Below are 57,047 nucleotides of genomic sequence, written 5' to 3'. Positions count from 1 at the left end.
TCGAGCGTGTCGGTGGCGCTGATGTCGGTGCCCGGTGCCGGGCGTTCGCCGCCGAGCGCGTCCTCGCGGGCGGCGGCCGCGGCCAGCGCCAGGCGCAGCTGCGGGTAGTTCGTGATGCCTATCGCCCGGCAGAAGCGCATCACGGTGGCGACGGAGGTGTTCGCCCGCTCGCCCAGGGCGCTGATGGACAGCTCGCTCGCCTGCGCCGGGTCGGCCAGGACCGCGTCCGCCACCCGGCGTTCCGAAGGAGCCAGCGACGGAAGGGCCGCACGGATGCGCGCCAGGGTGCCGACGGCGGAGGCGTCGTCCGCCGGGGATGCCGGCTGCTGAGCCGGTGCGCGGGGTGGTTCCTGGCGGGCCATGGGGGCGGTCCCTCCTGTGGGGTGGGCGCCACATTAACCCTGCATCAGTGGTGCGTCAAAAACTTACGAAAGTCATTACGCGAAGTTACTTATTGACATACGGAGGTCGGCCTTCCGATACTCGCTGCACCGCGATCCGCGCCGGTCACCCGGCCCTCCGGCTGTCACGTGACCGCCCGACGCGTCGGATCCCTGCAGACACGAAGGCGTGCCGAATGACAGCAGCAGTGGCGGTGGACCTGGGCAAGACCGGTTGCCGTGCCGTGCTGTGGACCGGCGGCACCAGTGACACCGGAGTCGCCCACGACGTCCACGAGGTGCCCGGGGCCCCCGGTCTCGCCGCCGAGAACGGCGTCGCCGCGGCCCGCGCGGCGGTGCGCGCCGCCGTCCTCCCGCTCCTCGAGGACGGACATGGCGGCCGGCTCGACGCGGTCTGCGTCGGCGCCGCCGGCGCGGCCACCGCCCCGGAGGCGGCCCGCGCCCTGGCCGGGCTGCTCCTCGACGACCTGCCCACCGACGAGGTGGCCGTCACCAGCGACGCCGTGACCGCTCACGCGGGCGCCCTGGGCGGCCGCACCGGCGTGGTGCTGGCGATCGGCACCGGTTCCGTCGCCATCGGCATCGGCGACGACGGATCGTTCGCCCGCGTCGACGGCTGGGGACCCTGGCTCGGCGACGAGGGCAGCGGCGCCTGGATCGGCGCCGCGGGACTGCGCGCCGCGCTCCGCGCCCACGACGGGCGCGGACCGCACACCGCGCTGCTGGCCGCCGCCGGGCGCTTCGGCGACCCCGACCGGCTGCCCGCGGCACTCGGCAGGGACGGCAACCCGGCCCGTACCGCCGCGTCCTTCGCCCCTGAGGTGGCCCGCGCCGCCGCCGCGGGCGACGGCATCGCCTCGACGATCATCACGGACGCCGCCGCCGCGCTCGGCGAGGCCGTGCTCACGGCCGCACGCCGGATCGCCGGCGACGACGCACTCCCGGTCACCGTCACCGGCGGCCTGACCGGTCTCGGCGAACCGCTCACCGGGCCGCTCGCCGCGGCACTGGGCGGTTCCCCGCGCCCCCTCCTCGTGCGCCCCCCGCTCGGGGATCCGCTGGACGGCGCGCGCCTGCTGGCGCTCGACGCCTCGGCACCGCACGAACCCCACGTCGCCCGCGTACGGCGGACGACCGACCTCCCCACTGTCCCCACCCTGCCGGTGACCTCGCCGGCCGTTATTCAGGAGTGAGCGTGCGCCAACTCGACCTTGTGGTGGTCGTTGTCTATCTGATCGCGATCGCCGTGATCGGACTGCGGAAGGCCGGACGGCAGAAAACGTCGAAGGACTACTTCGTCGGCGAAGGCCACATGCCGTGGTGGACCGTCTCGTTCTCCGTGGTGGCGACCGAGACCAGCGTGCTCACCGTCATCAGCGTGCCCGGCGGCGCCTACAGCGGACAGGGCTTCGGCAACGTCGAGCTCGCCCTCGGCTACGTGATCGGCCGCGTGATCGTGGCCACCGTGCTGATCCCCCTGTACAAGCGCGGCGGATTCGTCAGCGCCTACCAGTACCTGGGCAGCAGATTCGGACTGAAACTGCAGGGCCTCGCCTCGGTGACGTTCGTCTTCACCCGGCTCCTGGCCGAAGGCGTCCGGCTGTTCGCCTCGGCGATCCCGATCAAGCTGCTGCTGGACGAGTTCGGTGTGCACGCCGACTACCGCGTCATCATCGTCGTGCTCACGGTGATCACCGTGATCTACACCTATCTCGGCGGCATCAAGGCGGTCATCTGGACCGACGCCATCCAGATGGGCCTGTACCTGGGCGGTGCGATCCTCGCGATCGCCGTGCTCTCCGGCCACGTCGGCGGCTCCGGCTTCTCCGACGCCCTGCACTCGGGCCACTTCAAGCTCTTCGACACCAACTTCGACTTCGCGCACATCCTCACCAGCCCGTTCGCCCTGCCGACCGCGATCATCGGCGGCGCGATCTTCGCGATGGCCAGCCACGGCTCGGACCAGCTGATCGTCCAGCGCATCCTGACCACCCGCACCCTGCGCGACGGCCAGAAGGCCATGATCGCCTCCGGTGTCTTCGTCACCGTCCAGTTCGCGGCCTTCTCGCTGGTCGGCGCGCTCCTGTGGTCCTACAACAAGGGCAAGGGCTTCGCGGACCTGGGTCTGGCCAGCTCCGACAACCTCTACCCGAACTTCATCCTGCACGGCCTGCCCGTGGTGATCTCCGGTCTGCTCGTGGCCGGCATCCTCGGCGCCGCGATGGGCTCGCTGTCCTCCGCGCTGAACTCGATGTCGAACTCGACGGTGTCGGACATCATCCACAGCTTCTTCCGCAGCTCGCCCTCCGAGGAGAACCTGCTCAAGCTCGCCCGGGTGATGACGCTGGTGTGGGCGGTGCTCATGGCCGTCTTCGCCTGCGCCTTCAGCGCGAACACGGGCAACGTCTACCTCACCGGTCTGACCATCGCGGGCTACACCTACGGCGCCCTGCTCGGAGCGTTCCTGCTCGGACGGCTCGTCCGGCGGGCCAACGAGATCGACTCCATCGTGGCCTTCCTGGTCACGGTGGGTGTGATGACGTACATCGTGCGCGGGGTGAAGATCGACGTCACCGTGGCCGGCGCGACCGTGCCGACGGCGATCGCCGCCCAGTGGCTGGTGCCCATCGGCGTGGTGGTCACCCTGGTGGTCGGCGGCCTGATGAGCCTGTTCCACCGGGCCCCCGAGACCGCCGTGCTCCCCGCGGGCGACGACGGCGAGCCCGGCGCGGGCCCGGACCGTGTCGCGGCGGTCGCCGGCCGGGAGTGAGCACGCCCCGCCCATGAGGTGCGGGGCCGCCCACCGCGGCGGCCCCGCACCGCCCCCGTTCAGGACCAGCACAGGGAGAAGTCAGTCATGCCGAACCGGCCCGGCCCGCGGCACCCGCGTCAGGAGGCACCGTGCGTGTGATCGGCCTCATGTCAGGCACCTCCTACGACGCCATCGAGGCGGCCGCCGCCGACCTCGACCTGGACGGCGACACCCTGCTGCTGCGGCCGCTCGGGCACCTCTCCGCCGACTACCCCGGCGAGCTGCGCGACCTCATCGCCGCCACCCTGCCCCCGGCGCCCACGAGCACGCAGGACGTCTGCGCCCTCGACACCGGCATCGGCCAGGCCTTCGCCGGTGCCGCCGGGCGCGCCCTGCGCGAACTGTGCGACGGCGCGGCCGACCTCGTGGTCTCGCACGGCCAGACCATGCACCACTGGGTCGAGGAGGGCACCGTCCGCGGCACCCTCCAACTCGGCCAGCCCGCTTGGATCGCCGAGGCCACGGGCCTGCCGGTTGTCTCCGACCTGCGCAGCCGCGACGTCGCCGCGGGTGGCCAGGGCGCCCCGCTGGTCGGTATGACGGACACCCTGCTGCTGCGCGGGCTGCCCGGCACCCCCGCCGCGCTGAACCTCGGCGGTATCGCCAATGTGACCGTCGTCGCGCCCGGCGCCGAGCCGCTGGCCTTCGACACCGGGCCCGCCAACGCGCTGCTGGACGCCGCCGTGCGGCACTTCACCGACGGGGCGGCCGCCTACGACGAGGACGGGCGCCGGGCCGCCGCCGGCCGCACCAGTGCCGAACTCCTCGCCCTGCTCCTGGACGACCCCTACTACCGCAGGCCCGCCCCGAAGAGCACCGGCAAGGAACTCTTCCACCTGCCCTATCTGCTGCGGGCCCTCGACGCGCTGCCTGCCGCCGCGCTCGCCCCCGAGGACGTCCTGGCCACCCTGACCCGGCTGACCGCCGTCACCGTGGCCGAGGCCTGCCGCGCCCACGGCGTCACCGAGTTGGTCGTCTCCGGCGGCGGCGTCCGCAACCCGGTCCTGATGGACATGATCGCCGGGGAGCTGCCGGGCGTGCCGCTGCGCCCCAGTGACGACCTGGGCATACCGTCGGACGCCAAGGAGGCCCTGGCGTTCGCGGTACTGGGCTTCCTGACCGTCAACGGCCTGCCCGGCGCCCTGCCCTCGGGCACCGGCGCCCGCCGGGCCACGCTGCTCGGCAGCATCACCCCCGGGCTGTCGCCGCTGCGCCTGCCCGAGCCCGCCGAGCGGGCGCCCCGCCTGATGCGCGTCACCGGCCCCGCCCACTGACCGCCCGGTCGCGCCACCACCGCCCGTCCCCGCACCCGGGGACCCGAGCACCCGAGGACCCATGAGCCACTCCGCCGCCGCCGCACCCTCCACCGCGCCGTCCACCGGGGACCGGGCCCCCGATCTGGCCGGGCTCCTGGCCTCGTGCGTCGGCGACCCGGCCAGGGTGACCACCGACGTGCCCCGCCGGGTCGCGGCCGCCCACGACGCGTCGCCGTACCTGTTCACCCCGCAGGCCGTCGTCCGGGCCGCGTCCGCCGCCGAGGTGGGCGCGCTGATGGCCGGGGCGCGGGCGGCGGGCCTGCCGCTGACGCTGCGCTCGGGCGGCACCAGCCTGGCGGGGCAGGCGGGCGGCGACGGGATCCTGGTGGACGTCCGCAGCCACTGGCGCAGCGCGGAGGTGCTGGACGAGGGGCAACGCATCCGGCTGCAACCAGGTCTGACGGTCCGTCAGGCAAATGCGCGGCTCGCCCGGTACGGACGCCGGCTCGGCCCCGACCCGGCCAGCGAGAGCGCCTGCACCATCGGCGGGCTCGTCGCCAACAACTCCAGCGGCATGAACTGCGGTACGCAGGACAACGCCTACCGCACCATGGAGTCCCTCCAGTTCGTGCTGCCCTCCGGCACCGTGGTCGACACCGCGGCCCCCGACGCGGACGAGGCGCTGCGCGCCCGCGAGCCCGGACTCCACGCGGGACTGCTGCGGCTGCGCGACCGCGTCCGCGCCTCGGCGGCCTCGCGCGCCACCGTCGAGCGGCTGTTCGCGATGAAGAACACCATGGGCTACGGGCTCAACTCGTTCCTCGACCACTCCGGCGCGGCCGACATCCTCGCCCACCTCATGATCGGCAGCGAGGGCACCCTCGGCTTCGTCGGGGAGGCGGTCTTCCGCACCGTGCCCCTCCTGCCGCACACCGCCACCGGCCTGCTCGTGCTGCCCGGCCTCGCGGAGGCCACCGACGCCCTGCCCGCACTGCTGGCCGCCGGTGCCCGTACCGCCGAACTCCTCGACGCGGCGTCGCTGCGGGTCGCCCAGCAGTCCCCGGACCCCGTGGACGAACTGCGCGGACTGCGGGTGGACGGACACGCCGCCCTGCTGGTCGAGTTCGCCGAGGACAGCGCGGAACTGCTGGACGAGCGGGTGGCCGGCGCGCAGCCGGTCCTGGACCGCCTGCCCGCCGTCACCGGGACCGCGCTCGTCCGCGATCCCCGGGTCAGGGCCCGGCTGTGGCACCTGCGCAAGGGCCTGTACACCGCGGTCGCCGGCGCCCGCCGCCCCGGCACCACGGCCCTGCTGGAGGACATCGCGGTGCCCATGGAGCGGCTGACCGGCACCTGCGAGGGACTGATCGGCCTGTTCGACCGGCACGGCTACCAGGACGCCGTGATCTTCGGTCACGCGCGCGACGGCAACCTGCACTTCATGCTCACCCAGGACTTCGACTCCGCCGCGGAGACCGAGCGCTACGCCCGGTTCACCGACGCCATGGTCGACCTCGTCCTGGACGCCGGCGGCACCCTCAAGGCCGAGCACGGCACCGGCCGCGCCATGGCGCCCTTCGTGCGCCGCCAGTACGGCGACGAACTGTACGACGTCATGCGCGAGGTCAAGCGCCTGTGCGACCCGCACAACGTGCTCAACCCCGGCGTGCTCCTGGAGGACGACCCGGCCGCGCACCTGCGCAGCCTCAAGAGCGTCCCGCAGGTCGACCCCGCCGTGGACGCCTGTGTGGAGTGCGGCTACTGCGAGCCCGTCTGCCCCACCGCCGACGCGACCACGACGCCCCGGCAGCGCATCGCGCTGAGCCGGGAGATCGCGCTCGCCACCGCGGCCGGCGACGAGGAACGCCGCCGCGCCCTGGAGGCCGACTACGCCTACGCCGCCGTCGACAGCTGCGCCGCCGACAGCCTCTGCGTCACGGCCTGCCCCGTCACCATCGACACCGGCGCGGTCATGAAGCGGCTACGCTCCGAGCGCCACGGGCCCGCCGCGCAGCGGGCCGGGAACGCCGCGGCCCGGCACTGGGGGACCGCCGTCAAGGGCGTACGGGCGGCGCTGAACACCGCCCACGTCCTGCCCGACCCGGCCCTGCGTGCCGCCACCGGCGTGGTGCGGCGGCTCGGCGCGGGGGAGCTCGTCCCCGCCTGGGCCGACGACATCCCGAAGGGCGGACCGGCCCGCCCCGCGGGACGGCGGCCCGAAGGCGCCAAGGCGGTGTTCTTCGCCGCGTGCATCGGCAGTGTCTTCGCCCCGGAGGGGCCCTCCGACGGGTCGGCGGGCTCCGCGGCGGCCTTCCTGCGGCTGTGCGAGCGCGCGGGCGTCGCCGTGACCGTCCCCGACCGGCTGGCGGGCCTGTGCTGCGGCACCCCCTGGCAGTCCAAGGGCTACACCGACGGGCACCGCACCATGGCCGAGCGGACCCTGGACGTGCTCTGGGAGGCGAGCGACCACGGCCTGCTGCCCGTGGTCAGCGACGCCTCGTCCTGCACGCACGGACTGGAGCAACTGCCCGGCGCCCTGCCGGAGTCCGACCGGGCCCGCTTCGCGGCGCTGCGCTTCGTGGACAGCGTGGCCTTCACCGCCGAGCACCTGCTCCCGGCCCTGCCCGAGCCGCGGCGCCTCGGCAGCCTCGCCCTGCACCCCACCTGCTCCACCGCGCACCTGGGCATCGACGGCGCCCTGCGCACCGTCGCGGCCGCCGTGAGCGACCAGGTCACGGTGCCGGACAACTGGGGCTGCTGCGCGTTCGCGGGCGACCGCGGCCTGCTCCACCCGGAGATCACCGCGTCGGCCACCGCCGCCCAGGCCGCCGAGATCACCGCGGGCACGTACGACGCGTACGCCTCCTGCAACCGCACCTGCGAGATGGGCATGAGCCGGGCCACCGGCCGCCCGTACCGGCACGTGCTGGAACTCCTCGACGAGGCCACCGCCTGAGAGCGGGTCGGGACGCACGCGCCGGGGCCTGCCAGGCCCCGGCGTGTTGCGTGACGCTTCGTCAGGATCCGTTCCTGAGGGGCGGGTTGCCGCGCGATGCCAGGGTGGCGTTGGGGAGCACGGGGGCCGGGAGGCGGTCACCGGGGTAGCCCTCGACCGCGCCGAAGCGGCCGTCGGCGTTCTCCCACGCCTCACGCGCCTCCGCGATGTCCTGGTGCGAGCGCCCGATGAAGTTCCACCACATATCACAGCTTCGGCGTTTCGTCCCAGGTCAGGGGCTTGATCGATCATCCGGTGTCAGCAAACCGTCAGCATGACACCCAGGAGTCAGACCGGCAATGGCAACCATGAGCCTCATCCGCGGCATGGGCACCGTGTTCAAGGACTGCGAGCACCCCGAGTCCCGCTGGACCAGGTGCCCGCACACATACAAGATCAGGTACCGCAACGCGGCCGGGAAGCAGAGCCAGGAATCCGGATTCACCACCCAGGAGAAGGCGAAAGCCCGGCTCGCCGAGGTCTACCAGGATCGGAAGAACTCCCCGCAGAGCCAGCGCAAGGCCGAGCGGATCCAGAAATATGGCGCCATGCCGTTCGGGGAGTACGTCGCCGATTGGGAGGCGGGCCAGCGCGACCTGAGCGCGGCCTCTCTGCGGCACCTCCACTCACTCCTGGAACACCACCTTTACCCCGCGTTCCGGAGCCGTCGGATGGGCACATTCGACCACAAGGTCGTGGAGACCTTCATCCAGACCATGGAACGAAACGGGGTCGGTCTGGCCACGCAGTCCAACGCCTTCGACAAGCTGAGGGCGATCCTTCTCGACGCGCACCGACTCGGCCTCTACGACGAGAACCCTTTCGACGGCGTCAAGCCACCGCAGTACGACCCGAGGCGCGCTGTCATCCCCTCCGTCGCACAGCTGCAAGGCATACGCACGGTCGGCGACGACGCCTTCCATCTCATCGTCGATCTCATGAGCGGCTGTGGCCTGCGAAATGGCGAAGCCGCCGCGGTCAACATCAACAACGTCGTTGCTGACGATGTCTACCGGGTCACCGAGCAGGTCAACCAGACCACCAAGGCCTATGCGCCGCTCAAGCACCGCAAGGCCGGCGACTACCGTGACGTTCCACTCCCGGCCCGAGTCAAGTCCACCCTCGAGTTGTACGCGGACAAGCACGGCACCGTGGACGGCTATCTTCTCCGGGACCCCCAGAACATCAGTAAGCCCTTCCCGTACTACTGCCTGCAAAACCGGTGGCAGCGGATCAAGAAGGCAGGCGAAGTCGACATCCCCGAAGGCATGGTCGTCTACGGCCTCCGCCACTTCTTCGCCTCAAACTGCCTCAGCCGCGGCATCCCCATCACCGATGTCGCCGAGTGGATGGGCCACAAGAGCCTCGACATCACCTTCAAGATCTACCGACACCTCATGCCCGGCTCCATCGGCCGCGCGGCTCAGATCCTCGACATCGGTCTGACTGCCTGAACATGTGAGGAGGGCCTATCCCTCTCCTGCTGGGACGGCCCTCCTCACCAATCGGCCCGAGTTACACAGCGGACACCTGCTGCTGCTTCACCCATGTCTGGACTTCCGACACTTTGAACTGCAGCTTCGCATTCGGCCCGCGCCCGAACCTGTAGGGCACAAGCCCTGCGCGAGGCGCCTCTCGGTACACCCAGGCAACCGACATGTTCAGGTACACCGCCGTCTCCTTGACACTCATAAACTGCTCAGGCACGCGTTCCTCCATGGCGACAACTGAAAGTCCTGCATTGAGTGAGACCAAGCTTCGATGCGAATCAGCGAGTTGGCCGTGCTGTCATCTCGTGATATCGCGGGGTCCGTCCGCCAACGGCTCTGCCCCGTAATCGGTGGTGACGTTCAGCGACGGCGTGTCGTATGGGTCGGAAATCGCCGTCGTGTCGGTCCAGGCGATCTCGGCACCCGTACCTGGCCTGACCGGGCCACCGCCCGCGCCGAGGTCTTCTCCTTCATTGAGACCTTCGGGGATTGCGGGGCCGCAGCAGCATGGCGACGTACTCGCGGGTGTTGGCCACGCACGCCCCCAACGGCATGTGACCGCAGGGGAAACCGCCGGGCCGCAGGGCCAGAAGCGTCCACGCCACGCGGCGTATCACGGCACGGACCCGATCGATGCGGGCCGCGACGGAGGCCCCGATCGCTGCCAGGACACGGCGCAGGGCTCACCCCGGGCGCGCGGGCAGAGCGCACCGTATACACGAGTGCCGGATCATCGGCCCGGATCAGCCGTCGGAACGTCCGGGTCGTCCACGCCGTAGTCGAGCACTGTGTGCACGGCGACCACTCCCTCGACCGACCAGCACAGCCGGTCGAGGAGGGCGATCATGCTCTTCCGTTCCACCTCTCCACGGAGTGTGACGACGCCGTCCTCCACCTCCACACTGATGTCCCGAGGGTCCAGCCAGAGCGCGTGTCGAAGCACTTCGTCGACGATCTCTTCCCGGATCGCAGTGTCCGCGCGCAGAAAGACGCTCATCAGGTCGCTGCGGCTGACGATGCCGATCAATCGCTCCCCCTCATCGACCACCGGGAGACGCCTCACGTGGTGCTCTTCCATTGCGCGGGCCGCTTCGGGCACCGTCCACTCCGGATGTGCGGAGAACAGCTTTGAGGTCATCACCGCCTGTGCGGTCTCTGCCGCCAACCTGTGCTGGTCTGCGGGAGTCCGCTGGGTCTGGGCAAGGTGACCGTGTGGGTCAGGGCGAGCCGCTTCCTTGTGGATCAGGTCCGCTTCGGAGACGAGCCCGACTACATGCCGTGCGGCGTCGATCACCGGCACGGCGCTGACCTCGTTCCGGTCCAGCAGCACGGCGATGTTCTTGACCGGGGTGTCCAGACCTGCCGTGATGACCTCGCGGGTCATCACATCGCCGACGGTGCGATGGTGCATGGCGGCCTCCCCGTGAATCGGTGTCGGTGCCCGCCTCGGTGACATCCTGGGTCTCAGGGGTTCCGGGACGCGCGTTCTGTGATTTACGGCTCTCCTCATTGTCGCCGCCGACCGCCGACTCCGCTGGTCAGGAGCAGCCGAATCCCGGCCGGGAGGCCGCGTACCGTTTCCCCGCGTCGACATGCCGAGCCGATCAGGAGGTTCGAATCACTCGCCCAGTCACCTGCCTGGGATTGATGCGGACCCACAGGTCGCGCTTCCCGCCGGCCCATGGGGCCGTCTCCGCTTGTTCGGATAGCTGCCGTACGACGCCAGGATCGTCGACGTGCTCGGCCCTGCCGACGGTCAGGATGCTCCACCCCGAGCTCATCGCCTCATCGATGTGATCGACTTCGAAGGCGACCTCGGTTCCCGGCGCGGCAGCCGTCACCGCGTCGGGATCCGTGCGGTAGACGATGGTGCCCGCAAGGACGGTGTAGTTGACCGGCAAGACCACCGGCCCCTCCGAAGTGGCCATCGCGACGCGACCGATTCCGTGTGTGCCGAGCCTGTCCCGGCACTCCTCAGGGCCGAGTTTTTGAAGAACCGGATGAGATGAGCTGGGGCCCTGCCCGGGAGGCCGGTCGGCGGCGCCCTCGAGCAGTTCGTTAGGCGTGGTGTCCAGGGCCGCGGCAATCCGGAGCAGGCCTGCGGGATCGAAGTCGGCGCCGGCTTCTTGCAGCAGTTCCAGATAGTGCGGGGACATGCCTGCTCGACGCGCCACCTCCTCACGGCTGATCCCCAGCATCGCGCAGCGCTGCGTCACACGGCGAGCCACATCGCCCGGCTCGGGTTTCGGCGTGCCAGTAGGCGCCTGGGAGGGTATGCGGTTTTCGCTCACGGCTCTGCACCTCCTACCGTCGAGGATGTCACCGTCGGCGGTCGCGGTTCCGTTGGCCGAGCGACGAGGTTCATCGGCAGGCCGTGCTGGGGCCGGCGAGGTCCGAGGCGGGGCTGGAGAAGCAGCTCCACCAGGGTCCCGTGTTCTGTCCCGCCGGGCGGTCCCGTCGAGCTGTGATGTACCTGGCCAGGTTGCACCATGGGAACAGGACGAGCACGGAGTTGCCCGAGCGTGACGACTTTCAGGGTGCGCCGACCCCGCCGAAACGCATCGACGTCGCCGACGTCGCCACTCCGACCCCTCCCGAGGCCACGGGCTCCCTTCTGCCTGGTACGGGACGAGGGCATCGGACACCGGAAAACCCTCCCCACGGGGGTATTCGGTGTCGGCAGCCGGATACCCGACGGCCCGCGGGTAAGTGAGGCGGCCGAGCGCGCCGCCCTGTTATGGAGGCAACGCATGAACGAGCCAGGTGGCGCGAACGGAGCGGTGGTGGCTCCGCGCGCGGAGGTGTGTGAGACCCACACGGCCGTCGTGCTCTTCCTCGGCGACCACGTCTACAAGCTGAAGAAGCCCGTTGATCTGGGGTTTGTCGACTACACCACCGTTTCGGCCCGACGCGCCGCATGTGAGCGGGAAATTGATCTGAACCGGCGCTTCGCCCCGGATGTCTATCTGGGGCTGGGAGAGCTCCGCAGCCCGGACGCACAAACTCCCGAACCGGCGGTCGTGATGCGCCGCCTGCCCGCGAACCGTCGACTGTCCCGCCTGGTGCGTGAGAACGTCCCAGTGACGGAGGCGCTACGGTCCCTGGCGCGCCTGCTCGCGACGCGCCACGCGGAAGCCCCCCGACGTCCCGAGGTGGACCGACAGGGGACCCGCGACGCCCTGCGATCGCGCTGGTCTGCGAACCTCGCCCGTTTCCGGGCGGCGGCCGGCGACGAGTTGCTCCACGGCGACGTGGACGAGATCGAGCGACTTGTAGGGCGCTACCTCGCTGGGCGCGAGGCGTTGTTCGCCCGCCGCATCAAGCAGGGGCGTGTCGTCGACGGACACGGCGACCTGCTCGCCGATGACGTCTTCTGTCTCGACGACGGCCCGCGTGTCCTGGATTGCCTGGAGTTCGACGACGACCTACGGCGTCTCGACGGGCTCGACGACGCCGCCTTCCTCGCCATGGACCTGGAACAGCTCGGTGCCCCGCACGCCGCGATGTACTTCCTCGACCAATACGCGGAGTGCTCCGGGGACCCTGCGCCTCCCTCGCTGTGGCACCACTACGTAGCCTATCGCGCGTTCGTGCGGGCCGAGGTCTCGCTGATCCAGGCGCGGCAGGGGGCGGCCGGTGCCGAGGCGGCATCGCAGCGGCTCGTCTCCGCCGCGTTGTGCCACCTGCGCACAGCCGCCGTCCGTCTCACGCTCGTCGGAGGCCTCCCCGGGAGCGGGAAGTCCACGCTTGCCGGGGCGCTGGCCGACCGTCTCGGAGCGACGCTGCTCAGCAGCGACCGGCTCCGCAAGGAACTGGCGGGCCTTCCCGCGGAGACCGCGGCGGCTGCGGGGTACCGCAAAGGGCTGTACACGTCTGAGTGGACGGCGCGTACTTACGCCCTCCTCCTCGACCGTGCCGCAGCGCTCTTGCGTCACGGTGAGTCGGTTGTCCTGGACGCCACCTGGTGCGACTCGGGACAACGTGCAGCGGCTGCCGGCGTAGCCGTTCAAGCCAGTGCGGATCTGGTGCCTCTGCGCTGCAGCGTTCCCAGCGCAGTGGCGGCCACTCGGCTGGAGACCCGTGGCCCCGGGGCTTCCGACGCCGGGCCTGCCGTTGCCGCTGCGATGGCAGCCGACGAAGCTCCGTGGCCGGAGGCCGTTCCGATTGACACCGGCGGCGATCTCGAGACGGCTGTGGAACAGGCACTGGTGTCGATTCATCCGCCGGCCACTTCTCTGGCACAGCCATTCCGCCGACCACGAAGGGAACCGGGCTGACGTTCGGCCACCGCCGCCGGGCGTCCGAGGCGCGTCGCGCGGTCGAGGCCGTTCGGCGCTGTCGAGCAAGGCTGTGCCGCGGTTGGCCGGTCCGCAGAGGGCGGATGGGGCGGGACGAACGACGGTGTGGCTGGTTGCCCGTCCGCCCGGCCCCGGCGGCGTCACCGGTGGCGCACCCGCGGCGTCCGGGCGCGACACGGCGACCGGAACTCGTCGGTCACAAGGCGTTGTCCTCGCGACGTGCCGCTTGCTCGCTCATGACCGATGCTGGAAGCAGCCAGCGCGCACCGGGACGACCGTGGTCCGTTCCGTGTGTGCACCCTCGCTGAGGAGCAGGTCATTGCTCACACGGGTCCGTCTGCCAGGACGCCACGCATCACGTTCGGCGAAGTCGGGGCCGCCGCGGGAGCCGCCACCCCCAGTCCCCGAGGCGTCGGCACCGTGGTGGCCTTGGTTCATTCCACTCGCCGCCCTCATCGTCGTCCTCGTGGTGATCGCCCGTGCTCCGGCACAGCGGACTCCGTCCTTCCCGTACAGCGACTTCGTCGCCAAGGTGAACGCCGGACAAGTGAAGGCCGTGGTCGTCAACGACAAGGGCGCCGTCGACGGCACGCTGCAAAACGGCGCCAAGTTCACCACTCGCATCCCGGTCGCCCTGGACACCAGCCCGCTGGACGCCCAGTTGCGGGCCCGGCACGTGGAGATCACCGCGACCCAGACCAGCGGAACCGGGGGCTGGACGCCCTGGCTGGTCTTCGTCCTCCCGCTGCTGATCATCGGAGCCCTGTTCTGGTGGAGCGGAAGGAAGGCGGCGCGACCCCTGGCCGGCACTCAGGGCACCATGGGCCGGTCCCGAGCCAAGATCATCGAGGCCGAGCGCCCTCATACCGGCTTCGACGACATCGCAGGGTATGAGGGTGTCAAACAGGAGATCAGCGAAATCGTCGACTTCCTCCGCCGCCCCGGCCGCTATGCCGCGGCAGGCGCCAAGGGGCCGCGCGGAGTGATCATGGTGGGGCCGCCGGGAACCGGCAAGACACTCTTCGCGCGTGCCGTGGCCGGAGAGGCCGAAGTGCCGTTTCTGTCCGTGACGGGCTCGGCATTTGTCGAGATGTTCGTGGGCGTCGGGGCATCCAGGGTGCGCGACTTGTTCGGTGAGGCGCGCAAGAGAGCACCGTCGATCGTGTTCATCGACGAGATCGACGCGGTCGGCAGCCGCCGCGGTGGCACCGGCTCGGGGAGCGCCGACGAGCGCGAACAGACTCTCAACCAGCTGCTGGCGGAAATGGACGGCTTCGACCAGAGCAGCGGCATCGTCGTGCTCGCCGCCACAAACCGTCCGGACACACTGGACCCAGCCCTGCTTCGGCCCGGCCGCTTCGACCGGCATGTGACGGTTCCGCTGCCCAACCAGAGCGAACGGGCCGCGATCCTCGCAGTCCACGCCCGCGGAAAGACCATGCACCGGGACGTCGACTGGGACGTCGTGGCACGGGCCACGCCTGGATTCTCCGGGGCCGACCTCGCCAATCTGGTCAACGAGGCAGCCATCAACGCCGTGCGGGACGACCGAGCGGTCATCGGGGCCTCTGACCTGGACAGCGCCCGCGACCGTGTACTGCTGGGGCGTCGGGAAAGCTCCAACGCACTGCTCCCCGAGGAACGGCACGCCGTGGCCGTCCACGAATCGGGCCACGCACTGGTCGCGGCCCTGTGCGCACACGCCGACCCGGTCGCCAAGGTCACCATCCTTCCGTCAGGACCCTCGCTGGGCACCACCGAACAACTCCCCGAGGCCGATCGGCACCTGTACACACACGGCTACCTGACAGACCTGCTCTGCGTGCGGCTGGGGGGTCGTGCCGCCGAACTCGTCGTCCTGGGAGAGGGTTCCACCGGAGCGGCGGACGACCTGGCGGGAGCAACTCGAATCGCGGCGCGCATGGTCACCGAATTCGGTCTATCCGCCGTTCTCGGCCCCGTCGGTTATGGCTCGGGCGCCACCGGCTACCTTGCCGAGCAGGAGCGGAACGAATCCCGCCGGGGCTACTCGGAACGCACCCAGCGGATCGTCGACATGGAGACCGCACGCCTGGTCACGGATGCGGAGAGACGCGCTGTCACCATGCTGCGCAGTCATCGCGCGGCTCTCGATTCCCTGACAGGGCTGCTGGTTGCTCACGAGACCGTCGATGGGCCGGTGGTCCTGGATGCCCTGCACAAAGAGGGACCGGATCACCGTGCCGGCCCGTCTCAGGCCGCTGTGCCCTGATGCAATACCCTGCTGTGCGCTTCCACCCCTGCCGGAGATGCCCCGGTGCGCGGGCCGCACGGCTCGGGCGATGACACCTGTTCGGCGTACCTCATCGACGTTCGGACGCCCCCCTTGCAACACACTGGGACGAAGGGAATGGTCGACGGGGCAGGCAGGCGACGGTGTGGTTACGAGACGACGTGTCATCCAGGCCGTGGTAGCCGGAGGGGCCTTCGCTCTGATCCCGGACCTGGGTGGGAGCGCGCCGTCACCCCTGCAGGTGCCACTGATCGGCCGGACCGTACTGGATCCGAAGCACATTGGGAAGTACAAGAGACAACTGGTCATCCCCCCGGTGATGCCACAGTCCGACCCGACCGCGAAGGAAGGGGTCCATCACTACACCATCGCGGTTCGCCAGTTCCGGCAGCAGGTACTGCCCCCCGGTCTCCCGGCGACGACGGTGTGGGGGTACGGCTCCCCACACCACCCAGGGACCTTCCACTACCCCGCGTTCACCATCGAGGCGCGGTCCGGTACGCCGGTGCGAGTGCGGTGGGAGAACCAGCTGCGCGATCCGGCGGGCCGATGCCTGCCGCACCTCCTGCCTGTCGACCCCACGCTGCACTGGGCGAACCCGCCGGGCGGAACCGGTCGACGGGACGGACACGGGATGTTCGACTCGACACCAGCCCCGTACCGCGGCCCAGTGCCGATCGTGACGCACCTGCACGGTGGGCGGAACACCGAGGAGAGCGACGGATACCCCGAGGCCTGGTACCTTCCTGACGCCGTCGACATCCCGGCACGGTATGCCCACGTCGGTACGTTCTACGACGACTTTCGGCACAAGGCCGAAACCGCCTACGGCGTCGTGTGGACCGCCGGAGATGCCATCTTCCAGTACGCCAACGAGGAGCGGGCGGCGACGTTCTGGTTTCACGACCACGCCCTGGGCGTGACGCGGCTGAACGTCTACGCCGGTCTGGCCGGGTTCTACCTTCTGCGAGGCGGTCCGGCAGACCTCCCCGAAGGCGTCCTGCCCGGTCCTGCCCCCCGCCTCGGGGATCCGCCGGGCCGGAAGTACCACGAGATCCCGCTCGTCATCCAGGACAGGTCGTTCCACACCGACGGCAGTCTCCTCTATCCCGCGAGCCGTGCCGCCTTCGACGGATTCAACGGCCCGTATGTGCCGGAGAGTGATGTCCCGCCGATCTGGAACCCGGAGTATTTCGGCAACGCGATGGTGTCCAACGGTGCGACATGGCCGGTCCTCGACGTCGAACCCCGCCGCTACCGATTCCGCACCCTCAACGGGTGCAACGCGCGGTACCTGATCCTCAAAGTCGTCACCGACCCGGTCGCAAGCCGACCCGTGAAACCGGCCCTGGTCTTCTGGCAGCTCGGAAGCGAAGGAGGTTTCCTCCCGTCGCCCGTCGAGCGCGAGCAACTGCTCATTGCCCCTGCGGAGCGCGCCGACGTGATCATCGACTTCACATCGGTGCCCGTGGGCACGGCCCTGTATCTCATCAACGAGGGCCCGGACACCGCGTTCAAAGGGGGAAGGGCGGGAGTCGATTTCGCCTCGGCCGATCCGGCTACCACCGGGCAGGTCCTCAGGTTCGACGTCCGCCCCCTCACCTCGCCGGACACGAGCGTGCCGCCGGAACATCTGACGCTGCCTTCACTGGAGCCGCTCGGGCCGGCCGACCGCACTCGTCGGCTCTCCCTCAACGAGCAGAGTTCCGCCGTCCTGCCGCACAGCGGGCCCCGGCAACTCCTGCTCGGAACCGTCGACGACCGAGGTAAGCCACTCCCAATGCGGTGGAATGATTCCACCACGGAGAACCCCGCCCTCGGAGCAACAGAGGTCTGGGAGATCCACAACTTCACGGCGGACGCGCACCCGATCCATGTCCACGAGGTCCAGTTCCAGATCGTCGACCGGCAGAAGTCAGGGCGGGCAGCCGTCTCGCCGCCGGAGGCTTGGGAACGCGGTTACAAGGACACCGCCATCGCATACCCGGGCACCGTCACCCGGCTCAAGGCGACGTTCGACCGGCCCGGCCGCTTCGTGTGGCACTGTCACATGCTCGAACACGAGGACAACGAGATGATGCGGCCCTACGTGGTCGGACCGCTGCGGAACGGCCGGCCGGGACACCCTCCTGCCGGAGGGAAAGACCGAGTCTGACAGCCACCGAATCGCCTTCCTCGGCTGTCCGGGGCTGCCGGGCGCTCCTCACCGTCCCACCGCGGCCATGTGACATGCCATCAGATCCTGCCGTCGGACGCGGAATCCGGTTCCGCGAGCGACACGGGGCGCTTCGGCCCGTGCATGGGGGCCGTCCGGCCCCGGGCGCCGCCGGCACACCGCGTTCACGCTGGGTTCGACGGCCGATGAAGCATCGCGCCTGGGGAGCGAAGGAGGGGCACGATGGACGCGGAACCGGACCAGGACTTGGGCTCCACGTGGTGGGAGCCGCCGCCCAACCCGGAGTTGTTCGGCCACGTGGTGGTCGGGGTGGACGGCTCGCCGGCCTCCGGGCGTGCGCTTGACGCCGCGGTGGCCGAGGCCGACAGGCGTGATGTGCGGCTGGAGATTCTGCACGGGCAGCCCTGGGGCGGCCACCGCAAGGCCGCGCGCCAGGGGATCCGCCCCTACCACGTCGCGCAGGCGTTGCTCGCGTCGGCCGCCGCACGCGCCGCCGAACTGCGCCCGGGCCTGCGGGTGAGTACCTCGCTGGTCGACCGGCACGCCGGGGGAGTTCTGGTGCGCCGCACTCGCGACGCGGGTCTCGCCGTGGTCGGGACCCGGGGCCACGGCGCTGTCACGGGCGCGCTCCTCGGCTCGGTGAGCCTCCATGTGGCCGGGCGCTCGGCCTGTCCGCTGCTCGTCGTGCGTGGGGAATCACCTGCGCGACCCACTGGACACGGTCACGTGGTGCTGGGCCTGGAAAGCGACGCCGACACCGAGGCGACGGCGTTCGCATTGGCCGAGGCCGACCGCCGTCACGTCCCGTTGACCGTCCTGCATACCTGGACCTCCCAGCCGACCGCGGCCCGAAGGCAGCGGGCGGGCGAGTATTCCGCGGGGTTCACGGAGCGCTCGGAAGTGATCCGGACGGTCGCTCGGCTGGGCAAGGCCCACCCGGAAGTCGCGACCGACATCGAAACGGTCCACGGTACGGCGCCCCACGTGCTTCTAGAGGCCACGCGTACCGCCGACGTGGTCGTCGTGGCCGCGCATCGCCGCGCAGGAGGGCCCGGGCCGCGGCTCGGCCCGGTCACCCGCGCCCTGCTGCACGGTGCATACTGCCCGGTGGCGGTCGTTCCGGTCCCTGCGACGGGACAGCCGTGAGAACACGGCCGGCATTCCCGCGCCCGGACATCCTCCCGTCCAGAGGCGGTCCGCGGCGTGAGGTGATCCAATGGCCCCGGAAGGAGGCACGGCCATGCCGGGTACGGCGGCTTCGGTGGTCATCGGGATCGGCAATGTGTTCCGGCGCGACGACGGCGTCGGCTGGGCAGTCATCGAGGCACTTCGGGACGACACGGTGGCGCTTCCACCGAGCACGGAGCTGCGCGAGTCGGCCGGAGATCCTGCGCAACTGATGGACATGTGGGAGAACTCCCGTCGGGCTGTCGTCGTCGATGCCTGTTTCCCTCCCCGTCCCCGTCCCGGGCGCGTTCACCGTTGGCGTCCTGGGGCCGGCGGCGTGCCGTCACCGGTCACTCAAGAGCACAGCACACACGGCCTCGGACTCGTCCACGCCCTGCGTCTCGCCGAGAGCCTCGGGCGTCGAGCAGGGGACATGGTGGTGTACGCGGTCGAAGGAGCCGACCGGTCCATGGGCACGGGGCTCACGCCGCAGGTCGCGGACGCGGTACGGCCGCTCGCACTGCGCATCGCCGCCGACCTCGCCCGGCACGCGGGTGCCCGCCAGGGGCCGTAAGGGCGAAATCCGCCGGCATCCCGCGTGGCCGGGCACCACCGCGAAGAGAGCGTGGTCCAGTGGATCGGACGACTGCGCCGGGCCCCTCGGGACCCGGTCACGGAGGCTGAGGGGACCGGAATGACGGACGGCCCGGACGGCGTCGCGGCCACGCGGGAGCAGGACACGGCGGTCCTCGACCCGGCCGCCCTCGAAGTACTGGTGCAGGTTCTGCGCCAAAGGGGTCGTACGGTGGTGGGCCCCACGGTGCGGGACGGTGCGATCGTTCTTGCCGAGCTGGAGTCAGCTGCTGAACTGCCCCACGGATGGGGGGTCGAGCTGGAGGCGGGCCGGTACAGGATTCGGCAGCGCGCTGACGCGGCGGCTTTCGCGCACAGCGCCGGACCGCAGTCGTGGAAGTCCTTCCTCCATCCGGAGCGGGTTCGTCAGTGGACCGCGGACCGTGAGCCGGGCGGAGACGTGACGGTGCGCCCGCAGGAGCCGGAGGCCGTCGCGTACGCCTTCCTCGGTGTACGCCCGTGCGACCTGCGGGCTATTCGCATCCTGGACCGGGTGATGACCGGCGGAAAGCACCGCGACCCCGTCTACGGTTCGCGACGCTCGGCGGCGTTCTTGATCGCGGTCGAATGCACAGAACCCGGGGCGACCTGCTTCTGCGTCTCCATGGGAGCCGGCCCCGCCGCGGACGAAGGATTCGACCTGGCGCTCACCGAAGTGGTGGACGCCGACGGCCACCGCCTGCTGTGCCGCAGCGGCAGCGAGGAGGGCGCCGCAGTGCTCGCCGAGCTTCCCCGCCGCGACGCGGACGACGCCACACGGGTTGCCGCGGCCAAGGCCGTCGGCGACGCTGCCGAACACATGGGCCGGTCCATGCCACCGGTGGATCTACGCACCCTGATGCGCGACAACCTGGAGGCGGACCGCTGGGACGACGTGACGTCCCGCTGTCTAAGCTGCGGCAACTGCACCATGGTCTGCCCCACCTGCTTCTGCACCACCAGCGAGGACGTCACGGACCTGACCGGCGACCACGCCGAACGCTGGCGACGCTGGGACTCCTGCTACGACCTGGACTTCACCGCGCTGCACGGCGAACCCGTGCGCGCGTCGCCCCGCAGCCGATACCGCCAGTGGCTGACCCACAAGCTCGGTACCTGGCACGACCAGTTCGGCAGTTCCGGATGCGTAGGCTGCGGACGGTGCATCGTCTGGTGCCCCACCGGCATCGATCTGACCGAGGAAGCGCACGCCCTGCACGAGGAAGCCGCGCGGAAGGGGCACCTTCGATGAGCCTGCCCACCGCGTCGAACCCCGAGAAGGGTGTCCTCGGCGCACTGCCGGTCGAAGACAGGGAACGGCTGATGACACTCGCCCAGCCCGTGCAGTTCCCCGCTTTCGCGCGCATCTTCGAAGAGGACGAGCAGGCCGACCGTTTCTGGATCATCCGTACGGGCAGCGTCGCCCTTGACGTCCAGGCCCCCGGCCGTGGCCGGGACGTCGTCGAAACCGTGGGGGAGGGGGGCCTGCTCGGCTGGTCGTGGCTGTGCCCTCCCCGGCAGTGGCACCTGGGGGCAGAGGCACGTGAACCGGTGACGGCGTGGGAATTCGACGCGACCGCGGTCCGGGCGATGTGCGTCGAGCACCCCGCGCTGGGAATGTCACTGGTGACCCTGGTCGCGGAGACGATCGGGCACCGGCTGCGCGCGACCCGCACCCGGCTGCTCGACCTGTACGGTCCGCGCGGAGGCGGATCGACGGCGTGATGTCCCTTCCCCTCCCCTTCCGCGCGGCCGGGCGCCGCCCCGACACGGCCGACACGGTCACGATCGACCTGGAGGCGGCGGCCGGCGGGGTGCTGCCGCCCTTCGCACCGGGACAGTTCGCGATGGTGTACGCCTTCGGCGTCGGCGAGATCCCGGTATCGGTGTCCCGGACGGCGAACGGGCGCATCAGTATCACCGTCCGGGCCGTCGGCGCGGTGTCGAGGGCTCTGTGCGGCCTTCCCGTGGGAGCACCGGTCGGCGTGCGCGGCCCGTTCGGCGTCGGATGGGACGTGGACGCCGCCGAGGGGCACGACCTGCTGATCGTGGCCGGCGGGATCGGCCTGGCCCCGCTGCGTCCCCTGGTACACGCCGTTCTCGCCCGGCCCTGGGCATACCGGCGGCTGAACGTCCTGGCCGGTGCGCGGAGCCCCCAGGACGCGCTCTACCAGGATGAATTCCCTTCGTGGCAGTGCCACTTCGCCGCTGTCGCCGTGGACCGGCCCACTGGGAAATGGCGCGGCAGGGTGGGAGTCGTGACCGCACTCCTGGACGAAGCCCGCTTCACGCCGGAGGAGACCACCGCCTTCGTCTGCGGGCCCGAGGTCATGATCCGTGCCACCGCCCGCAGACTGATCCACCTCGGGGTGCGGCCGGACCGCATCCAGGTGTCCCTGGAGCGCAACATGAGGTGCGCCACGGGTCACTGCGGCCACTGCCAGTTGGGGCCGCTGTTGCTGTGCCGCGACGGCCCTGTCGTTCCCTACGACCTCGCCCGGCCACTGCTCACCGTACGGGAACTGTGACATGACCTCCTCCTCCACCCGCCCCGTACGTACCCGTCCCCGCCTGGGGGTCTTCAAGTTCGCCTCGTGCGACGGCTGTCAGCTCACACTCCTGAACTGCGAAGACGAACTGCTCGTGCTCGCCGAGGAACTGGAGATCGCCCACTTCGTCGAGGCGTCCGGCGAGATCACGCCCGGACCGTACGACCTGGCGCTCGTCGAGGGATCGATCAGCACTCCGGAGGACGCCGCGCGGATCCGCCGGGTCCGTGCGGACTCCCGCCACCTGGTGACCATCGGGGCCTGCGCCACGGCCGGCGGGGTGCAAGCGCTGCGGAACTACGCCGACGTGGAGGAATACCTCGAGACGGTCTACGCACGGCCCGACTACATCGCGACCCTCGCCACCTCCACCCCGATTTCGTCCCACGTCAGGGTCGACTTCGAACTGCGAGGCTGCCCCATCGACCGGGGTCAGCTCCTGGAGGTCGTGACCGCCTTCCTGGCCGACCGCCGACCCGGGATCCCGAACCACAGCGTCTGCTTCTCCTGCAAGCGCCGCGGGACGGTGTGCGTCACCGTGGCGCGGGGGACGCCGTGCCTGGGTCCGGTGACCCACGCGGGTTGCGGCGCCATCTGCCCGGCGTACGGCCGGGGCTGCTACGGCTGCTTCGGACCGGCGGGAACGGTGAACCTCCCCGCGCTCGTCCCGCTCCTGCGCCGTGACGGCATGAGCGACGGGGACGTCGGGCGCTTCCTGCACACGTTCAACGTGACCGCGTTCACCGCCGTTGAAGAGGGAGCGTCGTGACCGGGCCCCGTGACGAGTCACTCGTGGTGCGCCTTCCGGCGCTGGCGCGCATCGAGGGTCAGGCGGCCCTTCGGCTGCGCATCCGGCAGGGCATGGTCGCCGAAGCCCGGCTGAGCATCTACGAGCCGCCACGATTCTTCGAGGCATTCCTACGCGGCCGTGCACACACCGAGCCACCCGACCTGACCTCGCGGATCTGCGGCATCTGCCCGGTCGCCTACCAACTCACAGCGTGCCGGGCCGTGGAGGACGCCTGCGGAGTGGCCGTGGAAGGCCAACTCGCCGCCCTGCGGCGCCTGCTCTACTGCGGGGAGTGGATCGAGAGCCAGACGCTCCACATCCATCTCCTGCACGCCCCGGACTTCCTCGGCCACGAGGACGTCATCGGCCTGGCCCGCGACCACCGGCCCCACGTGGAGCGGGGACTGCGGCTGAAACAGGCGGGCAACGCCGTGATGGAGTTGCTCGGCGGGCGGTCGGTCCATCCCGTCAACGTGCGTCTGGGAGGGTTTCACCGCATTCCGACCCGCTCCGAACTGCGGCCCCTGGCCGAGAGACTCCGCGCGGCTTTGGACGACGCGTGGGACACGGTCCGCTGGGTCGCCGGCTTCGACTTTCCCGAGGCACGATGCGAGGCCGACCTGCTCGCCCTCGCCGAGCCCGGCACGTACGCCATCGAATCCGGTGTCCCCACCGTGCTGCCCGCCGACGTGACGCTCCCGCCACGGACCATTTCCGTTGAGGAGTTCTCCGCACACGTCATCGAGGAGCAGGTCCCTAACTCCACCGCGCTGCACTCGCGGCTGGACGGCCGGGTCCAACTGACGGGGTCCTTGGCGCGCTACGCCATCAGCGGGCACCTGCTTTCCCCCGTGGCCCGGCAGGCGGCTCGGGAGGCCGGGCTGGAACCACCGCCGCCCTCCGGCGCACCGCCTTCGCACCGTGAACGCTTCCGCCCGAACCCCTACCGCAGCATCATTGTGAGGGCGGTGGAGGTGCTGTACGCGGTCGACGAGGCACTGCGCATCATCGACGCATACGAACCCCCGCCGCTTCCCCACATGGAGGTGCCGTCCCGGGCCGGCGCGGGACACGGAGCCACCGAGGCCCCGCGGGGGCTGCTCCATCACGCGTACGTACTGGACGGTGAAGGCCGGGTCGCCCGGGCACAGATCGTCCCGCCGACAGCCCAGAACCAGGGAGCGATCGAGGACGACCTGCGCCGCCTCGTCCAGCGGGAACTCGACCGTGGCGGCCTCTCCGACATCGAGCTGGCCCGTGTGTGCGAGCGGATCATCCGCAATCACGACCCGTGCATCTCCTGTGCCGCGCACTTCTTGAACCTGGACGTGGACGTCGAGCCGGCTGTCGACTGACCTGGCGCGACAGGTGTCGGAGCGGCGCGGCGGACCAGGGCGCGGGCGACCGTGGGTTCGCCTGCGCACGGTCACACCCGCCGCGCGGTCACCGCGCACCACGCCGCCCACCCGACGGGCTGCACCGCCCAGAAGCTGACGGCCCGGTACAGCAAGGTCACGGCTATCGCCGATCCGGGCGCGAGCCCGCACGCGACCAGCAGCGCCGACAGACCTGCCTCGACCACGCCCAGACTGCCCGGCGTCAGGCGCAGACTGCCGGACAGCTGTGTGAGTCCGTAGGCGAGGAGCAGGCCGTGCCAAGGCACGCCGATGCCGAGCGCCCACGTGCAGGCGACCAGGCAGGCGGCGTCGAACAGCCAGTTCAGCAGTGCCCAGCAAGCGGGCCGGAGCCAGGTACGGACTCCTGGATGCAGCGCGCGGGCCTGGACCGCGACCCGGTCCAGTGCCTGCTGGCCACGGCGAACGCGTGCCGATCGGCGGCCCGCGGACACCCACGCAGAATGTGCCGCGTCGCGCATGTGGGGCGAGCGGGACAGCGCCACGACCGTCAGCACGGCGGCGCAGCCCAGGAGAAGGACGCCCGCGACGGGGCGGACGAAGGCCGAGGTGCCCGTCGCGCCGACACTGAAGATCCCGGCGACGACGACAGCGGTCAGGCCGAGGGCCGACAGCGCGCCGGCGGCCGCCAGCGTCGCGATGGCGAGCGTCGGTTCGACACCTCGTCGACGGAACTGGCCGTACACCCAGGCACTGGCGAACGCTGCGCCACCGGGGAGGACACCAGCCACGGCATTTCCGGCGAGAACGACAGCCGTCATCGTCCGCAAGCTCCACCGCCTCCCCGCTACTGCGAGCAGCCGTCGGGGCACTGCGGCGAAGCACACCAATGACAGGGCCTCACAGGCCACGGCCACCGCCAGTCCCGACCCGCGCACCTTGCCGATCAGGGCGTACGCCTCCGCGAGCTCACTACGGTGGAGGAAGCCGGCGAACACGACCGCCGCCACGACCGCGGCCGCCCCCAGCCATCGGGCTCGGCCAGGTTGCCGTCCCGGCCGTCGTCCCCCGGGCCCGGAGGGACCGGGCAGGGCAGTTGCCGTCGTGCCCCGGATCGGGCGATCCGGGACGCCCCGATGCGGGGCCGGCGGTGCGCAAGGCGGATCGGACCGGGAACCGCTGTGCTCCTCCCTCCCCCGAGCGACCGCGGGGACGCCGGCGGTCGTGGCGGCGTACGGTCGCTGCCCGTGCCGTCTCCGGAACCTCTGCCACCCGGTCGGTCCAGTCGGCGGGGGCGGCTCCGGCGGACGCCGGACCGCCCGGCATGAGGGCCGCCTGCCCGGTCCGCCATCAGACAGGTCCGCAGAGGCCGCTGCTGGGAATCCGGCTGTCATGGTGGGTGTCCCTCCTCGACCGAGGGCCGCGTCCGCGGAAGCGCGGTTGGGTGCGCATCCGTGGCGGACCCCGCATGCTGCGGGTGCCGCCCCCTGCCGTCGCCACGACCGGTCCTCCGGGTTGGGGTGGACGCGGCGCGCTTCCCCCAACTGCACGACACTGCCTTTGGTCCCGGCGGCCACTCCGCTCCGCCGGCAGGCCGACAGCGCCCGGCGTATGCCGTCCGGCCGCTCGACAGGGAACACGGGCCCGTCACCTTCCCAGCGCAGCAGGGGAGGGACGGAAACGTCAGTGCCGGGCAGTACCGTCCCCAGGGCCGAACGGCCCCATGGCCGAGCAAGGCGTACGACGGGCGGCGTGCCGATTGCGTCGTCACTCGTGAGCATCGCCCCGCGATGCGGACGGTGTCGCGCCCGGACCTGGGACAACCGCCGACGCAACCGAACCGTGCCAGCCTCCGGTGAGGCTTCCGCGGCATTGCGGCTCGGCAGGTCCGCGCACACGCTGGGACGTGCGGGCCCGGCGGCGCCGAACCCGTCGGTGATCCGTCGACGCGCCGCGTCAGGCGCGGGACAAGGGTCCCTTTCAGAATGCGTGCGAACGCTGGTCCCGTGGGCGACGGTGACGCGGCGAGGGTCGCACGGGAACCAGTGCGCCTGGGAGGCAACGATGACGGTTTCACCAGGTCACAGGCCCATCGTGGTCGGTGTCGCTCCGGAACCCGCGCGGCGGTCCGCGCTGGCCTGGGCAGCCGACGAGGCCGCGCGGCGACGGCTTCCGCTGGTCCTGCTGCACGCCCAGGGGGTTCCGACTGCCGGATACCGGACGAACGAGGTCCTTCCCTCCTGGGAGCAGTGGAACGCCGCCTTGCACACGGCGGGGGAGCAGTTGCTGGCCGAGGCTGTGGCGTTCGCCGAGTCCCGGCAACCGGACGTGAAGGTCTCCGCACTGCTTGCCGAGGGCGATCCCGTGTGGGTGGTGCGCGAGCAGGCCCAGGACGCAGCCCTGGTGGTACTCGGCTCCCGGCATCCGGCCACCGCCCAGGATCTGTTCCATTCCGCGTCGGTCACCCTCCCGGTGGTCGCCCAGGCCCGCTGCCCCGTGGCTGTCGTCCCGGAGTCGGCAGCCACGGGGCAGACGCAGAAGCACTGGGTCGTCGGTGTGGACGGCAGCACGCATTCGGCGGCGGCCGTGGACTTCGCCTTCGACGAGGCATCCCTGCACGGTGTGGGCCTGCATGCCGTATACGCCTGGCACTCGGCGCTGCTCGGCAGCCCGAACAGATCGGCGGTGGAGGAGGAGGCACGGCAGGCCCTGGCCCGAGCGCTGACAGGGCCCGCCGCCGGCCATCCGGACGTGGACCTCCGCCAGGAGGTCGTACGGGGGCACCCCGTCCAGGCGCTCACCGACGCCTCGGCCGACTGCAGGGGAGTTGTCGTCGGCTCGCGCGGCCTCGGCGGCTTCACCGGCATGCTGATGGGATCGGTCAGCCAGGGCGTTCTCCACCACGCGCGCTCGCCGGTCGTCGTCGTACCGCACCCGGACGGCAGGAGCGACGATGAGACCCCACGTCACGGACGGTCGGGCGGTCGCGCCGACGGGACCCTCGCCGAGGAGGCAGTGTGAACACGCAGCAGGACAGCAGGCCACGGATTGTGGTCGGTGTCGACGGTTCACCGTCCTCGAAGGAGGCGCTCGCCTGGGCGGTACGACAGGCGTCGCTGGTGGACGGGGTGATCGACGCGGTGATCGCGTGGGAGTACCCGCAGTTCTACGGCTCGTTCGGCTGGATGCCCCCCATGGGTCAGGACCTGAATCTCGATGGCGCGGCGGCACAGGTCCTCGACGACACCATCGCCACCGTGACCGGGGCGGAGCCGGCAGTGACCATCCACAGCCGCGTGGAGTACGGCACGCCCGCCGGTGTACTGCTCGCGGCGGCCGAAGGGGCCTCGTTGCTGGTGCTCGGGAACCGCGGACACGGTGGGTTCGCCGAGGCGCTGCTCGGATCGGTGGGACAGCACTGCACCCAGCACTCACCGTGCCCGATCGTCATCGTCAGGGGCCAGGAGCAGCAGCAGCAGCCGGCCGTGCCCGGACCCGAGGCGGAGAGCCGGCGCCGGGACGCACGGAACCAATGATCGACGGCAGGCGCCGGATACCGCTGGCGAGCCGGTAGATGCCCGGGCCCGTGGGTGGCACGAGCGCGGTACGCCGTGGACACGTCGGCGGAAGGTGCCCGAGAGCCCTACGCGCACAGGCCGGCCGCGTGGTCCGGCACGAACGTCTGCAAGTCGCGCGGTGGACGCTGATAGCCCGTCGAAGGCGGCCTCCGTGGCAGTTCGATGGCAGACAGCGGAACCTCCTCGTAGGGGATGCTCGACAGGAGATGCGCGATCATGTTGATGCGCGCCGCGCGTTTGTCGTCGCTCTCGACGACGAACCAGGGGGCCTCGGGGATGTCGGTGTGCACGAACATCTCGTCCTTGGCACGTGAGTACGCCTCCCAGCGCGTGATGGACTCCAGGTCCATGCCCGACAGCTTCCAGCGGCGGGTCGGGTCGTCCAGCCTGGCCCTGAAGCGCTGTTCCTGGACGTCGTCGCTGACGGAGAACCAGTACTTGCGCAGGAGGATGCCGTCCTCGATCAGCAGCCGCTCGAAAATCGGGCACTGGTGGAGGAAGCGCGCGTGCTCTTGGGGGGTACAGAAACCCATGACGTGCTCGACGCCGGCACGGTTGTACCAGCTGCGGTCGAACAGCACGATCTCCCCGGCCGCCGGCAGGTGGTCGACGTACCGCTGGAAGTACCACTGTGTGCTTTCACGTTCGGTCGGCGCGGGGAGAGCGGCGATGCGTGCCATGCGTGGATTGAGGCGTGCCGTGACGCGCTTGATCGTGCTCCCCTTGCCTGCCGCGTCGCGGCCTTCGAAGACGACGACGAGCCGGTGGCCCTCGGACCGAACCCACTCCTGCAACTTGACCAATTCGATCTGCAGGCGGAGGAGTTCCCGCTCGTAGGCGCCCAGGGACAGGCGGCGCTGCCGCTTCTTGTCACCCATCTCCCGGTGTCCTCGCTTTCCTGGAACGCTCACTCCGCGCGGCGGACGCCACGCCGCCGCGGCCGTCCGTGGCCTGATCGGCGGAGCGGTTGCGGCCGAGAACCCTCAGTCCCACTCGACGTCCACGACGCCTTCCACGGCGCGCGCCAAGCGGGCCGCGACGGGCACAAGGGCCGTGTCGTGCGGCGTACCGCAGAAGCGGACGACGCCTTCCTTCACGTCCGCGCGCACCGGCGACGGTTGTCCGGGGAACAGATACGCCACCACCTCACGGCGCACCTCCTCCGCGATGTCCTCGTCGGGCCGCAGGAAGACCTTCAGGAGGTCGCCCCGGCTGACCACGCCGCACAAAATGCCCTCGCTGTCCGTCACTGGCAGGCGTTTGACCCGGCGCTGCGCCATGGCGCGTGCGGCCTGGGCGAGGGTGGTGTCGGTGTGCACGCATACGGCAGGGGCGCTCATCAACTCCTCGGCGGTCACGGCGCCCGCCTTGGCGAGTTCGGCAAGGTGGCGCATCTGCTCGGCACGGGTCGGGTCGCTGTCGCGGTACTCCTCCTTGGAAAGCAGGTCGGCTTCCGAGACCACGCCGATCACGCGGCCGTCGCCTTCCAGTACCGGGACGGCGCTCACCTTCCTCTTCGCCATTGTCTCGACGATTTCCTTGAACGATGCGCCGCGGGCGACGGCCACCACGGTTCGTGTCATGACGTCGCTCACGATGTGCGGGCTCCCGTGCACGGGATCCTCCTTCTGTCACGGGGACGCGCCCCGGCGGTGTCATCCGCGTTGGCCGCTCCCGTAAGGGGCGTAGAGGTCGAGGAGACGTGTGCGGGCGCCTTGCAGCCGATGCGCGACGATCTCCGCGACGCGCCGTGAGACATCACGGCCGAATTCGGCGTCGGCCTCGCACAGTGCCCGCACGATCGTCGCGTCGAATTCCAGCGCCCGGACGGGACTCTGGGTCTGTGCTCCCAAATGCCAGGTATAGGGCGGGAAGAGCCAGGACCAGCCGAGCAGATCGCCCGGTCCCAGGGTTTCGACGACCGCGGCGCGCCTGCCGGGCACGTGCAGATCGAGGGAGACGGCACCGGTCCTGACGACCCAGAAGCGGTCCGCTCGCTGCCCCTCTTCGAAGATGCGGGTCCGCTCGGGGAGATTGACCTCGCGGGACAGTTCGGTCAGGCGCCCGCGGGTAGTCGGGGGCAACGCGTCGAGGAGGCCGGTCGTGCGCCTGGTGGTCATGACTGCCTCCGAGTGTTTCGTGGTTCCACGGCCGACACCGGCGTATCCCTGTTCCGGTCCCGCAGGTTCCTGGCGCGGTCCGCTTCGGCCCCTCCCGGCTCGCCGGGTGTCGGGCCCGTGTGTCACGGGACTTCGATGCGACGCCCGGTGAGGTCGTTCACGTCGATGCGTATCCACAGGTCGCGGTCGTCCCTGCCGGGCCAGGGGCCGGTGTAGGCCAGCCGTTCCATTTCCGCCGCCTGCTTGCCCGCCACGGCCCGGGCGTGGCCGCGAGCCAGGACGCTCCAGCCCTGGCTCAGGGCCTCGTCGATGCTGTCCACCTCGAAGGTGACATCGGTGCCCGCTACGGCGGCGGGTGCGGACCCGGTCGCCGTCCGGAACGCGATGGCCTGTCCCACGATGCTGTAGTTGACCGGCAGCACCGCCACACCGTCGTCGGCGAGCGTGACAACACGACCCACGCCGTGAGTGCCCAGCAGCTCCCGGCACTCGTCGGGTTCGAGTTCCAGGAAGCGCGGGTGCGCGGAAGCCTGTCCCCGTCCGGGGGGGGAAGATCTGCCTCGCCTCCGTTGAGTGCGACGACCGTGGTGCTCAATGCTGCCGCAAGGCCGCGCAGCGTTCCCATGGCGGGAGCCGCCGTGGCCTCCTCTTCGAGGAAACGCAGGTAGCCGGTGGAGAGGCCGGCCCTGAGGGCGACCTCGTCGCGTGACAGCCCCAGCTCCTCACGGCGCCGGGCGACCCGCCGGCCGATGTCGCCGCGGGCATGGGACGTGGTGTTGCCGGTCATGATCATGCCTCTCTGTTGCTCAGCGGTCGCCAGTCGCCAGGGATGAACGGCGGCGCAGCGGGATGAGACCCGCGGGTCAGGCGGGCTGGCGGTGAGTCGGCGCGGGACGGCTGGAGTCGTCCTCGTGGTAGCGCAGGTGCTCACGGACGTCGACGACCCCGTCGACGCCGCTGCACAGCGCGACCAGGGCGGGGATCAGGCTCCGCCGCTCGATCGTCCCCTCCAGGGTCACGCGGCCGTCGACCACGTGCACCGTGACCGCCAGGGGCGACAGCCGCAAGGCACGGCCCAGCACCTCGGAGTTGATCTCGTCGCGGATCGCACGGTCCTGCCGGAGGAACACCCTGAGCAGGTCCGACCTGCTCAGCACCCCGACCAGGCAGCCGACCTCGTCGACCACGGCCAGGCGCTTTACCCGGTATTGCTCCATCGTCCGGGCGGCTTCCACGACGGTCCACTCGGGCCGGGCTATGACGGCCGGGCTCGTCATGAGTTCGCCGGCGGTAATGGCTTCGGCCTTCGCGCGGTCCGCGGGCGAAGCGTACGGCGGCGGCATGAGATCGGCCGGATCGCGGTGCCCGGCCGCCTTGCGCATCAGGTCCGCCTCGGAGACGACTCCCACGGGACGATCGTCGTGGTCCACGATCGGGAGCGCCGTGACGTCATGTTCCGCGAGGAGTTTCGCGATCTCCTTGAAGGCCGTGTCCGGGCGCGCGCTCACCGCAGGCGTCGTCATCAGGTCACTGACGTTTCGGTGCCACATCACTGCTCTCCTCTCCGTCCTCCGTCCCTCGCCATCACTCTCCCTCGTCCCGATGGGGCGGCGCATGGGCCGGTAGGACCTGTACTCCGGCCGACCGGACCCCGGGCAGGGTCGGGCAGCCTCTGTCTTTCGGGAGCTGCCGATCCCGAAACTGATAAAAGGGTGAAAGCAGGAGAAAGGTGGTGGCGATCATGCCGCTTCCCCTGGTCGTGGGCACGGACGGCTCCGATGCCGCGCTCATCGCCGTGGACTGGGCCGCCGATGAAGCGGCCCTGCACGGTTCAGAACTGCGCATCGTGTACGCCTCCCTCTGGGAGCGCTATGAGGGAGCCGCGCGGTCCCTCGGGACAGGCCGTCCGGCCGAGCGAGGCATGACCGAGCACATCCTGGCCACGGCCGAGCACCGCGCGCTGCTGCGCCGGCCGGGGATCGAGGTCTCGGGCGAGGTCCTGGCCGAGGAGGCGGAGGAAGCACTGCTGCGCCTGAGCCACCAGGCCGCCGCCATCGTGGTCGGCAGCCGCGGCCGCGGCGAGTTCGCCTCTCAACTGCTGGGTTCGGTAGGTCTGACGGTGGCGGCGAAGGCTACCTGCCCGGTCGTCGTGATCCGCGGCGACGGTGCCGATCCGGGGGACAGGCCGTGGATCGCCCTGGGCATCGATCCGGCCGATGGGTCAGGGGACGCCGCTTGTGTGTTCGCCTTCGCAGAAGCACGACTGCGCGGTTGGGGCGTTTTGGCCGTCCATGCCTGGAGGACGCCGCACGGTGTGGGCCCCGACTGGGAGGGGTGGCAGGATTCGGCCGCCCACAAGGATCACGCCGTGGCCCTGGAACGGCTGGACCAGGCTCTGAGGCGGCCGACGGCTGATTTCTCCGACGTACCCGTCAAGCGTCTGATGCCCGAGGGACGCGCACACAAGTCGCTGCTGGATGCCGCCGGAGGCGCCGGCCTGCTGGTCGTGGGCGCGCGGCGCCGGCGCGGTCCCGCCGGACTGCAGTTGGGGCCGGTGAACCATGCCGTGCTGCATCACGCGCCGTGCCCCGTGGCCGTCGTTCCCGACCAAGCCTGAGCTCTGCGGCCCGACGCTTTCCGCCGCGCCGTGAGAGGCGCGCCCATACGCAGCGGCCGTTTCAGGCGTGCGGGACCACCGCCACGGGGACGGCGCAGTGGTGCAGCATCGCGTGCGCTACAGGACCGACGTGCATGCCCGCAGCGGACCGGCGGATACGACGGCCCACCACGACGAGGCAGGCGTCTGCCGCGGCGTCCAGCAGGAGCGGTACGGCACCTCCGAGGAGGGAGTGCTCGGACACCGCCACCGACGGGTACTTCTCCCGCCATCCGAGCAGTGCCTGCGCCAGAGCGCCCGCCTCCGTGACGGCGATCTCCTTCTGCAGCTCCGCGTAGGCGGCTCCGGCGTCATAGCCGTACGCAGGCGGCAGGTTCCAGCCGTGCACGACACGCAGGGGGACCCGGCGCAGTGAAGCGGCCTCGAAAGCGAAGGAGATCAGCTCTTCGCTCGGACGGGTCAGGTCCAGTCCCAGCACCACGTCGCGTGACGTCGCCGCATCGGAGCGGCCACTCGTGGGGCCTCCCTCGGTGTCGCCGGCCCGCACCAGGACGACCGGGCGGGCGGCGCGGGCGACGGTGGCGGAGGCCACCGAGCCGACGAGGAAGCCGGTCACCGGGCCGAGGCCACGCGAGCCGAGCACCAGCAGTTCCGACTCCTGCGCGGTGGCGGCCAGTACCGCGGCGGGCTCCCCGCCCAGGTGCCGGGTGGAGACCTCCAGGCCCGGATGGCAGCGCCCGAGATCGGTGGCGGCGTCCCGCAGAGCGCGCTCCGCCCAGTGGGCTTGCGTCCCGGCGTCCGGCGGAGCGGTCCCACCGGCCAGGGGCGCGTAGGTGTACGCCCGCGGTTGCCAGTCGTGGACGTGGACGAGGACCAGGGGAAGGCCTCGGAGCCGGGCCTCGCGGGCGGCCCAGTCCGCGGCGGCCAGGCCGGCGGGCGATCCGTCGACTCCCGCGGTGACGGCAAGGGACATGAAGTGCCTCCTGATGAACCGGCGCACAGGCGAACCGGGTTCGAGGGGTAGGTCCGACGGGTTCAGGTTCCCGGCACCGTCGGGGGCCGGGCAGGGGCCGCTGGTCCCGTCTCCGGGGGCCGGGCGGCCCATGGAGCGGGCTTTCCGGACCCGGCGTGCACGCCGAGCCGCCGGCTGCCGCTCGCTCTGTTGGGCCGCTCGGCCGGCTCCATGGCCCCACTGGCCCATGCCGGAACCCCGCACACGGTTCGACAGTGGAGGTGCAGCACCGCAGAGCCCGCAGAGGGCGGGCATCGGGGTACAGGCAGGAGGCGGAGACGATGCGTCATCGCAACGTCGGCGACCTGATGACCAAGGGCGTCGTGTCAGTACGCAGGGACACGTCGTTCAAGGACATCGCGAAGCAGCTCACGGAGCACGAGATCACCGCCGTACCCGTGGTCGACGACGACGGACGGCCCGTGGGGGTGGTGTCGGAGGCCGACCTGCTGCGCAAGGAGGCGGGACAGGACGACCCGGCCGGCCTGCTGCCGCCCCCGCACCCGCGGCCCCAGGACCGCCTGCGCATCGACGCCACCACCGCGGAGGGCCTGATGAGCAGCCCGGTGGTGGTCGCACGGTCCGAGTGGTCGGTCGTGGAGGCGGCACGTGTCATGGAACGCCACAACGTCAAGCGGCTGCCGGTGGTGGACGAGGCAGGTCGGCTCGTGGGGGTGGTGAGCCGCACGGACCTGCTGCAACTGTTCCTGCGCAGGGACCACGCGATCCTCGAGGAGATCACCGGTGACGTGCTGGTGAGGACTCTCGGCCTGGCCCCGGGAGCCGTCGCCGTGACGGTGACCGACGGAAAGGTGTCACTGGACGGCGTGGTGGACCGCAGGAGCCTGATCCCCGTCGTGACGCAGCTGTGCCGTGGAGTGGACGGCGTCGTGGACGTCCATGCGCGTCTCGGTTTCAAGGCCGACGACACCTCCAGGCGCGCGGCCGCTCCACGCTGAACCGAGACGGCGAGGGGGCCGCCGCCCCGCCTGAGGCCGCGCCGCGGCCGGGAGGAGATGACGATGAGGCTCCGCAAGACCGGGCACGTCATGACCCCGGATGTCGTCAGCGTGCGGGCGGAAACCCCGGTCAGGGACATTGCCGCACTGCTCGGCAGGTACCGGGTGAGCGGCATGCCCGTGGTGGACGACGACGACAAGGTGCTGGGGGTCGTTTCCGAGACGGACCTGGCGGCGCGGCAGGCCGAGCCTCAGGGCTCCGCCCGTCAGCAGTCCGCACGGTCCGGAGCGGGCGGTCTTCACGAGCGCACCGCAGGGCAGTTGATGTCCGCACCGGCCGTCACCGTCCGTGCGACCGATGCCGTCGCCGTCGCGGCCCGCGCCCTGGCCGAACACAAGGTCAACCGTTTGCCCGTGGTCGATGAGGAGGACCGCCTCGTCGGCATCGTGACCCGCGGAGACCTGCTCCAGATGTTTCTGCGCCCCGACGCCGACATCCGTGCAGAAGTGGTCGACGAGGTGGCGATCCGGGCTCTGTGGCTCGGTCCGCACGCCCTCGCGGTGAGCGTCCAGGGCGGGGTCGTCATCCTTGAGGGCCGGCTGGAGCGCCGCAGTGAGATCCCCCTTGCCGAAGGTCTGACCCGCCGTATAGACGGTGTCGTCGCCGTGGTGAACCGGCTGACGTACCGGCTGGACGACACACAACGACGGTCCGTCGAGCCCCATGTCCACGAAATCGCCGATGGCTCGCTTCGCAGCTGAGTGTCGGGAGAGCGCCCTCGACGTGGACACGACGGCGCCTCCGCTGCCCTGCCTCCCGCCGGAACGGGTGTGGGCGGCCGTTGACAGTTCGCCTCGCGGACTGGGGCTTGCCGAGGCGACGGCCCGCCTGCGGCGGTACGGTCCGAACGAAATGCCCGCAACGGGCGGTCGAGGCCTGTGGCGCCGACTGCCGGCCCAGTTCACGGACCTGTTCGCGATCGTGCTGCTCATCGCCTCGGTCATCACGTTCCTGGCATACGGACTGCAGAGCCCCCACGATCGGGGGACGCTTCAACTCGCCCTGGCCATCGTAGGAGTGGTGCTGCTCAACGCGGTGATCGGCTTCACCCAGGAGTACTCGGCGGAGCGCACGGCGGAGTCCCTCCAGGCGATGGTCCCGCACACCTGCACCGCGCTGCGGGACGGCGAGCGCGAGGTGGTGCCCGTACGGGAACTGGTGCCCGGTGACGTACTGGTCCTGGACGCGGGCGACGCGGTACCCGCCGACTGCCGACTGGTCGAAGCCCGGGCCGTCGCCCTCAACAACGCGGCGCTGACCGGGGAGAGCGATCCGATACCGCGTACCGCGGATGAAGTGGCCCCCGGCCCCCTGCTGCAGGCGCGGAACTGTCTGTTCATGGGGACGGACGTCGTGTCGGGCGCGGGGAAGGCAGTGGTCTTCGCGACGGGCGCGGCGACCGAGTTCGGCCGCATTTTCCGCATGACCGCTCGGGCACCGCGTCAGCGAACCCCCCTGCAACTGCAGGTCGCCGCCATGGCGCGGAGAGTGGCGCTGGCAGCTGTGGTCATCGGCGCTCTGCTGTTCGCGATTCGTGTCCCCTCGGGGCAGTCTGTGGTGGCGTCCTTCGTGTTCGCGCTCGGGGTCATGGTCGCCCTTGTTCCCGAGGGGCTCCCCGCGACGCTGTCGGTGTCGCTGGCCATCGGCGTGCGGCGGATGGCCAGACGGCATGCGCTGGTCAAGAAACTCCTGGCGGTGGAGGCGCTCGGATCGACAACGGTGATCTGCACCGACAAGACCGGCACCCTCACACAGGCCGAGATGACCGTGGTCCGGTTGTGGGCCCGCGGGGCGTGGCACGAGGCTTCCGGTGTCGGTTACGCGCCGACCGGCGCCGTGGCGGAGCCGACGGCGGTGCGCGAAATGCTGCGGACGGCCGCCCTGTGCTGCGATGCCCGGGTGGTCCCTCCGCGGGGACGGGACGGATGGCGGGTCCTGGGCGACACCACGGAGGGAGCGCTCCTGGTGGCCGCCACGAAAGCGGGAGTGGACACCGCGGCTGAGGTGCTGCGCACGCCGCGTGTGACCGAGTTCCCGTTCGACTCGGACCGCAAGCTGATGAGCACGGTCCATGCCCTGCCGGACGGTGGCCGGGAGATCTGTGTGAAGGGCGCGCCGCAGGAGCTCCTGGCACGCTGCACCCACATCGATGGAGGCGGCGCACCGGAACCCCTGACCGAAGCGGCACGAACCGCCGTCCTCCAGGCGAACGCCGCCATGGCCTCCCGGGGACTGAGGGTGCTCGCGGCCGCCCGTCGCACACAAGCCGGGCGGGACATCGGTTCTCAGGAGGCAGCCGAATCGGATCTGGTGTTCCTCGGACTGGCCGGAATGCAGGACCCGCCGAGGCCGGAGGTCACCGAGGCGGTCAGCGCATGCCGGCGTGCGGGGATACGGATCGTCATGGTCACCGGTGATCACCCGCTCACGGCCGAGGCGGTCGCACGACGCGTCGGTATCGTCCGCGCCGCGGAACCCTTGGTGATGACGGGCGTCGATCTGGACGGCATGGACGACACGGCATTGCGCGAAGCAATAGGCCGCCCGGCGGAGTTGCTGCTGTGCAGGGTCAGCCCCGAGCACAAGATGCGCGTCGTCACTGCGCTGCAGGACGCCGGCCAGGTGGTGGCCGTGACCGGGGACGGAGCCAACGACGCTCCGGCGCTGAAGCACGCCGACATCGGCGTGGCCATGGGGGCCGGCGGCACCGACGTGGCACGGGAGGCCGCGGAGATGGTGCTGGTCGACGACTCGTTCGCCTCGATCGCCGCTGCCGTTCGGCTTGGCAGGTCCGTCTACCGCAACATCCGCAAGTTCCTGATCTACCTGTTCAGCCACAACATCGCCGAATTGCTGCCCATCCTGGTGGCGACGTTCGTGGGCTTTCCCCTCGTCCCGATCACCGCGGTGCAGATCCTGGCGATCGACCTCGGCTCCGACGTTCTCCCCGCTCTCGCGCTCGGTGCCGAACCTCCCGAGCCGGATGTGATGGATCGCCCCCCGCGTTCGCGACGCGAACCGCTCTTCTCCGCGGCCGTGTTGCGGCGGTTCCTCTTCCTCGGGAGCATCCAGGCCCTCGGCGTGTGCGCGGTGTTCTTCTGGCACATCCACTCCGCCGGCATTCCGTACCCCGACTTCACCGCCGACAACCCCGTCTACCGGGAGGCGATCACCATGGTCCAGGCCGGCATTGTCGTCAGTCAGTTCTTCAACGCCCAGGCGGTACGCACCGACCGCGAGAGCGTCTTCCGCATCGGCCTGTGGTCCAATCCCGCCCTCATCGGCGCAGGATTCGTGGGCGTGGCACTCATGGCGGCCATCTCCTACGCGCCTGCTCTGCAGGCCGTCTTCCACACGGCACCGCTGGATCTCGCCGACTGGGCCCTGCTCGCCGGCTTCGGGGCGCTCCTGCTGGCCGCCGAAGAACTGCGCAAGTGGTGGCTGCGGCGGTTCCGCCCGCTCCCGGTAGCAGCGAGCCAGGAAGGAGCACGGTGATGAGGGTGATCATCGTGGGGTGCGGGCGCGTGGGCGCCGCGCTCGCCGTCCGGTTGACCGCCGAAAGCCACGACGTGCGCGTCATCGACCGTCGTCCCCAGGCCGAGCAGGGCCTGGGGGAAGGCTTCCGCGGCGCTTTCCTGGAAGGCAACGGCTACAACCGAGCCGCCCTGGAGTCCTCTGGCGCCGCACACACCGACGCCCTGGTGGCCGTCACCTGCGCGGACAACACCAATATCGTCGTCGCCCGCGTCGCGCGGGACACCTACCGCGTACCCCTGGTCCTGGCACGCGTCGATGATCTGCGCCGTGCGGAATTCTCCCGCGAACTAGGTATCCGCACCATCAGCGGCGTCAGCTGGGCGGTCCACCGGCTGCACCAGCTACTGCTGCACCGGCATCTCGCGCCTGAACGGGGATTCGGCAACGGCGAGACGTTGCTGATCCGCTCCGGACTGCCCCGCTACATGTCCGGTCGCCCACTGTCGGCATTCGAGGTCGACGGAGAAATCCGCGTCGCAGAGGTCACTCGCAGCGGACGCTCGTTCGTCCCTTCGCACGACTCCCTGGCCGAGCCCGGGGACCAGGTCACCTTCACCGTCGCCGCCACCGCGCTCGGCCGCCTGCGCGGCTTCCTCGACAAGGAGCTCGGGACGTGAAAGTCATCGTCGCCGGCGCCGGACGACTCGGCGCCCAGGTAGCCCAAGTGCTCGCCGCCGCCCGGTACGAGGTGACCGTCATCGAGCAGGACGAGGCGCGTGCCGCCGAACTGGACCAGAGGCTCGCCGTACGGCTGGTCGTCGGTGACGCCTGCGACCCGGACCTTCTCGAGTACGCCGGCGTGCTCAACACGGACCTGCTCGTCGCCACCACGGGACAGGACGAGGACAACCTCGTGGTCAGCCTCCTGGCCAAGGGACACTTCGGGGTCCCCCGGGTCGTGGCTCGCGTCAACGACGAGGACAACACGTGGTTGTTCGGCAGCGGCTGGGGAGTCGACACGGCGGTGCCTGCCGCCACACCGCTGATCTCATTGATCGAGGAGGCGACGGGAGCCGCCGACACCGTCGCGCTGCTGCGCCTGAGCAAGGCGGGGGTCAACGTCATCGAAACCGCCATCAGCGCGGCATCGCGGGCCGCCGGGCGCCCCTTGGGCGAGGTTCCCATGCCGGAGGGCACGGTGATCGCCACGGTCGTCCGCGACGGTCGGCCGACCGTGCCGGCGGCGGACATGGTGCTGCAACCCGGCGACGAGCTCCTCGTCGTCTCTCACGCGGCCACCGAACGGGAGGTCCGTGAGGCTGTCCAGTAAGGCGCGGGGCGTGGCGGACCGGCGAGCCCGGGCGGCCGTCTCATGGGCGGAGCACTACGCGGAACGCGGTGTGTCCGGGGCGGCTGCTGACGTGGACGGTGCCTTGGTGGGCGGCGACGACGGCCTGGACGATGGCGAGCCCGAGTCCGGTACTGCCGGTACTGCGCGAGCGCGCCTGATCGGCGCGGACGAAACGGGTGAAGACCTCGGGCAGGAGGTCCTCGGGGATGCCCGGTCCGTCGTCACTGACGGTCAGACAGGCACCGCCCTCGTCCGAGGTGAGGGTGACCGTCACCTGGGTGCCGGGCGGGGTGTGGGTGCGGGCGTTCGCGAGCAGGTTGCCGACCGCCTGCTGTAGGCGGTGGGCGTCGCCGGTCACGGTGACGGGCTCCTCGGGGAGGTCCAGGAGCCAGCGGTGGCCGGGGCTCGCGGCGCGGGCGTCGTGGGTGGCGTCCAGGACGAGCAGGGTCAGGTCGACGTCCTCGTGTTCCAGGGGACGTCCCGCGTCGAGCCGGGCCAGGAGCAGGAGGTCGTCGACGAGGAGGGACATGCGGTGGGACTCGGACTGGATGCGTTCCAGGGCGTGGCGGATGTCGGCGGGAACGGGGCCGTTCCGACGCAGAGTGAGTTCCGCGTGGCCGCGGATGTTGGCGACGGGGGTGCGCAGCTCGTGACTGGCGTCGGCGGCGAAGTGCCGCAGGCGCTCCTCACTGGCCTGGCGGCGCACCAGGGCGTCTTCGACGTGTCCGAGCATCTGGTTGAGCGCGACCGAGACCTGTCCGACCTCGGTGCGCGGGTCGGAGTCCGGGAGGGGCTCGGGCATGGCGACGTCGCCGTCGGCCAGAGGCAGTCGCGCGACGTCCGTCGCCTGTTCGGTGACCTTGCGCAGGGGGCGCAGCGAGACCCGCACCCACAGCGCCCCCGCGATGCCCGTGGCGAGGAGCGCAGCGCCGAACACTCCGGCCTCGACGGCTTCGAGCCGGTGCAGCGTCGCCTCCACGGGGTGCAGGGGGAGCCCCGTGAGGAGGATGTCGTTGTCGTCGCCCTGAACCGCTACGACCCGGTAGCCGCCCATGGGGGAGAGGCGGATGCTGTGGCCTGTCCCGTCGACCGGGATGCGGGTGAGGGCGTGAAGGTCACCGGGGAGCAGCCGGAGGGGACGGTCCGTCGTGTCGTCGACCACCGCGGCCTGGGTGACGACGCCGTGGAGCAGCCGGGCACCGAAGGTGGCGTCGGCCTGTCCCCGGGTGTCCGGCCGGTTGTCCGCGTCAGGGGCCCTCTCGTGCTCCAGGCTGGCGGCGAAGCGGCCGCCGGCCGCCGTGAGCTGCTCGTCGAGCCGCCCTACCAGGAATCCGCGGAGGGCGAAAACGGTGGTGATGCCGACGGCCAGGCAGGCGACGGCGAGCAGGACGAGGAGACCGGCGGTGAGCTGACCGCGCAGGGTGCGCGGAGGGAGCCGTCTCATGGCGTTTCCGGCTTGAGGACGTAGCCCACCCCGCGAACGGTGTGGATCATCGGGGGGCGTCCCGTGTCGATTTTCTTGCGCAGGTAGCTGATGTAGAGCTCGACGACGTGAGCCCGGCCGCCGAAGTCGTAGGCCCAGACCCGGTCGAGGATGTGGGCCTTGGACAGCACACGGCGCGGATTGCGCATGAGGAACCGCAGGAGTTCGAACTCGGTACGGGACAGCTCGACCGCCGTACCCCCGCGGCGGACCTCCCTGGCCTCCTCGTCCATCGTGAGATCGCCGACCACGAGGAGGCCGGCGTCGGCTTCCGCGGTCATGCCGGCCCGGCGCAGCAGGCCGCGCAGCCGGGCGAGGACCTCCTCCAGGCTGTAGGGCTTGGTCACGTAGTCGTCACCGCCGGCCGTGATCCCGGCGACGCGGTCCTCGATCGCGTCGCGGGCGGTCAGGAACAGCACGCACACGCGGTGCGCGTTGCGTCGCAGTTCGCGCAGGACGTGCAGACCGTCGGCGTCGGGGAGCATCCAGTCCAGGATCACCGCATCGGGGCGGAATTCCCGTGCCGTGGCCAGTGCGGACGCCCCGTCGGCGGCCGTGCGGACCTCCCAGCCCTCGACGGTCAGGACACCGGACAGCACGTCGGTGACATCGGGTTCGTCGTCGACGACCAGAATCCGCACCGGGCTGCCGTCGGGACGTCGCAGGGCGGGGGGCGGCGTACTGCGTTCTTCCATGGTCCGTCCAGCATCTCTCGTGAGCTGCCCCCCTGTCGGCGGGGGAAGCCTCTGAGTTTCCTCTGAAACGGCGCTGCGGCCCCCGGTTCAGAGGGTACGCAGAGGTTCGGTGGTGATGCTGGGCGCGCCGACACCCGATCGAGCCCCAGGGAACTCCATGGCCACGACATCCACGAGTGCCACATACGAGGGCCGGCACGTGCAGCACCGGCGGCCGACCCGCAGCATCGTCCCGGTGCTCGCGCCGCTCGCCATCTGGGCGGGTGCCGCCGGGACCCTGATGCTGTGGTGGAGCGACACCACTTCCGTCGTCGGCGCGGTGGGCTGGCTGACCGGTGCCGGCCGCATCACCGGGCTCCTCGCCGGCTACGCATGCGCGGTCCTGCTCGCCCTGATGGCCCGGGTCCCACTCGTGGACCACGGTGTCGGTACCGACCGGCTCGCCCGCTGGCACGCGTGGGGCGGACGCTGCACCGTGTCGCTGGCCCTGGCCCACACCCTGCTGATCATCTGGGGCTACTCCCTGGCCTCGCACAGCTCCCTCGTGGGGCAGACCACGACCCTGGTCCTGGACTATCCCGACCTGCTCAAGGGCACGGCCGGTTTTCTGCTGTTCCTCGCCACAGCGGTCCTCTCTGCCCGTGCGGCCCGCCGGAGGATGAGCTACGAGACCTGGCACTACCTGCATTTCCTCACCTACCTGGCGGTTTTCCTCTCCTTCGGCCACCAGCTCTCCAACGGCGCCGACTTCGTCGGCAACCGGGCCGCCCAGGCCGCCTGGTACGCGCTGTACCTCTGTGTCGCCGCCCTGGTCGCCTGGTACCGCTTCGCCGTCCCCGTCCGGCGCGGGCTGCGCCACAGGCTCAAGGTCGTCGCCGTCCGGCCGGAGGCGCCGGGCGTCGTGTCCGTCCACCTCGGCGGTGAGCACCTGGACGAACTCGGTGGCGTCCCGGGGCAGTTCCTGCGCTGGCGCTTCCTCGCCCGCGGCCTGTGGTGGACCGCAAACCCGTACTCCCTGTCCGCCCCCGCCCACCCGCGGCACCTGCGCATCACCGTGAAGGCGGCAGGCGGCCACAGCCGGGCGCTGGCCCGGCTGACCCCCGGCACCCGTGTCTGGGCGGAAGGCCCCTACGGCGGCTTCACCGCGAACCGCCGCACCGCGGCCAAGGTGCTGCTGCTGGCGGGCGGCGTCGGCATCACACCTCTGCGGGCCCTGTTCGAGACCCTGCCGGGCCAGGTGACACTGGTCTACCGGGCACGCCGCCCCGAAGACCTCGCGCTGCGCGGCGAACTCGATGCGATAGCCGAGCGCCGTCGCGCGACCGTCCACTACGTCGTCGACACCCCGGAACGGTACTCCTCACCCCTGACGGCACAGGGGCTGACCGGTCTCGTTCCCGACCTGGCCGACCACGACGTCTACCTCTGCGGCCCCCCGCCCATGGCGGAAGCCGCTGTCCGGGCCCTGCGCGAGGCCGGCGTGCCGGCGCGCCGCATCCACCACGAGTCGTTCGCGTTCTGAGGAGAACCGCCGTGCGCCGAGCCGTCCTCACCACGACCGGGACCAGCGCCCTGATCGTTGCGCTGCTCTCCCTCAAACCCCATCATCCGGCTCCTCTGGCCGACGCTCCGGCGGCCCCCTTGCCGACCTCTTCCGCACCGCCGGCCGGACAACAGGCGGCCTCGGGCGGGACCGCTGCCACCAGTGGCACCTTCACCGGTGCTCCCATCGACACGCGATACGGGACGGTCCAGGTGGCTGCCACCCTCACCGGAGGGAAGATCACCGCTGTCCGGGTCCTCCAGGCACCCGACGAGAACGGCCGCGACCAGCAGATCGCCTTCTACGCCCTGCCGCGCCTGACCCAGGAGGCACTGGGCGCCCAAAGCGCCCACATCGACGCGGTGTCCGGCGCCAGCTACACCAGCCAGGGTTACATCCAGTCCCTGCAGAGCGCTCTGGACCAGGCCCGTGCGTGACACTGAGCAGGGTCTGCGACACGTCGAGCACGTCATGGGCACCGTCTTCTCCTTCGACATCCGGGACAGGCCCACCACCGCGATCCACCGTGCCCTCGGCGAGGCCGTCCGCCACCTGCACACCGTGGACGCGGTGTTCTCCACGTACCGGCACGACAGCGCCGTCAGCAGGCTCGGCCGCGACGAGATCCGCCTGGCCGACTGCCCGTCCGAGGTTCACGAGGTGCTCTCGCTGTGCGCCCGGGCGAACCGCGACACCGAGGGCTGGTTCAGTGCCGTGGCGGACGGCACCCTCGACCCTTCCGGCATCGTTAAGGGCTGGGCCACCGAGAACGCCTCCCGGCTGCTCCACGAGGCCGGCGCACGCCACACCTGTGTCAACGGCGGCGGTGACATCCAGGTCCGCGGCCAGGCCGCCTCCGGAACACCGTGGCGCATCGGTGTCGCCCATCCGCTGAGTCCCGCGGAGCTGGCCACAGTCGTGATCGCGAACGGAGACCTGGCCGTCGCCACCTCGGGCACCGCGGAACGCGGCGCCCACATCCTCGATCCCCATGACGGCTCTGCCGCCGCGGGGCTCGCCTCGGTCACCGTCGTCGGATCCCGCCTGACGATGACCGACGCCTACGCGACCGCGGCCTTCGCACGGGGTGAGGAATCCCGCGACTGGCTGGAATCGCTGGAAGGGTACGAGGCACTCGCCGTCCTGCCCGACGGCCGTACCTGGCGCACCTCGGGATTCGACAGGCTCGCCTCCTGAGCGGCTCTGCCGCGGGCAGTCCGCCCGGGTCCCGGCCGCACGGCGGCACAGCGGCCGCTCGCCACAGGCCCCGCGGGGCCCGGGTTCATTCAGCGGGCCGGAAACAGCCGCGTTTGGAGGCGCATCGCCAGGTATCCCAGGACGGACAGGCTGCAGGCGATGGCGAGGTCCCCCGCCGAGACGGGTTCCGTGCCCAGCAGCACAGGCAGCGGAGGCAGGCAGACACCGGCGATCTGCAACCCGAGCGCGGTGGTGACGGCCACCAGCAGGAAGGGGTTGTCCAGCGAACCGTGACGAGCTCGGGACGCCAGGGCGATACCCAGCTGGGTGGCGCCGAGAACGAGGAAGACCATGGACTGCCAGGGCCGCCCGGTCTCGCGGGCCCAGATTCCGGTGAGCAGGGTCACAGCCGTGACGAAGCACCCCAGCAGCAGGATTCGCGGCCAGAGTCCCGCCCCGAGCACGCTCTCGCCCGGTGGGCGGGGAGGCCGGTGCATGGCGGCCGGGTCCGCTGGTTCGGCGCCGAGAGCCACGCCGGAGAGTCCGTGCGTGAGCAGGTTGATCCAGAGGATCTGAGCGGGCAGCAGGGGCAACGCCATGCCCACGAAGGGACCGAGCAGCATCACGAGGATCTCGGCACTGCCCCGCACAGCCCGTAGAGCAGGAAGCGCCGCACGTTCGCGTACACCCTGCGACCCTCCTCGACGGCCGCGACGACAGTTCCCAAGTCGTCGTCGGACAGCACGAGGTCAGCGGCCTGACGAGCGACCTCGGTGCCGCGCCGCCCCATCGCCACACCGATGTCGGCCTGGCGCAGCGCGGGACCGTCGTTGACGCCGTCTCCGGTCATGGCGACGACGTGGCCTGCCGCCTGCCAGGCCTGGATGATTCCGAGTTTCTGCTCCGGGGTCGTCCGGGCATGGACGCGCGCGGCGGTGAGGTCCGTCATGGCCGCCCCGCGGTGCTCACCCGAGGTGGCCTCGTCTCCGGCCGCCGGGCCGGTGATGCCGAGCCGGGTGGCGACCGCTCGCGCGGTCAGGGGATGGTCGCCGGTGATGAGGATCGGCTTGATACCGGCGTCACGGCAGGCGGCGACGGCAGCGGCGGCTCCTGGGCGGGGCGGGTCGAGGATGGCGACCAGTCCGAGCAGGGACATCGAGTCGTCCTCCCACACCGCCGTCGTGGTGCCCCCGGTACGGGGCCGGACGGCCGTGGCGACGGCGAGTACCCGGTAGCCGTCACGGGCCAACTGCTCCGCACGCTCGGCCGCCGTGTCCCGCAGCCGGGCACCGTCGTGCAGGACCTCCGGCCGGATCATGACCTCGGGCGCTCCTTTGGATACGACCAGCAGACCGCCCTCCGACCTGCCGTGCACGGTCGTCATCCTCTTGCGGGAGCTGTCGAAGGGCACCTCCGCGACCCGCGGGGACCACCGGCCGAGGTCGGAGCGGTCGAGGCCGAGCCGGCCACCGGCCACCAGCAGTGCGGCTTCGGTGGGATCGCCCAGGGCGTGCCAAGCGATGTCCTCGTCCCGGCCGCACGGAGGTTCCAGGGACGCGTCGTTGCAGAGCATCGCCGCGCGCAGCAGGTTCGCCAGATCGGGAGCCTCGTCCGGGCCGACGGGATTGCCGTCGCGCAGTACCTGTCCGGCCGGGTCGTAGCCGCTGCCCCGTACCTCGGCCTCCCCGACCGGGGTCCACAGCCGTTCGACGGCCATGCTGCCCTCGGTGAGGGTGCCGGTCTTGTCGGTGGCGAGCACCGTGACGGATCCGAGGGTCTCGACGGCGGGCAGATGACGCACGATGGCTCGGCGGGCGGCCATCCGACGTGCGCCGAGGCCCAATCCCAGGGTGACCACGGCAGGGAGGGACTCAGGGACCGCCGCCACCGCCAGGCTGATCGCGGCCACGACCATCAGTTCCACGGGCTGCCCGCGCAGCAGTCCGAGAGCGAGGACCACCGCGCACAGAACGACGATGACAGCGGCCAGTGCACGGCCGAAGCCGGCGAGCCGGCGCTGCAACGGCGTCAAGCCGGGAGTGGCAGCGAGCAGAGAGGCGATCCTGCCGATCGCGCTTGCCTCGCCGGTGGCGGTGACCAGCATCCGGCCGCGGCCCCGCACCACAACGGTCCCCGCTCGTGCCGTGCCGCCTTCTTGCCCCGGCCCCTTCTCCACGGGGACGGACTCCCCGGTGAGGGACGACTCGTCGACGAGCAGCGCGGCGGCCTCGGTCACCTCGCCGTCCGCGGGCACGATGTCCCCCTCGCCGAGCAGCACGGCATCGCCGGGCACCACATCCGCGGAGGGAATTCGCAGCTCCGTGCCGTCGCGTACGACGCGGGCGGAGGGCGCGCTGAGCGCGGTGAGGGCGGCTACGGCATGCTCGGCCCTGACCTCCTGAGCGACTCCGACGGTGGTGTTGACGGTGATGACGAGCAGGATGACCCCGGCGTCGGGAAGGTCGCCCGTGGCGAGGGTCAGGGCCGCGGCCGCCAGCAGGACGACGATGAGCGGATCCCGCAGCTGTTGGAAGGCCCGCCGCCACAGCGCGGGCGGCGGCTTCGGAGAAACCTGGTTCGGGCCGTGCAGGGCCAGCAGCTCGTTTGCCTCCCGCTGGGACAGTCCACGGTGCCCTGTGGCGGTGGCTCCTTCGGTGGTGCCGCCGTGCACGGCGTCGCTCCCTGTCCGGCGGGTCAACCGTGGCATGCCAGTGCCGCGGCAGCTGCCGGTTGCATGCCTTCGGGGTCGGGCGGGTCCTTCAGCACCGTACGGGCCGTCGGTGCCAGCAGGTCGGTCAGGCGCTGGAAGACGTCGAGGAAGAGGTTGTCGACGGTGACCATTCCGACAAGCCGGTGGCCGTCCACCACCGGCAGTCGCCGCACGCCGGACCTGCGGAAGGCCCGATAGGCGGCGGAGACGTCGTCGGTGATGTCCACCGTCACGGCGGGAGCCGACATCAGCTCCGAGACCGGTGTGTCCGGGTCACCGCCGCTTGCGAGGCACCGCACCGCGAGATCGCGATCGGTGACGACGCCGAGCACCTGGTCCGCCTCGGTGACGAGGACCGAGCCGACCGCCGCGTCCCGCATCCGCAGGGCGGCCTGCCGGGCGGTTGCGCCGCGAGACACCGTGGCCACGGGCGCGTTCATGAATGCGGAGATCTTCATGATGCCTTCCCTGACGAGGATCGAGGACCTGGATGGCCTTGGGTGGTGCCGTCCAGGCGTCGGGGATGCAGCGGCACTGCACCGCGTGAAGGGCGGCACGCTCGGATGCGGAGGCAGGATCGGTGCCGCCGCGTCTCGTGCCTCCCAGGACGCCATGCCCTGCTATCCAGCACACCGCGTTCCGTCCGGACGCCGGGAGGGGCGATTGGTCCTGTTCGTGGGACCGGGTGGCCCATGCGGCAGGTGCCGCGGACGGAGCAGCGGGCCGGGCCGGGCCGGGCCGAACGACGTCGCCCCGCCGCGGGCCGCTGCCCATTGCGTCGCCGGTCGCACGCGAGTGCGCAGGCAGAAGCTCGTCGACCGGATGATTCCGAGCGCTCCACGGACGGGCGTCGACCGGTCCAGGCCCGTCCTCTGTTGGGGTCTTCCGCGCCCGGCCGGCGGGACAGGTCAGGCGCACGCCGGCCGGCCGTCGAGCCCAGTGGCGGGTGCGCACGGCGATCCGGAGTGGTTCCGGCAGGCCCGCCCTCGTCCAGCTGCGACCCTGTGCCCGTACGGGTGTCCGGCGCGCGACCGAGCCGGCCACCGGCGCCGGTGGCCGGCGGCGGATCAACCGCTGCGGTCACCCGATGATGCGACCGATCCTCTGGCCTCCATCGGTGACCATGACCGGGTGCTGCTCTCGTTCGGAGTGAGCGTCTCCTCGCGGTACTCGGGCGGATGCCCAGGACCGGCCCGCCCGGCAGCTCGCGGGGGCTGTGGCCTCTGTCCTTGTACGCGCACAGCACCGGTACGTGGCCGGCGCTTGGCTGCCGTGTTTTCCCGCCGAAGCTCGTGTCCGGTTGGTTTGCATCGAGTGCGGCGACTTCGAAGCCACCGGTCGCCATGTGCCGGGAACGGGGTGCCGGCAGGCCCGGACAGCCTCGGAAACGGACCCGGTAGGCCCATGCGGCGCACGACTGCCGCCCGTGATCCTGGCAGAGGGAACCCCTGCTTCCACTGACAGAGCGATGGAAGCGGCCCGCCGCCGTGAGTCCGGTCTCCCGCACCTGCGGTCCGGGGTACGTGGAGTGTGTCCTGGCAAGCACCGAGGGAGCCACTCAAGGGTGTGCTCGGTGGGCCGCGGCATTCCGCCCCGGCCGTCGGGAGCCGAGGCCCACCGAGCACCGAGGAAGGACGTGATCGGTCATGGCGGAGCACTCCACCACACCGCCGGCGGGTGCCGGTGACATCGGGCGGCGGATCGCATTGCGCCGTCACGAACTCGGCCTATCGCGGGAGGAGACGGCCGCGCGCGCCAGGATGGCTCCCGACCACCTTCGGTACGTGGAGCTCGAACCCACCGCTGCCCCGCACGGCGCGGAGCTCCGGGATCTCGCCGCGGCGCTGGACACCAGCGTTGCCGCGTTGAGCGGGAGTGCCGATCCGCCGCTCGGCCGCGGGCAGGCGGCCGGGGGCGCCGAGCTGGTCGATCTGAGCCGTCAGGAGTGCTGGGAGTTGCTGTCCACACACGGGGTGGGCAGGGTGGGCCTGCTCATGCCCGAGGGACTCACGATCCTGCCGGTCAACTACACGGTCGTCGACGGCACCATCGCGTTTCGCACCCACCCGGGGGCCACCCCCGCGGCGGTGTCGGGAACCAGGTGCGCGTTCGAGGCCGACCACGTGGACGACATGCTCGGCCAGGGCTGGAGCGTGCTGATCCGCGGTGTCGCCCGAACGGTCACCGACCCGGCAGGCGTGCGACGTCTGGCTGAACGGGCCCGCACCGGCCCGTGGGCCGGGAGCGGCCGCAACCTGTGGCTCACGATCACTCCGGGCACGGTGTCCGGGCGGCGCATCGTGATCGGCTGAGGGACCGGCACCGGGCAGCAGGTCCTCGAGTGCGGCACAGAACAGGTGAGAACGTCCGTCACAGGAGGCCGAGATGACCGGACCCCATGCCGAACACCAGCAGGCCCACCAGTCTCCCGAGGAGGTTGTGGTCGGCGTCGACGGCTCGGATTCGGCGACCAGGGCTCTCGACCGGGCCGCGGACGAAGCCGATCTGCGGTCGGCGGCTCTCCGCATCGTGCACGGGTTGCCGTGGGTCGATCCGGCCACGGTCGGCTTCGGTCTGCAGGCCGACCGCGACCGTCCGCCCGTCGAGGCGGCCCGCAGCCTCCTGGAGTTGGCCGCCCTGCGCGTGACCGACCGTCGCCCCGGCGTGCCGATCGCGCGAGAGCTGTCGGCCGAACCGGCGGCGACGGCGCTGGCCCGTTTGAGCCGGACCGCGTCGCTGACGGTCATCGGCACGCGTGGTCTCGGTGGATTCGCCGGACTGCTCCTGGGTTCGGTCGGACTTCGGGTGGCCGCCCGTACGGCGGGCCCCCTGCTGGTGGTCCGCAGTGAGGATGCGGCCGCGCGACGCGGGCTGCGGCACGACAAGGTGCTGCTCGGACTCAAGGACGACGGTGATGCCGGGGCCGTCCGTTTCGCCTTCGAAGAGGCCACGCGGCGCGGCTCCCGCCTGAGGGTGCTGCACACATGGACCCGCCCGCTGGTACGGATGGGTCAGTGGCCGGTCTCACCGCGGCAGGACGTGCCGGCCCAGGCCCGTCAGCACGAGGACCTCGCCCGGTTCGCGACGGCCAAGCAGGCCGAGCAGTTCCCCGACGTCGCGGTGCGGGTACACACCGTCCCCGGCCCGGCCGCCGCCGCTCTGGTCGAGGCGAGCCGGTCGGCGGACGTGCTGGTCGTCGGCGCCCGGCGCCGGCAAGGCGACCCACTGGGAATGCGCATGGGCCCCGTGACACACGCGGTGCTCCATCACGCGCACTGCCCCGTGGTTCTCATTCCGATCGACTGAATGCCGCTACCGGTGGCACACCGGCAGGAGCGTTCAGGCCCGGCGGTGTGCCCAGGAAGGTTCGACCTCTGACCACTCCCGGTCCCAGGCATCGGCGCGACGCCTGTCGATTCGCAGCCGCACTGCCCAACGGCCCGCCAGGAGCAACGCACTCGTTCCGACGGCCCCGTAGATTCCCGACACCACCGCCTGTACCCGCGCCTGCCCGGGAGTCGGCGGGGCCACCTGCTGGATCCGACCGCCCCGGTCGACCCAGACAACGGTGATCGAACCTGCCGGGCTGTCCGAGTCCACCCGGGCGCTTCCGGTGTGCACCGAGCCATCCGGAGCGGCCCATCGCACGGGTGCTTCGACCTTGCCGCGGGAGCCCGTGTACGCGTTCGGCACGGAATGGGGGGCGTCCTTGGTCACCACGGCGGCGACCCGACGCATGTCCTGTCCCTGCCGGAGTGCGGAATCCTCCGCGCGGAATGCGGTGACTGCGCCCACCGCCGGTGCTCCGACGGCTATCAGAAAGGCTGCCGCGACCCCCGTCCACGCTGCGAGAACGTCCGATCGGCGCCGGAGCGGATTCCGCCGCTGACGCCAGAGCACCGTCGTCGCGTCCATGGCCACGCCCCCTTGTCTCGTACCGCGACGATCGCACGGGGCCGGCCGAACGCGGCAGGGGCCGAAATGGCAGACCGCAGGGGCCGTGCGGGCCGATCCCCCTGACTTCTTGGGTCCGTTCGGCCCTGGTGCGCGTACGGCTCATGGGCGACGATCGTCGGGACGGAACGCCACACAGGGCAGGGGGCCGGGATGACCGGTGCAGGGGAGTTCACACCGCAGACGCCGATCAGGGTGTTCCTGGTCGACGACCACGAGGTGGTGCGGCGTGGTCTGCACGACCTGCTCGACGCGGAGCCGGACATCGAAGTGGTCGGGGAGGCGGGGTCGGTGGACCACGCGCTGGCGCGGGGTCCGGCCCTGCGCCCCGATGTGGCGGTCCTCGATGTGCGTCTCCCGGACGGGGACGGTATCGCGGTCTGCCGCGAACTGCGTTCCCGCCTGCCGGGACTGGCCTGTCTGATGCTGACGTCGTTCGACGACGACGACGCGCTGCTGGATGCCATCATGGCCGGTGCGGCGGGCTATGTCCTCAAGCAGATCAAGGGGGCCGACCTGATTTCCGCCGTGCGGACGGTGGCTTCCGGCCAGTCGATGCTCGACCCGGCCACCACCGCTCGCTTGATGAGCAGTCTGCGCCACCAGGAGGACCCCGACACCAGCCAGGAGGACGTGACGCTGGCCGCACTGTCCCCGCGGGAACGGGAGATTCTCGAACTCATCGGTGAGGGCCTGACGAACCGCCAGATCGGCAGCCGGCTGTTCCTGTCGGAGAAGACCGTGAAGAACCACATCTCCCGGCTGCTCGCGAAACTGGGCGTCGAACGCCGCATTCAGGCCGCCGTCCTCGCCACTCAGCACCAGGGTACGGGCACGGGGGGCACCGAGCCCCGTCCTTGAGATCGGGCCACGTGGCCCCTCGCTCCGGTCCGGTCGGCCCCTACCGTCCGGCACGGCCCGGCCGGAACCTTGAGACAGGTTCCGGGTGGAGGGAGAGTGCCATGGCGACTTCGGTTCTCGACGCGGTGGTCCTGGAGAAGCTGATCTCCGCCGCGGTTGCGGCACCGTCGTTCCACAACAGTCAGCCGTGGCGTTTCCGGCTGGAGCCGGAGACCGCCACGCTTTTTGTGCGGGCCGCGGGTGAGCGGGGACTGAGGGAGGCCGACCCGATGGGCCGGGCCGTGCATCTGTCCGTCGGCGCCGCGGTGTTCAATCTGCGCGTCGCGAGCGCACACCTCGGCTGGGAACCGGTCGTCCGGCTGCTGCCGGTGCCGGCACAGCCGGACCTTTTGGCCTCCGTACGCCTGGCCGGTCCACCCCGCGCCGCTGCGGAGCACCGCGGGGACCTGTATCAGGCGCTGTGGCGCCGGCACAGCAGCCGCTCCCCGTTCTCGGCCCACCGGCCACCGGGACCCGTCCTCGCCGAGCTGACGGACTCCGCGCGCACCGAAGGCGCGGCGCTGCACCTGCCGGACGCGGACGAGACGGAGAGGCTGCTCGAGCTGACCGCGGAAGCCGAACGACGAGACGCCTCCGACGCCGCGCGCCGGACCGAGAGCCGCGGCTGGATCCGCGACGGCGCGCGGGACGGGTTGCCGACCGCAGTCCTCGGCCCGCTGGACTCCTCGGGTCGGCTGCCCGTCCGCGACTTCTCCGGGCTTCGACCCGAGAACCATGTGCCCGCCGCCGCCTTCGAACAGCGCCCGCTCATCGCCGTCCTGTCCACTGCCGACGACCGGCCCGCAGACTGGCTTCGGGCCGGTCAGGCACTGGAACGCGTACTGCTGGTCGCCACGACGCACCGGCTGCGGGCGTCGCTGCTGCACCAGGCGTTGGAGTGGCCGGACCTACGCTGGGAGCTGCGCAGTACCGGCAGCGGACCGGTCCACGTCCAGATGCTCATCAGGCTCGGCTACGGTCCCGAGGGAGCGGCGAGTCCCCGCAGGCCGGCGGCGGAGGTCCTGGAGGGGCTGCGGTGACGCCTACCTGTCGAGCGGTACCCGCCACCGCAGGAGCGCTCCGCCGCCGGCGCCTGTGCCGGCGGTGAACGATCCGCCCAGTGCGCGGGCCCGCTCAGCGAGGTTGTCCAGACCGCTGCGGCGTCCGCGGTCGGGGATGCCCATGCCGTCGTCCGTCACGGTCAGGGTGACGTCGCCGTCGGCGACGACCAGGGACACCTCCGCGGAGCTGGCTTCGGCGTGCCGGGCGGTGTTCGACAGCGCTTCGCCCAGTACGGCGACGACGTTTTCGGCGACGGGGGCCGGTACGTCGGTGTCGATCAGGCCCTCCATACGCAGGGCCGGGGTGAAGCCGAGCGTGGGCACGGCCCGTTCCACCTCGCCCGCGACCCGCACGCGCAGGCCCTTGCGCCCGGGCCCGGCGTCGTGGGCGCGTAGCCCGAAGATCGTGGATCGGATGATCTTGATGGTCTCGTCCAGGTCGTCCACCGCGCGCAGCAGCCGTTCGCTGGCCTGCGGGTGGTCGACGAAGCGGACCGCGCTCTGGAGCGTCATCCCCGTCGCGAACAGCCGCTGGATGGCCAGGTCGTGCAGGTCGCGGGCGATGCGGTCGCGGTCCTCCAGCCGGGCCAGCTGCTCGGCGGAGCGGCGTCGCTCCGCCAGTTCCATGGCCAGCGCGGCGGATCCCGCGAAGTCCGTCAGCGGGGCCGTCTCGATCTCGGTGAAGTTCGGTTCGCCCTGAGCGCGGGCCAGCAGCAGCGCCCCACGAACGCCGTGGGGGGTGCTCATGGGAACGGCCACCGCGGGCCCCAGGCCGTCGAACCGGGGCGGCCCCGCTGTGACGCGGGGGTCCCGCCCCACCTCACAGCTGGTGATCAGTTCGCCTTGCGCCATCGCGGCCCCTACGAACGACCCCTCACGCGGCAGAACGAGTCCTCGATGCGTGGCGGCGTCGATGCCGGTGGCGATGGCCATCCGGACGTCGCCCGTCCCCTCGACCGGCAGGGCCACCGCGCCGAGGTCCGCGCCCAGGATGCGCCGGCCGTGCTCGACGATCAGCTCCAGCACCCGCGACTCCTCGGCGCCGGACAGCAGACTGGCGGTGATCTCCGCGTTGGCCTCCAGCCAGCGCTGCCGGGACCGGGCCTCCTCGTACAGCCGGGCGTTGTCGATCGCGACACCTGCCGCGACCGCGAGCGTCGACAGCACGGCCTCGTCCTCGCCGTCGAACTCCTTTCCGCCGCGCTTCTCGGTCAGGTAGAGGTTCCCGAACACCTCGTTGCGGACCCGGATCGGGACGCCCAGGAAGGAGTGCATCGGCGGGTGGTCCGCCGGGAAGCCGTACGAGGCCGGGTGCTCGGAGATCTCCGCCAGCCGCAGAGGCTCGGGGTGGCGGATGAGCTCGCCCAGGATCCCGTGACCGGAAGGCAGTGGGCCGATCGACTCGACCTGATCGCCCGGGATCCCCACCGTGAGAAACTGCGACAGCGTCGCGTCTTCACCGATCACGCCGAGCGCGCCGTACTCCGCGTCCACGAGCACGACTGCGGCTTCCACGATCCGGCGCAGCACCTGCGACAGATCCAGCTCGCGCCCCACAGACAGCACGGCCTGCAGCAGGCTGTGCACACGGTCCCGCGTCCCGCGCACGGCATCGATACGGACCTGCAACTCGTCCAGCAATTCGTCCAGCTGCAGCCGCGGCAGGCGCTGCTCACCCTTGTCGGGCTCCATCCCCATGGATTCCTCCATCAGGCACGGGAGGGGGGTCTCTCCGCTTCTCAACATAGCGGCATCGGGAAGGTATCGAACGCTCTTCCGGTCAGGTAGTGGCAGTCGCCGGGGATACATGCGGGGTCAGGGGTGGTCCCGTCGCAGCGGACGGCCGACCGGCTTTCCCGGTCAAACGGTTCGGCCCGGGACCGCGAACGCAGCCGCGCTTTCAGGCGCTGTCCTGCCGTCCTCGCACCCAGGCGGCGTACGCCGACAGGGCGGTCGGCAGTGTCGGGAAGACGCGGTCCCGCCCTACCGCCTGGGTCAGGCCGTAGGCGTCCAGGTCGTCCATCAGGTCCTGCTTGACCCGGGCGAGCGCGAACACGATGTCCCGGTCGATCAGTTCGCGACGGAGAGCGTCCACCGCGTCCAGTGCGGTGATGTCGACCTCGACGTTGGCCTCGGTGTTGAGCACGAACCAGCGGACTGGCTTGTCCTGGGCGTCGACCGCGTCGAGGGCCCTGCGACGGAAGTCCTCGGCGTTGGCGAAGAACAACGGCGAGTCGTAGCGGTAGACCAGCAGGCCGGGAATCGTGCGGGCCCGCGGATAGTCGTCCACGTCGTGCATCCCGGCGAGTCCGGGGACGAGGCCCTCGATCGCATCGTGCGGACGGGCCACCCGGGACAGCATCTCGGCGACCGACAGCGCCACGGCCACCAGTACGCCGTACAGGATGTCGAGGACGAGCACACCGAGCAGGCACGCGAGGGCAAGCAGCAACTCACGGCGTCGGAAGCCGGCCAGCCGCCGGAAACCGGGCAGGTCGATCAGCCGGCAGGCGGCGAAGACGACGATCGCGGCGAGCACCGCGTCCGGCAGGCCGGACAGCAGCGGGCCCAGGAAGAGCAGCACGCTCACCACGGCCACGAAGGCCACCAGGGAGTACACCTGGCTGCGGCTGCCTGCCTGATCCCCGAGCGCGGTCCGGCTGGCGCTGCTGCTCACTGGGAAGCCGTGCAGCACACCCGCTCCGAGATTGGAGGCGCCGAGCGCCAGCAGTTCCTGATTGGGATCGAGGCCGTGTCCGGCACGTGCCGCGAAGGCCCGGGCCGTCAGGATGACATCGGTGTAGCCGACCAGCAGCACACCGACTGCCGGCAGGACCAGGCTCGGCAGGTCGTCGGGCTCCGGCAGCGACGCGCTGGGCAGGCCCGAGGGCACCTCCCCGATGACGGCGACACCGTGCCCGCGCAGTCCGAGGACGGACACCGCGACCGTGCCGAACACCACCGCCAGCAGTGGGCCGGGGGCCATCGGAGCCCAGCGCCTCACCAGGAAAAGGAAGACGAGGGCGCAGGCGCCCATGAGCACGGTGGGCGGCTGCGCCTGCGGCAGGTGCGCGACGAAAGACGCTGCCTGGGGGAAGAACGCGGCACCCGTCACGGGTACACCCGTCAGCTTCGGCAGCTGATCAACGATCATGATCATCGCCACACCCGCCAGGTAGCCGACCAGTACCGGCCGTGACAGCAGGTCCGCGACGAATCCCACCCGCGCGGCCCAGGCGACCACGGCCAGCAGGCCGACCACCACCGCCAGCGCCGCGGCCAGGACCGCGTACCGCCCGGGGTCGCCCGCGGCCAGTGGCCCGACCGCGGTCGCCGTCATGAGCGCGGTTGTCGACTCCGGACCGACGGACATCTGCCGGGACGATCCCAGCACCGCGTAGAGCACCAGGGGTGCCAGCGCCGCCCACAGTCCAGCGACCGGCGGCAGCCCGGCGAGCCCCGCGTACGCCATGACCTGCGGCACAAGGTAGGCGGCGACCGTCAGCCCGGCGAGGAGGTCACCGCGCAGCCACGACCTGCTGTACCCGGTCACGACCGCGACCCCCGGCAGCGTCCTGCGCCACGTCCGCGACTTCCGCATGCGCCCATCCTGGCCCCGGGAATGCGAGCCGGCGCAGATATTGCGACGAGCAGGCATGTCGGTACCCGTCCGGACGACTGGAGAAGGCACCTTCCCGTGGGCACTGGGGCCGGGCGGGAGCCCCGGCGGCCGTCGTGCCGCGCCACCCTCACGGCTCTCCGGCTGCCGGCTCGGACGTCGGGCCCGGCGTCCGGGCGGGAACGGGGCAGGAGCGGCCCCGGGAGTACCGTCGCAGGGGGCCACGGGGGGCCGTCCGGCCCCGGCGGTCGCCCGGCCGGCCCTACCCAACGGGCCCCGGGCGGAGACAGGCTGCAGGGAACGACCGTGACGTTCCGGAGGAGCCATGTCGTCGCACGAGATTCCCGCAGCAGAACTCGCAGCCTTGGACGCCCACTGGCGTGCCGCGAACTATCTGGCCGTCGGCCAGATCTACCTGATGGCCAATCCGCTGCTGACCGAGCCCCTGCGCCCCGAGCACATCAAGCCCCGGCTGCTCGGCCACTGGGGCACCTCACCGGGCCTGAACCTGGTGCACACCCACCTCAACCGCGTCAT

At 71.1% G+C, this 57,047-nt stretch carries 50 protein-coding genes and 1 pseudogene (1 of these 51 running past the window's edge); 31 read left to right on the top strand and 20 right to left on the bottom strand.

Translation table 11 applies throughout. The features are described 5' to 3' along the window. Nucleotides 1–362 carry the start of a MurR/RpiR family transcriptional regulator gene (locus ACIP9H_RS37620; protein ID WP_401963460.1) on the bottom strand. Its footprint begins 598 nt before the window's first position, so 362 of the gene's 960 nt are visible here — the first part of the coding sequence; the start codon lies at nt 360–362; its stop codon lies off the left edge, out of view. A 215-nt stretch (nt 363–577) separates the two neighbouring features. Between ACIP9H_RS37620 and ACIP9H_RS37615 the strand changes: the two genes are divergently transcribed. From ACIP9H_RS37615 to ACIP9H_RS37600, 4 genes are all read left to right on the top strand, one after another. Next, nucleotides 578–1,594: an N-acetylglucosamine kinase gene (locus tag ACIP9H_RS37615; RefSeq protein ID WP_401963458.1), complete on the top strand. Its 1,017-nt coding sequence runs from the start codon at nt 578–580 to the stop codon at nt 1,592–1,594. 2 nt (nt 1,595–1,596) lie between these two features. Further along, entirely contained in the window at nt 1,597–3,171 is a 1,575-nt protein-coding gene (locus ACIP9H_RS37610; RefSeq protein WP_401963456.1) for a sodium:solute symporter, read from the top strand. Between the two features lie 131 nt (nt 3,172–3,302). After that, nucleotides 3,303–4,487 carry an anhydro-N-acetylmuramic acid kinase gene (locus ACIP9H_RS37605; RefSeq protein WP_401963454.1) on the top strand — a complete coding sequence of 395 codons (1,185 nt, stop codon included), beginning with the start codon at nt 3,303–3,305 and terminating at the stop codon, nt 4,485–4,487. A 61-nt stretch (nt 4,488–4,548) separates the two neighbouring features. Beyond that, on the top strand, nt 4,549–7,425 hold the full coding sequence (locus ACIP9H_RS37600) for an FAD-binding and (Fe-S)-binding domain-containing protein (protein WP_401963452.1): 2,877 nt from the start codon (nt 4,549–4,551) through the stop codon (nt 7,423–7,425). A 61-nt stretch (nt 7,426–7,486) separates the two neighbouring features. Here ACIP9H_RS37600 and ACIP9H_RS37595 read toward each other — a convergent pair. Continuing rightward, nucleotides 7,487–7,669 (bottom strand): annotated as a pseudogene (locus tag ACIP9H_RS37595) (pirin family protein); the annotation flags it as partial. A 94-nt stretch (nt 7,670–7,763) separates the two neighbouring features. On the opposite strand from ACIP9H_RS37595, the gene ACIP9H_RS37590 reads away from it, so the two are divergent. After that, the gene (locus ACIP9H_RS37590; protein ID WP_401595550.1) at nt 7,764–8,918 is read left to right on the top strand and encodes a tyrosine-type recombinase/integrase; all 1,155 of its coding nucleotides are present in this window, start codon (nt 7,764–7,766) and stop codon (nt 8,916–8,918) included. Nucleotides 8,919–9,684: 766 nt separating this feature from the next. On the opposite strand, the gene ACIP9H_RS37585 is transcribed toward ACIP9H_RS37590, so the two are convergent. Both ACIP9H_RS37585 and ACIP9H_RS37580 read right to left on the bottom strand, forming a co-directional pair. Continuing rightward, on the bottom strand, nt 9,685–10,365 hold the full coding sequence (locus ACIP9H_RS37585) for a CBS domain-containing protein (RefSeq protein ID WP_401595547.1): 681 nt from the start codon (nt 10,363–10,365) through the stop codon (nt 9,685–9,687). Between the two features lie 193 nt (nt 10,366–10,558). Next, nucleotides 10,559–11,245 (bottom strand): helix-turn-helix domain-containing protein, encoded by a 687-nt coding sequence (locus ACIP9H_RS37580; protein WP_401595544.1) that lies wholly within the window; start codon nt 11,243–11,245, stop codon nt 10,559–10,561. A 459-nt stretch (nt 11,246–11,704) separates the two neighbouring features. On the opposite strand from ACIP9H_RS37580, the gene ACIP9H_RS37575 reads away from it, so the two are divergent. The 10 genes from ACIP9H_RS37575 (at nt 11,705) to ACIP9H_RS37530 (ending at nt 24,173) form a co-directional block, all read left to right on the top strand. Next, nucleotides 11,705–13,231, top strand: coding sequence for an AAA family ATPase (locus ACIP9H_RS37575; protein ID WP_401595542.1), 1,527 nt, complete (start codon nt 11,705–11,707; stop codon nt 13,229–13,231). A 298-nt stretch (nt 13,232–13,529) separates the two neighbouring features. After that, entirely contained in the window at nt 13,530–15,503 is a 1,974-nt protein-coding gene (gene ftsH, locus ACIP9H_RS37570; RefSeq protein WP_401963450.1) for an ATP-dependent zinc metalloprotease FtsH, read from the top strand. 70 nt (nt 15,504–15,573) lie between these two features. Continuing rightward, nucleotides 15,574–17,679, top strand: coding sequence for a multicopper oxidase family protein (locus ACIP9H_RS37565; protein ID WP_401963449.1), 2,106 nt, complete (start codon nt 15,574–15,576; stop codon nt 17,677–17,679). Between the two features lie 243 nt (nt 17,680–17,922). Further along, complete coding sequence (locus ACIP9H_RS37560; RefSeq protein WP_401595533.1) at nt 17,923–18,846, top strand: universal stress protein; 924 nt, start codon at nt 17,923–17,925, stop codon at nt 18,844–18,846. Between the two features lie 94 nt (nt 18,847–18,940). Further along, nucleotides 18,941–19,441, top strand: a complete 501-nt coding sequence (locus tag ACIP9H_RS37555) for a hydrogenase maturation protease (RefSeq protein ID WP_401595530.1) — start codon at nt 18,941–18,943, stop codon at nt 19,439–19,441. Between the two features lie 120 nt (nt 19,442–19,561). Further along, nucleotides 19,562–20,731, top strand: a complete 1,170-nt coding sequence (locus ACIP9H_RS37550; protein ID WP_401595528.1) for a 4Fe-4S dicluster domain-containing protein — start codon at nt 19,562–19,564, stop codon at nt 20,729–20,731. After that, nucleotides 20,728–21,204 (top strand): cyclic nucleotide-binding domain-containing protein, encoded by a 477-nt coding sequence (locus ACIP9H_RS37545; RefSeq protein ID WP_401595526.1) that lies wholly within the window; start codon nt 20,728–20,730, stop codon nt 21,202–21,204. Before ACIP9H_RS37550 ends, ACIP9H_RS37545 begins: the two co-directional genes overlap by 4 nt. Continuing rightward, nucleotides 21,204–22,007, top strand: a complete 804-nt coding sequence (locus tag ACIP9H_RS37540; RefSeq protein WP_401595524.1) for an FAD/NAD(P)-binding protein — start codon at nt 21,204–21,206, stop codon at nt 22,005–22,007. The genes ACIP9H_RS37545 and ACIP9H_RS37540 overlap by 1 nt, the downstream gene beginning before the upstream one ends. Nucleotide 22,008: 1 nt before the next feature. Beyond that, entirely contained in the window at nt 22,009–22,797 is a 789-nt protein-coding gene (locus tag ACIP9H_RS37535; RefSeq protein ID WP_401595521.1) for an oxidoreductase, read from the top strand. Beyond that, a complete protein-coding gene (locus ACIP9H_RS37530) occupies nt 22,794–24,173 on the top strand; it encodes a Ni/Fe hydrogenase subunit alpha (protein WP_401595518.1) in 1,380 nt (459 codons plus the stop codon). Before ACIP9H_RS37535 ends, ACIP9H_RS37530 begins: the two co-directional genes overlap by 4 nt. Nucleotides 24,174–24,244: 71 nt before the next feature. On the opposite strand, the gene ACIP9H_RS37525 is transcribed toward ACIP9H_RS37530, so the two are convergent. Then, entirely contained in the window at nt 24,245–25,567 is a 1,323-nt protein-coding gene (locus ACIP9H_RS37525) for a YbhN family protein (protein ID WP_401963446.1), read from the bottom strand. Nucleotides 25,568–26,237: 670 nt separating this feature from the next. Between ACIP9H_RS37525 and ACIP9H_RS37520 the strand changes: the two genes are divergently transcribed. Together ACIP9H_RS37520 and ACIP9H_RS37515 are read left to right on the top strand one after the other, a co-directional pair. After that, nucleotides 26,238–27,194 carry a universal stress protein gene (locus ACIP9H_RS37520; RefSeq protein WP_401595513.1) on the top strand — a complete coding sequence of 319 codons (957 nt, stop codon included), beginning with the start codon at nt 26,238–26,240 and terminating at the stop codon, nt 27,192–27,194. Next, nucleotides 27,191–27,709, top strand: a complete 519-nt coding sequence (locus tag ACIP9H_RS37515; RefSeq protein WP_401595510.1) for a universal stress protein — start codon at nt 27,191–27,193, stop codon at nt 27,707–27,709. Before ACIP9H_RS37520 ends, ACIP9H_RS37515 begins: the two co-directional genes overlap by 4 nt. A gap of 107 nt (nt 27,710–27,816) precedes the next feature. Here ACIP9H_RS37515 and ppk2 read toward each other — a convergent pair whose 3' ends face one another. The 6 genes from ppk2 to ACIP9H_RS37485 all read right to left on the bottom strand — a co-directional run bounded on the left by ppk2 (nt 27,817) and on the right by ACIP9H_RS37485 (nt 31,421). After that, nucleotides 27,817–28,629 carry a polyphosphate kinase 2 gene (gene ppk2, locus ACIP9H_RS37510; RefSeq protein ID WP_401963444.1) on the bottom strand — a complete coding sequence of 271 codons (813 nt, stop codon included), beginning with the start codon at nt 28,627–28,629 and terminating at the stop codon, nt 27,817–27,819. A gap of 105 nt (nt 28,630–28,734) precedes the next feature. Then, a complete protein-coding gene (locus tag ACIP9H_RS37505) occupies nt 28,735–29,367 on the bottom strand; it encodes a CBS domain-containing protein (RefSeq protein ID WP_401595505.1) in 633 nt (210 codons plus the stop codon). Between the two features lie 39 nt (nt 29,368–29,406). After that, nucleotides 29,407–29,871 (bottom strand): Crp/Fnr family transcriptional regulator, encoded by a 465-nt coding sequence (locus ACIP9H_RS37500; RefSeq protein WP_401595502.1) that lies wholly within the window; start codon nt 29,869–29,871, stop codon nt 29,407–29,409. A gap of 122 nt (nt 29,872–29,993) precedes the next feature. Beyond that, nucleotides 29,994–30,332: a pyridoxamine 5'-phosphate oxidase family protein gene (locus ACIP9H_RS37495; RefSeq protein WP_401963442.1), complete on the bottom strand. Its 339-nt coding sequence runs from the start codon at nt 30,330–30,332 to the stop codon at nt 29,994–29,996. Next, nucleotides 30,215–30,658, bottom strand: a complete 444-nt coding sequence (locus ACIP9H_RS37490; RefSeq protein WP_401963440.1) for a helix-turn-helix domain-containing protein — start codon at nt 30,656–30,658, stop codon at nt 30,215–30,217. The genes ACIP9H_RS37495 and ACIP9H_RS37490 overlap by 118 nt, the downstream gene beginning before the upstream one ends. A gap of 76 nt (nt 30,659–30,734) precedes the next feature. Then, nucleotides 30,735–31,421 (bottom strand): CBS domain-containing protein, encoded by a 687-nt coding sequence (locus tag ACIP9H_RS37485; RefSeq protein WP_401963438.1) that lies wholly within the window; start codon nt 31,419–31,421, stop codon nt 30,735–30,737. Between the two features lie 191 nt (nt 31,422–31,612). Between ACIP9H_RS37485 and ACIP9H_RS37480 the strand changes: the two genes are divergently transcribed. Then, complete coding sequence (locus ACIP9H_RS37480) at nt 31,613–32,488, top strand: universal stress protein (RefSeq protein ID WP_401595684.1); 876 nt, start codon at nt 31,613–31,615, stop codon at nt 32,486–32,488. A 61-nt stretch (nt 32,489–32,549) separates the two neighbouring features. On the opposite strand, the gene ACIP9H_RS37475 is transcribed toward ACIP9H_RS37480, so the two are convergent. After that, nucleotides 32,550–33,461: a universal stress protein gene (locus ACIP9H_RS37475; protein WP_401595495.1), complete on the bottom strand. Its 912-nt coding sequence runs from the start codon at nt 33,459–33,461 to the stop codon at nt 32,550–32,552. A gap of 320 nt (nt 33,462–33,781) precedes the next feature. On the opposite strand from ACIP9H_RS37475, the gene ACIP9H_RS37470 reads away from it, so the two are divergent. The 5 genes from ACIP9H_RS37470 (at nt 33,782) to ACIP9H_RS37450 (ending at nt 39,327) form a co-directional block, all read left to right on the top strand. Further along, nucleotides 33,782–34,459 carry a CBS domain-containing protein gene (locus ACIP9H_RS37470; protein WP_401595493.1) on the top strand — a complete coding sequence of 226 codons (678 nt, stop codon included), beginning with the start codon at nt 33,782–33,784 and terminating at the stop codon, nt 34,457–34,459. A gap of 63 nt (nt 34,460–34,522) precedes the next feature. Then, a complete protein-coding gene (locus tag ACIP9H_RS37465; protein ID WP_401595490.1) occupies nt 34,523–35,221 on the top strand; it encodes a CBS domain-containing protein in 699 nt (232 codons plus the stop codon). Further along, nucleotides 35,184–38,015 (top strand): cation-translocating P-type ATPase, encoded by a 2,832-nt coding sequence (locus ACIP9H_RS37460; protein WP_401595487.1) that lies wholly within the window; start codon nt 35,184–35,186, stop codon nt 38,013–38,015. The genes ACIP9H_RS37465 and ACIP9H_RS37460 overlap by 38 nt, the downstream gene beginning before the upstream one ends. Next, entirely contained in the window at nt 38,015–38,674 is a 660-nt protein-coding gene (locus ACIP9H_RS37455) for an NAD-binding protein (RefSeq protein WP_401595484.1), read from the top strand. The genes ACIP9H_RS37460 and ACIP9H_RS37455 overlap by 1 nt, the downstream gene beginning before the upstream one ends. Continuing rightward, nucleotides 38,671–39,327: a potassium channel family protein gene (locus tag ACIP9H_RS37450; protein ID WP_401595481.1), complete on the top strand. Its 657-nt coding sequence runs from the start codon at nt 38,671–38,673 to the stop codon at nt 39,325–39,327. Before ACIP9H_RS37455 ends, ACIP9H_RS37450 begins: the two co-directional genes overlap by 4 nt. Before the next feature lie 40 nt (nt 39,328–39,367). On the opposite strand, the gene ACIP9H_RS37445 is transcribed toward ACIP9H_RS37450, so the two are convergent. Next, nucleotides 39,368–40,792: an ATP-binding protein gene (locus tag ACIP9H_RS37445; RefSeq protein ID WP_401595478.1), complete on the bottom strand. Its 1,425-nt coding sequence runs from the start codon at nt 40,790–40,792 to the stop codon at nt 39,368–39,370. After that, nucleotides 40,789–41,526, bottom strand: coding sequence for a response regulator transcription factor (locus ACIP9H_RS37440; RefSeq protein ID WP_401963434.1), 738 nt, complete (start codon nt 41,524–41,526; stop codon nt 40,789–40,791). Before ACIP9H_RS37440 ends, ACIP9H_RS37445 begins: the two co-directional genes overlap by 4 nt. Before the next feature lie 157 nt (nt 41,527–41,683). Between ACIP9H_RS37440 and ACIP9H_RS37435 the strand changes: the two genes are divergently transcribed. From ACIP9H_RS37435 to ACIP9H_RS37425, 3 genes are read left to right on the top strand one after another with little or no spacing between them, the layout of a single operon-like run. Beyond that, nucleotides 41,684–43,048 carry a ferric reductase-like transmembrane domain-containing protein gene (locus tag ACIP9H_RS37435; RefSeq protein ID WP_401595472.1) on the top strand — a complete coding sequence of 455 codons (1,365 nt, stop codon included), beginning with the start codon at nt 41,684–41,686 and terminating at the stop codon, nt 43,046–43,048. A gap of 11 nt (nt 43,049–43,059) precedes the next feature. Further along, the gene (locus tag ACIP9H_RS37430; protein WP_401595469.1) at nt 43,060–43,506 is read left to right on the top strand and encodes an FMN-binding protein; all 447 of its coding nucleotides are present in this window, start codon (nt 43,060–43,062) and stop codon (nt 43,504–43,506) included. Next, nucleotides 43,499–44,266 (top strand): FAD:protein FMN transferase, encoded by a 768-nt coding sequence (locus ACIP9H_RS37425; protein ID WP_401595466.1) that lies wholly within the window; start codon nt 43,499–43,501, stop codon nt 44,264–44,266. Before ACIP9H_RS37430 ends, ACIP9H_RS37425 begins: the two co-directional genes overlap by 8 nt. An 89-nt stretch (nt 44,267–44,355) precedes the next feature. Here the strand turns inward: ACIP9H_RS37425 and ACIP9H_RS37420 are convergent, their stop codons facing one another. From ACIP9H_RS37420 to ACIP9H_RS37410, 3 genes are read right to left on the bottom strand one after another with little or no spacing between them, the layout of a single operon-like run. Then, nucleotides 44,356–44,916 carry a cation transporting ATPase C-terminal domain-containing protein gene (locus ACIP9H_RS37420; RefSeq protein ID WP_401595463.1) on the bottom strand — a complete coding sequence of 187 codons (561 nt, stop codon included), beginning with the start codon at nt 44,914–44,916 and terminating at the stop codon, nt 44,356–44,358. Beyond that, a complete protein-coding gene (locus tag ACIP9H_RS37415) occupies nt 44,889–46,937 on the bottom strand; it encodes a cation-translocating P-type ATPase (RefSeq protein ID WP_401963431.1) in 2,049 nt (682 codons plus the stop codon). Before ACIP9H_RS37415 ends, ACIP9H_RS37420 begins: the two co-directional genes overlap by 28 nt. Before the next feature lie 23 nt (nt 46,938–46,960). Beyond that, nucleotides 46,961–47,434: a CBS domain-containing protein gene (locus tag ACIP9H_RS37410; RefSeq protein ID WP_401963429.1), complete on the bottom strand. Its 474-nt coding sequence runs from the start codon at nt 47,432–47,434 to the stop codon at nt 46,961–46,963. A gap of 1,326 nt (nt 47,435–48,760) precedes the next feature. Between ACIP9H_RS37410 and ACIP9H_RS37405 the strand changes: the two genes are divergently transcribed. Both ACIP9H_RS37405 and ACIP9H_RS37400 read left to right on the top strand, forming a co-directional pair. Next, on the top strand, nt 48,761–49,288 hold the full coding sequence (locus tag ACIP9H_RS37405) for a pyridoxamine 5'-phosphate oxidase family protein (RefSeq protein ID WP_401963427.1): 528 nt from the start codon (nt 48,761–48,763) through the stop codon (nt 49,286–49,288). A 73-nt stretch (nt 49,289–49,361) separates the two neighbouring features. Further along, nucleotides 49,362–50,282: a universal stress protein gene (locus tag ACIP9H_RS37400; protein WP_401595451.1), complete on the top strand. Its 921-nt coding sequence runs from the start codon at nt 49,362–49,364 to the stop codon at nt 50,280–50,282. A 33-nt stretch (nt 50,283–50,315) separates the two neighbouring features. Here ACIP9H_RS37400 and ACIP9H_RS37395 read toward each other — a convergent pair whose 3' ends face one another. After that, nucleotides 50,316–50,891, bottom strand: a complete 576-nt coding sequence (locus tag ACIP9H_RS37395; protein ID WP_401595448.1) for a hypothetical protein — start codon at nt 50,889–50,891, stop codon at nt 50,316–50,318. Nucleotides 50,892–51,083: 192 nt separating this feature from the next. Between ACIP9H_RS37395 and ACIP9H_RS37390 the strand changes: the two genes are divergently transcribed. Continuing rightward, a complete protein-coding gene (locus tag ACIP9H_RS37390; protein ID WP_401595445.1) occupies nt 51,084–51,791 on the top strand; it encodes a response regulator in 708 nt (235 codons plus the stop codon). Between the two features lie 101 nt (nt 51,792–51,892). Further along, nucleotides 51,893–52,870, top strand: coding sequence for an Acg family FMN-binding oxidoreductase (locus ACIP9H_RS37385; RefSeq protein WP_401595442.1), 978 nt, complete (start codon nt 51,893–51,895; stop codon nt 52,868–52,870). Nucleotides 52,871–52,873: 3 nt separating this feature from the next. On the opposite strand, the gene ACIP9H_RS37380 is transcribed toward ACIP9H_RS37385, so the two are convergent. Both ACIP9H_RS37380 and ACIP9H_RS37375 read right to left on the bottom strand, forming a co-directional pair. Continuing rightward, nucleotides 52,874–54,589, bottom strand: coding sequence for a GAF domain-containing protein (locus ACIP9H_RS37380; protein ID WP_401595439.1), 1,716 nt, complete (start codon nt 54,587–54,589; stop codon nt 52,874–52,876). A gap of 202 nt (nt 54,590–54,791) precedes the next feature. Continuing rightward, a complete protein-coding gene (locus tag ACIP9H_RS37375; RefSeq protein ID WP_401595436.1) occupies nt 54,792–56,492 on the bottom strand; it encodes a SulP family inorganic anion transporter in 1,701 nt (566 codons plus the stop codon). 343 nt (nt 56,493–56,835) lie between these two features. Here ACIP9H_RS37375 and ACIP9H_RS37370 point away from each other — a divergent pair. Continuing rightward, nucleotides 56,836–57,047 (top strand): hypothetical protein (locus ACIP9H_RS37370; RefSeq protein ID WP_401963424.1); only part of this gene is annotated, 212 nt, incomplete at its 3' end.

The sequence above is a fragment of the Streptomyces sp. NPDC088732 genome (assembly GCF_044751205.1).
GTDB lineage: Bacteria > Actinomycetota > Actinomycetes > Streptomycetales > Streptomycetaceae > Actinacidiphila.
The sequence above is the reverse complement of the archived record's forward strand: the minus strand, read 5'-3'. Positions and strand labels throughout refer to the sequence as shown.

Excerpts from the sequence above, each read along its gene's own strand:
- ACIP9H_RS37615 (WP_401963458.1), top strand. The coding sequence starts at position 578 with ATGACAGCAGCAGTGGCGGTGGACCTGGGCAAGACCGGTTGCCGTGCC.
- ACIP9H_RS37455 (WP_401595484.1), top strand. The coding sequence starts at position 38,015 with ATGAGGGTGATCATCGTGGGGTGCGGGCGCGTGGGCGCCGCGCTCGCC.
- ACIP9H_RS37485 (WP_401963438.1), bottom strand. The coding sequence starts at position 31,421 with ATGTGGCACCGAAACGTCAGTGACCTGATGACGACGCCTGCGGTGAGC.
- ACIP9H_RS37445 (WP_401595478.1), bottom strand. The coding sequence starts at position 40,792 with ATGAGACGGCTCCCTCCGCGCACCCTGCGCGGTCAGCTCACCGCCGGT.
- ACIP9H_RS37460 (WP_401595487.1), top strand. The coding sequence starts at position 35,184 with ATGTCCACGAAATCGCCGATGGCTCGCTTCGCAGCTGAGTGTCGGGAG.
- ACIP9H_RS37480 (WP_401595684.1), top strand. The coding sequence starts at position 31,613 with ATGCCGCTTCCCCTGGTCGTGGGCACGGACGGCTCCGATGCCGCGCTC.
- ACIP9H_RS37520 (WP_401595513.1), top strand. The coding sequence starts at position 26,238 with ATGACGGTTTCACCAGGTCACAGGCCCATCGTGGTCGGTGTCGCTCCG.
- ACIP9H_RS37440 (WP_401963434.1), bottom strand. The coding sequence starts at position 41,526 with ATGGAAGAACGCAGTACGCCGCCCCCCGCCCTGCGACGTCCCGACGGC.
- ACIP9H_RS37395 (WP_401595448.1), bottom strand. The coding sequence starts at position 50,891 with ATGGACGCGACGACGGTGCTCTGGCGTCAGCGGCGGAATCCGCTCCGG.
- ACIP9H_RS37600 (WP_401963452.1), top strand. The coding sequence starts at position 4,549 with ATGAGCCACTCCGCCGCCGCCGCACCCTCCACCGCGCCGTCCACCGGG.
- ACIP9H_RS37380 (WP_401595439.1), bottom strand. The coding sequence starts at position 54,589 with ATGGGGATGGAGCCCGACAAGGGTGAGCAGCGCCTGCCGCGGCTGCAG.
- ACIP9H_RS37400 (WP_401595451.1), top strand. The coding sequence starts at position 49,362 with ATGACCGGACCCCATGCCGAACACCAGCAGGCCCACCAGTCTCCCGAG.
- ACIP9H_RS37490 (WP_401963440.1), bottom strand. The coding sequence starts at position 30,658 with ATGACCGGCAACACCACGTCCCATGCCCGCGGCGACATCGGCCGGCGG.
- ppk2 (WP_401963444.1), bottom strand. The coding sequence starts at position 28,629 with ATGGGTGACAAGAAGCGGCAGCGCCGCCTGTCCCTGGGCGCCTACGAG.
- ACIP9H_RS37500 (WP_401595502.1), bottom strand. The coding sequence starts at position 29,871 with ATGACCACCAGGCGCACGACCGGCCTCCTCGACGCGTTGCCCCCGACT.
- ACIP9H_RS37560 (WP_401595533.1), top strand. The coding sequence starts at position 17,923 with ATGGACGCGGAACCGGACCAGGACTTGGGCTCCACGTGGTGGGAGCCG.
- ACIP9H_RS37435 (WP_401595472.1), top strand. The coding sequence starts at position 41,684 with ATGGCCACGACATCCACGAGTGCCACATACGAGGGCCGGCACGTGCAG.
- ACIP9H_RS37550 (WP_401595528.1), top strand. The coding sequence starts at position 19,562 with ATGACGGACGGCCCGGACGGCGTCGCGGCCACGCGGGAGCAGGACACG.
- ACIP9H_RS37545 (WP_401595526.1), top strand. The coding sequence starts at position 20,728 with ATGAGCCTGCCCACCGCGTCGAACCCCGAGAAGGGTGTCCTCGGCGCA.
- ACIP9H_RS37410 (WP_401963429.1), bottom strand. The coding sequence starts at position 47,434 with ATGAAGATCTCCGCATTCATGAACGCGCCCGTGGCCACGGTGTCTCGC.
- ACIP9H_RS37385 (WP_401595442.1), top strand. The coding sequence starts at position 51,893 with ATGGCGACTTCGGTTCTCGACGCGGTGGTCCTGGAGAAGCTGATCTCC.
- ACIP9H_RS37540 (WP_401595524.1), top strand. The coding sequence starts at position 21,204 with ATGTCCCTTCCCCTCCCCTTCCGCGCGGCCGGGCGCCGCCCCGACACG.
- ACIP9H_RS37465 (WP_401595490.1), top strand. The coding sequence starts at position 34,523 with ATGAGGCTCCGCAAGACCGGGCACGTCATGACCCCGGATGTCGTCAGC.
- ACIP9H_RS37575 (WP_401595542.1), top strand. The coding sequence starts at position 11,705 with ATGAACGAGCCAGGTGGCGCGAACGGAGCGGTGGTGGCTCCGCGCGCG.
- ACIP9H_RS37590 (WP_401595550.1), top strand. The coding sequence starts at position 7,764 with ATGGCAACCATGAGCCTCATCCGCGGCATGGGCACCGTGTTCAAGGAC.
- ACIP9H_RS37525 (WP_401963446.1), bottom strand. The coding sequence starts at position 25,567 with ATGACAGCCGGATTCCCAGCAGCGGCCTCTGCGGACCTGTCTGATGGC.
- ACIP9H_RS37565 (WP_401963449.1), top strand. The coding sequence starts at position 15,574 with ATGACACCTGTTCGGCGTACCTCATCGACGTTCGGACGCCCCCCTTGC.
- ACIP9H_RS37555 (WP_401595530.1), top strand. The coding sequence starts at position 18,941 with ATGCCGGGTACGGCGGCTTCGGTGGTCATCGGGATCGGCAATGTGTTC.
- ACIP9H_RS37585 (WP_401595547.1), bottom strand. The coding sequence starts at position 10,365 with ATGCACCATCGCACCGTCGGCGATGTGATGACCCGCGAGGTCATCACG.
- ACIP9H_RS37375 (WP_401595436.1), bottom strand. The coding sequence starts at position 56,492 with ATGCGGAAGTCGCGGACGTGGCGCAGGACGCTGCCGGGGGTCGCGGTC.
- ACIP9H_RS37475 (WP_401595495.1), bottom strand. The coding sequence starts at position 33,461 with ATGTCCCTTGCCGTCACCGCGGGAGTCGACGGATCGCCCGCCGGCCTG.
- ACIP9H_RS37390 (WP_401595445.1), top strand. The coding sequence starts at position 51,084 with ATGACCGGTGCAGGGGAGTTCACACCGCAGACGCCGATCAGGGTGTTC.
- ACIP9H_RS37470 (WP_401595493.1), top strand. The coding sequence starts at position 33,782 with ATGCGTCATCGCAACGTCGGCGACCTGATGACCAAGGGCGTCGTGTCA.
- ACIP9H_RS37535 (WP_401595521.1), top strand. The coding sequence starts at position 22,009 with ATGACCTCCTCCTCCACCCGCCCCGTACGTACCCGTCCCCGCCTGGGG.